Below are 57,671 nucleotides of genomic sequence, written 5' to 3' on the forward strand. Positions count from 1 at the left end.
ACAGCATGCCGCCAGCGCCGCCATTGTTGTTAACGGCCTCCGTGCCCGCGCCATATTGCACCGAGCCATACAGATAACCATCAGACCCGGCGACCAAAGGTGACGAGGGTATATCGTTTTGGTTCGATGCGTATCCAGGCCGGGCGCCATTGCCACCTTCCGGCAGGTTGCCGGTAAAGTTGACTAAGGTATCCACTTGCGGATAGGCGGCATGCGCGGTCTGCATGGCCAGCAGGCTGCCCAGGGTTATTGAGCTGGCGCAGAGAAGTTTCAACATCAATTCAGTTCCCGTCATTCCCGCGAAGGCGGGAATCCAGGCGGCGCGGTGCTTGCCATATTGACGGTTATTGCCTTTGGATGCCGCGTCACTGGATTCCGGGTCAAGCCCGGAATGACGAGAAAGAAAATGCGTCATTCCCGCGAAGGCGGGAATCCAGGCGGCGCGGTGCTTGCCATATTGACGGTTATTGCCTTTGGATGCCGCGTCACTCGATTCCGGGTCAAGCCCGGAATGACGGGAAAGAAAATGCGTCATTCCCGCGAAGGCGGGAATCCAGGCGGCGCGGTGCTTGCCATATTGGCGGTTATTGCCTTTGGGTGTGGCTTCACTCGATTCCGGGTCAAGCCCGGAATGACGGTACAGGGGGAGTTTGTGGTTGCGTTGTGTCATGTCAGCCTCAGAATTGGTAGGTCAGCGTTACCTTGGCCGTGCGGCCAGGCGCGGGAATGGCCAGTTGGGTTGGCGTGTTGGCTTCCAGGTAATACTCGTCGCGCAGGTTTTCCACGCCAAAATTGACGGCAAGTCGCTTGTTGAACTGGTAACTGCCGAACAGGTCGTAGACGGTGTAGGCCGTCCAGCCTGCTGTCCACGCAGCCGTGCTGTTGCGGCTGCCGTCCTGATTAAGCTTGGGCATCATGCGATCGTCCACTACGGTGGCACGCAAGCCCAGCACCAGCTTGCGCTCCAGCAAGCGCGTGCCCAGCGTGAAGCTGTGCTGGTAGCGCGGTGGCGCGTTGATGCCTTCCAGCTCAATGTCGCTGGCATAGTATTCGCCGTTGGTGCAGCCAAGGATGCCGCCATTGCAGACTTGTTGTTTGAGGTAGCGTGTCAGGCCGTATTCGGCGAACAGCCAGCCGGTGTCGTAATCCAGCTCCAGTTCCAGTCCTCGGTAGCGCACACCGGGAATATTACTGAAGGTGCCAAGGCCCCCAATGACGTAGTTTTCGTACTTGGTGTTGAAAAAGGTCAATCCAGCCTTGGCGCGGTCATTGGCGTTGAGCAGCCCCTGGGCATTGATGCTGGTGCCGATTTCAAGGTTCTTGCTGAGTTCTGGCACCACCGGCCCATTGGGCATGCTGGCAGGGTCATAACTGTTCATGACTTCGCGGATGCTGCCGGGCCGCCAACCTTCGCTGTAACGAACAAAGAACTCCTCCCTCTCCCCCCAGGGCAACACGGCCGCGCCAATGCTGGGGTTGATGCGGCTGTCGCTGTCGTCGTACTGCGTAATGATGTCAGCCTGCCCCGGAATCGATGAAGTAAAGTTCTTGCTGCCCTTGAGTTGGTAACTGTCACGGCGCAGGCCGCCGTGCAGCAGCAGCCAATCGGTGGGTTGCGCCTCGAACTGTGCAAACAGCGAGTAGGTGTCACGCTGGCCATCGGGATTGACACCTGCCACGTTAGCCGTTCCCAGTTCGGTGATGTCCAGCTTTTCATTGAGCCATGTGGCACCGTAGCGCACATCCAGCCGGGGCAGCCAGCCCCAAGCAAAACGGCTGGTGTTCCAAAGTTCAAGGCCACTGCTGCGGGTAACGGAAATTTGCTCATGTGCACTGCCCCAGGTACCGCCAGCGCGGTATTCCTCTGAACGTGCACCCCAGACATTGGCACGCAGGTCGATAAGCGGATTGCCATCTGGCATCCAGGCGTATTTGGCCGTGTAGGTTTGCTTGTCGGTTTCACTGAGGCGATGCTGGCTGGGTGTGCCTTCAGTGGTCATGGTCAAGCGTGGATTGCCGTAAGCGTTGTCATAGCTGGTGAAACCCAAGTCCAGCGTCTGCTCATGGGGCAGGTAGAGCGTACTTTTGAGCAGCGCAGAGCGTGCGTCTTGCGAGGTGTTGTCCACTACAGTCCCTTTTGGCGTATCTGCAATCGTGAACCACTGGCCAACAGGCCTGCTGCCACCTGGAAAGATATTGTCCTTCCCACCGTGACCGCCTACTGAATAATTCCCCGACTTGCGCTGGGCAACGGCAGCCACCAGCTCCAGCCGCTCATTAACCTTCCACGCACCTGCTGCACTGGCTATGTGGTTGTTGCTGGGAATGGCGTTGCCCGCGCCATCAGTGCCGCCCAGACTGCCACTGCTGCTGTTGTTGCCCCGGGTTCCGCGCAGGCGCAGACCATAGCTGTTGCCGGGCTGGATGAGGTCATTGGCTTCCAGTGTGCGCAGGCTGACCACGCCACCCGTGGCACCCGCACCATACGGGCCTGCATCCGGGCCTTTGCTGACGGTTGCGCCGCCCAGCAGTTCAGGATCCACAAAGGTGTGGCTGGCGGTGCCGCCATAGCCACGGTAGTCGGAACTGGCCGATTGCGTGCCATCCACCAGTATCTTCACACGGCCCATTCCCTGGATGCCGCGCACGTTCAAATCCAGCGACGCGCCTGTGCGGTTGTTGGCAGCAGTCACGCCAGTCATACCCTTGAACAGATCGCCTGCATTGGTGACAGAGAAACGGTTGAGCTGCTCCCCACCGAGAGTGGAGGTACTGGCTGTATTGCCAAAAGGCACTTCCGCTGCGGCAGTCACAGCAACCTCTGGCAGGGCATGGTTCACGGGCCGGTTCGCTTCGGTGTTGTGTCGCTGTACCACCAGCGTATTGCCGCTGCGCGTGGCGGTCAGGCCGCTGCCTGCCAATGCACGGGCAATGGCCTGCTCCAGCGTCAGCCTGCCTTGTACCGGGGCGGCCTGCAATCCCTGGGTCAGATTCGCGGGTGCGAGCAATTGCAGTCCGTGCCGTTCTGCAATCTGGCTCAAGGTGTTGTCCAGTGGCTGGGCGGCAATATGGTATTCGCTGCCCTGTGCGTGGGCACTGTGCAGGCTGGTGGCCAACAGGCCCACAAGAAGGGCTTGAGCGATGGTGTACCGTGCAGGCCTGCCGGGTGCCTGCCCGGCCTTGCGGCGTGGGCCACGCTTTGCGTGCGAGATGTGCATGAATGGATGTCCTCAACGGTTGAATCTGGTTGCCCGAAAACAGGCATGACCAGGAGCCAATGGCAGCGCATGGTGCGCCACTGCCATGTACTACGAATGAGAAGCAGAAATCCCTCATGTATTTTTCATGAAGCTGAAAATCAGGTGTTCTGAATCCTGATTTCGTCTTCGGTGATTCGTACCCTGACGGGCATGATGCGTGGCAGCAGGCTGAGCCATTCTTCGGCCTGTTCGATCTGAATGTCTGCCGTCACCCGAGTTTGTGCCGCCTGGGGGCTGATGTGAATGGTTTTGGGGCTGTATCGCTGCAAACGGCGGGTGATTTGCCCCAGTGGCACTTGCTGGAAGCTCAGGCGACCCTGCTGCCCTTGGTGCAGGGCGGCCAGCGGTTGCTGGCGCAGTGCCGCTTCAGCGGGGTTTTGTGGGTTCAGCCGCAGGGTATCGCCTGCCTTCAGTTCGAGGGGTGCGAATGTCCAGGGGCTGGGATCGATGCCGGGCTGTACGCGCACCAGCCCGGAACTGACGGCTATTTCGATGGATGCGGCATCACCGCTGGCAATGGCAGGCTCCTGAATGTCCACCGAGAAGCGGGTTCCCAACACGCTGATCTGCAAGCCCTGGGCCTGAACGCTGAACGGGCGCAGCGGGTCTTTGGCCACATCGAACCAGGCCATGCCCTGTTGCAGCGTGGCCGTGCGACGTTGGGCAAAGTAGGCGAAGTGGATGGCACTGGCTGCATCGAGGGTGAGGCGTGAGCCATCGGGCAGTGTGCGGTGCATGTGCTGTGTCTGGCTGTTGGCGATCTGGTCGCGCCATTGCGGTACATACAGGATATGGAGTTGCCGCAGCAGGCTGCCCATGCCCGCCAGCGTGAACAGTCCCAGAATGGCATTGCGCAGGAATTTGCGGCGGTGGTCGCGCGCGGTGGCGGAGGCTTCGGCACCATCGATGCCATGAATGCCATTGGCCTGCTGCCAACGCTCGAGCACGGCTTCCACACACTGGCTGGCACGCTGGATGTCGCGCTCGACCGTGGCAATGGATACGCCATGCTGCCGGGCGAGTTCGCGCTGGTGAATGCCTTCGAGGCGGCTCTGCATGAAAACGTCGCGCACACGCGTTGGCAACACCTGCAATGCCGTGTCGATCTCCTCCAGCAGCCTGCGCTGGGCGTATTGCTTGTCCGGGTCAGTGGCACAGTCCTGTTGTTGCAGGGCTTGTTGTTCGCCCACGTATTCCTGCTGGAGTTTCTGGTGCCGCAGCCGGTCGATGGCCATATTGCGCGCCATGCGGAACAGGTAAGCCTGCGCACTCATGCCCTGTGGGGGCGATATGCCGGGGTTGTGCAGGCATTTGCTCCAAAGCTCCTGCAACAGGTCTTTGGCATCTTCCATGTTGAGCGTGTAGCGTCGCAGCATGTGCAGCAGTTGGTGCTGATGCTGTTGCAGGCTTTCCTGCAATTGCTGGGGAAAAGTCTGTTCGGCGGTTTCCTGCGGGGCAAATGGACGGGTTGGCAGAGGCATCTTGTGGCAATCGGGCAGATGGAGACAGCACATGCGGTGTCTTGCGACAGGCACGGGCTTGCTGCACTGCCAGAGCCAGCGGCGGGCAAGACCCATGCCTGCATCGACAGCCGCATGGCAAGCCACTGCCCCGCACCATACAGCATGGTTGGTAAGCATTATCTTTTACTGCATGAAACTCTGGTGGCTGGCATGGCTACGGCTGTTGTCAGTTCGGCATGGCAACATCCCATGCCCCCTTCAAACCCAACGGGTTCTGCGGCACAATCATTCCCCTATGAACACCACCACCGACACCCCAGACACACCCGCCCGCATCATGCAACGCCTGGGCCAGCAGGCCAAGGCTGCGGCCAGCCGGATGGCGATTGCCAGCGTCAGCCAGAAGGCCAGCGCACTGCGCACGCTGGCGCAACTGCTGCGCGAGCACACCGATGCCTTGCAGACCGACAACCAGCAAGACCTGGAACGCGCCGTGGCCAACGGCCTGGCAGAGCCGATGGTCGATCGCCTGCGCCTCAAGCCTGCCGTGCTGGAGACTGCCGCCCAGGGCTGCGAACAACTGGCGGCCATGCCCGACATCATTGGCGAAATCAGCGGCCTGCGCCAGTTGCCCAGTGGCATCCGTGTCGGCCAGATGCGCGTGCCCATCGGCGTGTTCGGCATGATCTACGAAAGCCGCCCCAACGTGACCATCGAAGCCGCCAGCCTCGCCATCAAGAGCGGCAACGCCTGCATTCTGCGCGGTGGCTCCGAGGCCATCGAATCCAACAAGGCCCTGGCCGCGCTGGTGCAGCAGGCCCTGCGCAGTGCCGGCCTGCCCGAGCATGGCGTGCAACTCGTGCCCACCACCGACCGCGAGGCCGTCGGCCACCTCATTGCCATGCCCGAGTACGTCGATGTCATCATCCCGCGCGGGGGCCGGGGGCTGATCGAGCGCATCAGCCGCGATGCCAAAGTGCCCGTCATCAAGCACCTCGATGGCATCTGCCACACCTACGTCGATGATCCCTGCGACGTGGACATGGCCGTCACCGTCACCGACAACGCCAAGACCCAGAAATACAGCCCCTGCAATGCCACCGAAACCCTGCTGGTGGCACGCGGTGTGGCCGCCGCCTTCCTGCCGCGCATGGCCGCCGTGTTCGCGGCCAAGGGCGTGGAAATGCGCGTCAGCCCCGATGTCGAACCCCTGGTGCAGGCTCCCGAAGCCCAGATTCGCCCCGTGGAAGAAGCCGACTGGAGCACCGAGTACCTCGCCCCGATCATCAGCATCAAGATCGTCGGGGGGCTGGACGAAGCAATTGAACACATCAACCGCTACGGCAGCCACCACACCGATGCCATCGTCACCAACGACCATCGCCACGCCCAGCGTTTTCTGCGCGAAGTCGATTCCGCCAGCGTCATGGTCAATGCCAGCACCCGCTTTGCCGACGGCTTCGAGTACGGCCTGGGTGCGGAAATCGGCATCAGCACCGACAAATTCCACGCCCGTGGCCCCGTCGGCGTGGAAGGCCTGACCTCGCTGAAATTCGTCGTGCTGGGCGAGGGCCAGGTGCGGGGCTGATCGCCCGCGCCAGCACAAACGCCCGCTGGCAGCCTGCGCAGTCCGTGCAAGGGCGCGGCATACAATGGCGGCCAGCGGTCATCGGCCGGGCGGGGATTGGGCACAGCCACAGTGGTTTTGCGCTCCCGGCCCGGCCATTTCCATGCCTTTTCTCCTTCTCTTGCCGAGTCGCCCCATGTCCTTGCTCAGGCTTCGTGTGCTGGTTCCGATGCTGTGGCTGTCCCTGCTGCTGGCCTTGTCTGCCATTTCTGCCGTGCAGGCACAGGAAGCACCAGAGCCACAGGCAGATGCCGCCACAGCCACCGCCGATGCCCCTGCCACCGTGGTGCACGGCCAGGGCGTGCTGGAAAAAGCCATCCTCCAGAATGACAACGAATTGTGGCTGACCGGCTGGGTGGCATCAGCGCGCCCCCATGCCTTCATCTCCAGTGCCAAGGTCTGGCTGGGTGATGAACTCGTGTACCAGGGCCGTCTGGGCTATCTGCGGCAACGCCCCGATGTGGCAGAGGCCACCGGTCAGCCGCTGTGGCTGGCTTCCGGCTTTCATATCCAGATTGCCCTGCCACGGAGCCTTCCTGCCGGGCCTGCCCCCGTGCGCATGGAGGCCATGACGGGCGACGGCCAGACCATCGCACTGCTCTCCCAACCCGAAGCGGCACAGGTGACACTGCCTGCCCATGCGCCTGTGCCGGACTGGCGGTTCCAGATTCTGCTGGCTCTGGCCGTGCTGTTGCCTGCTGGCAGTTTCGCCCTGGGGGTGCTGCGCCCGGCCCCCGCCCACTTGCCCGCATGGCGTTGGAGCGACTCGCGCCGCTTCGGCTTCACGCTGGTGCTGTCGTTTGCCCTGCTGGTACTGGGCGGCTGGAGTGGCACCTCGCTGGGCGCATTGCTGGATCGCGCCGCACCCGTGGTACAGCACGACATGGCCCCGTGGCTGGGCGAGGCACAACCCGTACGCGGTGACGAATGGCAGGTGATTACGCCGATGGCCATCGCCCAGACCCAGCACCTCCCGGCCCTGCCCGCCCGCAACAGCCATTACGGCCTGAGTGGCCACGACATGGGCGTGGTGGGCATGACCGGTGTGCCGGTGGCCAGTGGGGCCGCACTGGCCAAACCCGCCACCTGGGGGTTCTTCGCTTTCGAGCTGCGCCACGCCCTGGCCTGGTACTGGTGGCTGCCATTCTTCGCGGGTTTTGGCGCGCTGTGGCTGCTGCTGCGCCGCTGGTTCGGGCTGGACTGGCGGCTGGCAGCCTTGCTGTCGGTCTCGGTGGTGGCTTCGCCATACTCCGTGAGTTTTTCGGGCTGGCCTGCCTACGCGCTGTTCTTTCCGGTGCTGGGCCTGCTGATGCTGGAGCAACTGGGGCGCACCACACGCTGGTCGGTCGCCCTGGCTGCCGGGACTGTGGCAGGCTGGGCCGGGGCGGGCTTCATGCTGGTGCTCTACCCTGGCTGGCAGGTCGCGCTGGCTTATCTGCTGCTGCCGCTGGGGCTGGTGCGTGGCTGGCAGTGCCGCCACAGCCTGCATGCCGGATGGCGGCAACTGGGCGGGTTGCTGCTGGCCGTCGTCACGTTGCTGGCCCTGGCCACCAGTTGGTGGCTGGATGCGGGCGAGGCCGTCGAGCGCGTCCGCCACACCGTCTATCCTGGCCAGCGCATGCTGGAAACCGGCGGCTACATCGACCCCTGGCACCTGAGCAAGGGGCTGACGAATGCCATCACCCTGTTCCGCAGTTCCGAATGGATGATTCCCAGCGACGCAGGCAGTTTCATCTTCCTGCTGCTGCCGCTGGCCGCCGCCGTGGGGCTGCGCTGGTGGCAACGCCGCGCAGTGGACGGCATGGCGGTGGTGCTGTGGCTGTATCTGGTGTTTGCACTCGGCTATATGTTTGTGGGCATTCCGGCGTGGGTATCGCAACACCTGTTCTGGGGCATGGTGCCAGCCTACCGGCTGGACATTGCGCTGGGGCTGGCGCAAACCCTGCTGCTGGCATGGCTGGCGGGCCAGACCCGCACCGGCGCAACGGCCTCACCATCGCTGGCCGCACTCTCTGGCCGCCGCTGGCTGCTGGCGGCCCTGGTGGCCGGTGCCAGCGTCTGGCTGGCCGTGCGCGATTTCAGCCTCATGCCCGCCCCGGTGCAACACTGGCTGACCCCGGCACTGGTGCTGTGGATGTGCCTGCTGCTGGCCGTGCTGGCCGCCGCCCTGCTGCTGGAGCAATACCGCCACGCCATCGCCCTCTACACCGCCGTGACGCTGGGCATGGCCCTGCCATTCAACCCACTGGGACAAGCCCCCTCCCAACTGGAACCCGTGCCAGCACTGGCCAAACACCTGCTGGTGCATGCCTCCGAAGCCGATACGCCCCCCGTGCGGGTGGCCGTGATCGCCGAACAGGCCTGGGCGAATGCCCTGACCGCAGCGGGCGTGGCCGTACTCAACGGCACGTTCTATGAACCCCCGGCAGACTTCTGGCAGCGCATCGATCCGACCGGAACGCAGGCACAGATTCACAACCGCTACCAGCACCTGATTCTGCAACTGGAGTCCCTGCCCGACACCACCCCCGGCTGGCGCGTCGGCAGTCCACATCTGGATGGCGTGGTGCTGAGCCTGGATCCGCAGCGTTTCGATTTCAGCCTGTTGGGCGTGCAGGCCTTGCTGGTGGAAAGTGGCCGGGCCACATGGCTGCATGACCATCCCCAGCTTGCCCTGCTGGAGAGTCAGGCAGACTGGCAGCTATACCAGATCGGGCCATCGATTCGATAGGGGTATCTTGGTAAGCTGAGGAAAAAAACCCCACCGCTCGACTGCCAGCCCTTGCGCAGGCTTGGCATCAGACCCGGCGGATAAGCTTGAAATAGCAGGTTTTTCCCGGCAATTCCATATGTTTTATAGATTTTAACGGAAATTCGATTTCTGCTCCCATAGGATAAAGAGAGTTATTCCCATTATGGGTTTGGCCCACCATCCTCTCTTGTTCAGGAGCACGCAATGAAAAAGAAACTCGGACTCAATATCGCGGTAATGGCAGCTTCTGCCTTGTTCTCATGGGCGGCCTGTGCGGCTGAACTGACCGTGTATTCGGGGCGCGGCGAAGCCTTCGTCGCACCGGTACTCAAAGGCTTCGAGGAAAGCACTGGCATCACGCTCAAGGTGCGCTATGGCGGCACGGCAGAACTTTCGGCCCTGTTGCAGGAAGAAAAGGGCAAAACGCCTGCCGATGTGTTCTGGGCACAGGACAGCGGTGCCCTGGGGGCGAACACCACCCTGTTCGCGCAACTGCCGCAAGCCATCTATGCCAACCAGCCCGAAGTCTTGCGCAATGCCGAAGGCAAATGGGTGGGTGTGAGTGCCAGGGCGCGAACCGTGGCGTACTCCCCCGAACGCGCCCCCAAGGAATCCCTGCCACCCACCGTGCAGGGCCTGACCGATGCCAAGTGGCAGGGCAAGGTCGGCTGGGCACCGGGGAACGCGGCATTCCAGGCATTCGTGACGGCATTCCGGGTGATTCACGGGGAAGATGCCGCCCGATCCTGGGTTCAGGACATGGCCAAGAACGGCACCAAGTCCTACCGCAACAACAGCGCGCTGGTGCAGGCCGTGGCCGATGGCGAGATTGACGTGGCACTGGTGAACAACTACTACCTGCCCCGCTTCAAGACCCAGGATGCGAAATTCCCGGTCGAGCAAGCCTTCTTCCAGCCAGGCGACATCGGCAACGTGGTCAATACCTCCGGCGTGGCGATTCTGCAAGCCAGCGATGCCAAGGACGATGCCCTGAAGCTGGTGCAGTACCTACTCTCGCCCGCCGTGCAGCAGTACCTGACCAGCGTGGGCCATGAATACCCGGTGGTCTCCGGCGTGATCGGCAACCAGAACCTGGAATCGGTGCGCAACGTGACCGAAGCCAGCCCGGTCGTGCCCACCGACAAGCTGACCGACCTCGAAGGCACACGCGCCATTCTGCGGGCCGCCGGGCTGATCTGAACGCACCCCTGCCACCCCCTTGCCTGTGCCGAACCCCGTAGCGAGCAGACGCTCTGCCCCCACTGCCCTGCGCCTGCTCTCCCTGCTGGTGGGCCTGTGCATGGCCCTGCCGCTGGGGTATCTGCTGCTGCGTGCCCTGCAGGGAGATGCGGCACAGGCAGTGGCACTGCTGTGGCGTGGCCGCACGCTGCAACTGCTGGGCAACACCGTGGCACTCACGGCCGGGGTACTGCTGCTGGCCACGCTGATCGCCTTTCCGCTGGCCTGGCTGGTGGTGCGCAGTGACCTGCCGGGACGCAGGCTGCTGCTGTGGCTCTCCATCCTGCCGCTGGCCGTGCCCGGCTATGTCATGGCCTACGCGCTGATTGGCCTGAGCGGCCACTACGGCTTCCTGAACCAGTTGCTGGGTCTGCGCATCGCCCGGCTGGAGGGGCTGGCAGGGGCCACGCTGGCCCTTGGCCTCTACACATTCCCGTATCTTTTTCTGAACCTGCGCAGTGCGTTGCTGGCGCAGGATGCTGCCCTGCTGCACAGTGCCCGCAGCCTGGGGCATGGCCCCTGGTCGTGTTTCTTCAGGGTGAGCCTGCCGGGGCTGCTGCCTGCCCTGGCGGCGGGCTGGCTGGTGATTGCCCTCTACACGCTGGGGGACTTTGGCGCGGTCGCGCTGATGCGCCTGGATGTCTTCAGCTCTGCCATGTACAGCCAGTACCACAGCGGGTTTGAAGTCCGGCAGGCCGCCTGGCTGGCCCTGATGCTGCTGGGCATGACGGGGGCCACCATTGCCCTGTTCCGCCAGATTCCCACCCACCCCAGACCGGAACGCAGCGGCCTGGGCGTTGCCGCCCGACACCAGCCGGTGCGCCTGGGCCGCTGGCAGGCACTGGCATGGGTTTTCATCGTGCTGGTGGTGCTGGCCTCCGTCGGCCTGCCGCTGGCAGTGACGCTGTTCTGGCTGTCGCGGGCCACCACCGCACTGGATGCCCCGGCCCTGTGGAACAGCATCTGGCAAACCGCCTCGCTGGCACTGCCCACCGCCGCTGTGGCCACGCTGCTGGCCCTGCTGTGCGCCACACTGGCGGCCTGGTGGCCAGGGCGCAATGCCGACATGCAGGAGCGGGCCATCTACTTCGGCTACGCGATACCGGGGCTGCCGCTGGCCCTGGCAGTCGCCTTCTTCAGCCTGCACACCATCCCCGCCCTCTACCAGTCCCATGCCGTGCTGGTGCTGGCCTACTGCATCTCCTTCATGGCACTGGCCTACGGCCCAATCAAGAACAGCCTGATGCAGACGGGCCGAAAAATGCACGACTCCAGCCTGATGCTGGGCGTTTCGCCCGGCCGCTCGTTCTGCCGCATCACACTGCCGGTCATCCGCCCGGCGGTCTTCGGTGGCGGAGCACTGATCCTGCTCATGGTCATCAAGGAACTGCCCATCACCTACCTGCTGGTTCCCATCGGCATCCGCACGCTGTCGATGGAGGTTTTCAGCCGCACCAATGAAGGCATGATGCTGCAAGCCGCGCACTACGCCCTGCTGCTGATGGCGTTTTCCAGCCTGTTCATGGGCCTGCTGCTCTGGCAGCAGAATCAAAGGAGCCAGAGTGCCTGAAACCCCCACCCCTGCCCTGCTGCACCTCATGAACGCCAGCAAATGCTACGGCAGCAACCGCGCGGCATGGAATGCCAGCCTGCGCGTGGCACGCGGTGAAATTCTGGTACTGCTGGGGCCATCGGGCAGTGGCAAGTCCACCATCCTGAAACTGATTGCCGGACTGGAAGACCTCGACGACGGGCAAGTCTGGCTCAACGGCCAGAACATCGGCCACCTTCCCCCGGAACAACGCGGAATCGGCATGGTGTTTCAGGACTACGCACTGTTTTCCCACATGACCGCCTTGCAGAACGTCATGTTTGCCCTGCACCGGCAGCCCCGGCCACGCCGCCCAAAAATGGCCCTGGAACATCTGGCCATGCTGGGCATGGCGGATTTTGCCCAGCGTTACCCCCACCAACTCTCCGGCGGCCAACAGCAACGCGTCGCCGTGGCCCGCACCTTCGCCAGTGCCCCGCAACTGATCCTGCTCGACGAACCCTTCTCCAGCATCGACGAATCCATGCGCGCCCATGCCCGGCAGGAAATCCGCGCCATCCTGCGCCAGTCGGGCCTGGGGGTCGTCATGGTCACGCACGACTGCACCGAAGCCCTGTCCTTTGCCGACACCATCTGCGTCATGAACCAGGGAACGATCATCCAGACCGCCACCCCGCAAGACATTTACCTGCACCCTGCCAATGCGTTTGTCGCCAGCTTCATCGCCCCCACCAACCTGTTGCCTGCCCACATCCACAACGGCCATGCCCATTGCATCCTGGGCACATACCCCGTGGCCGCACAGAACCGCGATACAGAACAGGCATGGCTCTCCATCCGCCCCGAATCCCTGAGCATGGAAGCCGCCAGCAGCACACAGGCTGGCCCACAGGGCATTGTCGAAAGCACCGAATTCAGAGGCGACTGCCAATTCCACACCGTGCGCATCGGCGCACAAACCTGCACCGTGCGCAGTGCCATCGGCCCCAGCTTCCAGCCAGGAGACCGGGTACAAGTGCGCCCATGCAGCCCCGAATCACTGGTGGTACTGGCCCGCCAGTGAAGGCCGGAACTGGTGAGCGGGTCACGGCGCAAGGCACGCGTAGAACGAAACCACGCCCACCATGCAGCCGCTGCATTCTGACAATCAAACCGGCATCCGGTTTGAATGGTGAATCACGCCTTACTCAATACCCAGAATGGCACCCACCGACTGTTGAAGCAGCCCGACCAGTTCAGCATCCATGTACTTGTACTCATCGGGAATATCGAGCACATGCACCGGCTTGTTTTCAAGAACCCTTCGGTACTCGGCCAGCAGGCGAGACTTGTGTTTTTCTTCCATCACGAAAACAACATCAGACCATGAAAGATCAGCGACGGTGACAGAGTGCCGTGCGTTCGGGCTTGTGCCCGCAGACCTCACGGAAAGGGCAGGATGCCTGCGCCAGACTTGCTCGGCTGTCGGGCTACGCCATTGATTCCGGCTACAGACAAACAAGACATTGGTTCGGGCTGAATGCTCTTTGCTGGATTGAATATCTTGTACCCGCTGCGCCTCTGTCACTCGCGGGTATTCGATGCGCAACTGCTTTGAGCGAGCCAGCTTGTTCGACCTGAGGTACAGGTGCTCCCCGTTCTTCTCGCGCTTGAAAGCTTCGCACATGAATAAAAACACCCAATATATGAGTCAGGCCGCATCACGAAGCGGCATCGGCTTGCATCAATTTTTAGAGCCTGCTGCCGCAAGATGCCGCTCCCGCAGAAACAGGAAAAGCGGCAATGCCAATGAAGGCCCCACCACGAGACAAGACAACGGCAACCACAGCCGACGCATGGCAAGTCTGCGACCTTCGGCCACCACGAACACCGCCACGACCACGCCAGAAACAAGAACATCTGCCCAGGCAAAGGCAGCAATGTTGCCTGATGTGGCCTGTTGCAAAAGAAGAGGCACATGGAGACCGTGCACAGCAAGCCACGGAACAAACTGCGAAAGCGGCAAGGCAGTGCCAGCGATGCAGAGAAGAATATAAATAATCTGCATATTGTCTTTATTTACAAGCACTCGCCTGATTCATTTTTCAGTAGGAAAAAGAGGGGAAGAGAATGGCAATTATCACCGTACGCATCCACGTGACATGCAAACCCAGGCTAACGAGTCAGCTCAGCCGATGGCGAATCCGTCTGCTGGAGCGAAGGATTAAAGCGTATTCTCATTTCCCTTGGACAATGTGGCTGACCACACCCTGTGGCGAGGCAAGTGCGCTACGAAGAAAGGCGGGATGGAGATTAAGGAAGGTCTGCAAAACCCATTGCGCCGCCCGCATCCCGCCACTAGGCGCATCGCCGCGTTGGCTTTTGCGGTCAATAGCCCCGCTATTGACCGCAAAAGCCGCCTTGCGCTGCATCCCATTGGCGGGCGCGTGCTTACCGCAAGGGTTTTGCAGACCTTCCTTAACTCTCTCCAGTTCATCCAGTTGAAACCAGCGAAATTCAAGAGTTTTGTCGCTCTCGATGCCCTGGTGCGAGATGGTCTTGTTGCGCAGATGCGATTCGGGCCGAAGAGCTGAACGAAAGTACAGGCCGACTTCGTGTTGCAGCTTGCCGTTGTACTCAAAGAAATTCTCGACGACGAAGAGAAGACCACCGCACTCAAGGTGTTCGCCAGTCTCTTCCAGCATTTCCCGCACAACGGTCGATGCGGCAGCCTCGCCTGGTTCGACTCGGCCACCAGGCAAAGCCCAGATTGGATCGCCCTCTAACCGGTGAAGCAGCGCATACCCGTTCTCGACGATCACTGCCGCCGCCCGAAGCTGGAATTTGTGATTGCCAATGTCGAAACTGATCATGAGCTTTAACGAACAAGGCAAGCCGCCCGCAGAATGCGATTCGGCTTGAGCACTGGATTAGACCCAGCGCACGAAAAAGAACATGGCCGTACAGGCCACAAACTAAAAAAACAAAAACTGCCAGGGCGAATGCCGCTTACTTAACGCCGTCATTCCGGCGAAGGTCGGAATCCAGTGACGACGTTGAGAAAAAACACGTTCGTTTCTCTTGGCTTGCTTTGTCACTGGATTCCGGGTCAAGCCCGGAATGACGGGAAACAGGCTTAAGTAAGTGCCATTCCTGCTAGGGAAGGTCTGCAAAACTCTTGCGGTAAGCCCGCGCCCGCCAGTGGGATGCAGCGCAAGGCGGATTTTGCGGTCAATAGCGGAGCTATTGACCGCAAAAGCCAACGCGGCGATGCGCCCAGTGGCGGGATGCGGGCGGCGCAACGGGTTTTGCAGACCTTCCCTAGGGCGTGTCATCAATTCTGAACTGCTGCATCTCTTGATAGATTTGCATCTTTCTCTCGTGCATTGCTGTCATATCAGCCGTAAGCTCCATAAGCTTCTCATGGTCACTTCCACCGCCTTGCATATACGTAAGCAAGGTTTTGATCGGGAAGCGCGTCAAAAGAGATTGGCAACCCGAATTTCAGACCACCTGAAATCTTACGGATGGAGCAACAGCGATAGCCATTCACCCCGTAGCACACTCACACCCATTCCCGCCGCACCAGAAACCTTTCTGTCAATTCCGCTTCGGGGCTGCCGGGGGGCCATTCGCGCTGGTAGGCCCAGGTGGCGTGGGGGGGCATGGAGAGCAGGATGCTTTCGGTGCGGCCACCACTTTGCAGGCCAAAGTGGGTGCCCCGGTCGAATACGAGGTTGAATTCCACATAGCGGCCCCGGCGGTATTGCTGGAATTGCTGTTCGCGTTCACCCCAGGGGGTGGTTTGTCGGCGTTCAACGATGGGCAGATAGGCGTTGAGAAAATGCTCACCCACCGATTGGGTCAGGGCGAAGCCGCCGTCAAAACCCAGTTCGGAAAGGTCGTCGTAGAAAATGCCGCCGATGCCGCGCTGTTCGTTGCGGTGTTTCAGGAAGAAGTATTCGTCGCACCACTGTTTGAAGCGCGGGTATTTGTCGTCGCCAAAGGGCTGGACGCTGGCGCGGCAGATTTCGTGAAAATGCACGGCATCTTCTTCAAAGGCGTAATAGGGGGTCAAGTCCATGCCGCCACCAAACCAGACGACGGCGGGGCCGCTGACGGGCAGGGCCACGAACATGCGCACGTTCATGTGGACGGTGGGCACATAGGGGTTGCGGGGGTGGAACACCAGCGATACACCCAGGGCCTCGAAGGCAGCTCCCGCCAGTTCCGGGCGGTTCTGCGTGGCAGAGGGCGGCAGGGCCTGTCCGCGCACATGCGAGAAGCCGCATCCGGCACGCTCGAATACTGCGCCACCTTCGATGATGCAGGTGATGCCGTCGCCTTGCAGCGGGGAATCCGGCTCCTTGTGCCATGCTTCGCGCACCGTGCTGGCCGCGAAGGTGGCTTCGGTCTGCGCGTCTTCCACGCTTTGCAGGGCCGCCATGATGCGCTGCTGCAAGCCTTGCAGGTAGGTGCGCACGGCCTGTACCTGGGGCGGGGTGACGGTCACGGCGGCGGCGGTCATGGCGTTTACCTTTCGTTCTGGATGGCGCGATAGCCGATGTCCTTGCGGTACTGCGCACCGTCAAAGTGGATGGGGGCGACAGCGGCATAGGCTTTTTGCTGTGCCTGCGCGACGCTGTCGCCCAGTGCGGTGACGCACAGCACACGCCCACCGCTGGTGCGAATCTGGCCGTCTGCGTCCTGCACGGTGCCGGCGTGGAACACCATCACGTCGCCATCGGCGGCGGCATCGGCTGGCAGGCCGTCGATGGCATCGCCCTTGCGCGGGGCTTCGGGGTAGCCGTGGGCGGCAATGACCACGCCGAGCGCGACGCGGGCATCCCATTGCAGTTGCACGCCATCGAGCCGTCCTTCGGTGGCGGCATCGAGCACGTCGAACAGGTCGCTTTGCAGCCGCATCAGGATGGGCTGGGTTTCGGGGTCGCCCATGCGGCAGTTGAATTCAAGGGTGCGGGGCTGGCCCTGGCTGTCGATCATCAGCCCCGCGTAAAGGAAGCCGGTGAATTCGATGCCGTCGCTTTCCATGCCGCGAATGGTGGGCAGGATGATGTCGCGCAGGGCTTTTTCGTGGATGTCGGGGGTGACGACGGGTGCGGGCGAGTACGCGCCCATGCCGCCAGTGTTGGGGCCTTGGTCGGCATCGAGCAGGCGTTTGTGATCCTGGCTGGTGGCCAGTGCCAACACGTTCTTGCCGTCCGAAAGGACGATGAAGCTGGCTTCCTCGCCCGCCAGAAATTCCTCAATGACGACCCGCGCTTCGCCCGCGTTGTGCACGGCTCCATAGCGGTTGTCCAGCAGCATGTCGTCCACGGCCTGGTAGGCTTGCTCCACGGTTTCGGCAACAACCACGCCCTTGCCAGCAGCCAGCCCGTCGGCCTTGACGACGATGGGCGCGCCCAGCCGGTCGATGAAGGCCTTGGCGGCCACGGGGTCGGTGAAGGTCTCGAAGGCGGCGGTGGGAATGCCGTGCCGCTGCATGAAGGCCTTGGAGAAGGCCTTGGAGCTTTCCAGTTGCGCAGCTGCCTGGGTGGGGCCGAAGATTTTCAGGCCGTGGGCACGGAATTCGTCCACCACGCCAGCGGCCAGCGGGGCTTCGGGGCCGACGACGGTGAGGGCAATGCCCTGCTGCTGCGCCCATTGGCGCAACTCGCGCACGTCGGTGATGGGCACGTTGGTCAATTGTGGGTTGCGGGCCGTGCCACCGTTGCCGGGGGCCACAAACACCTGGGAGACCTTGGGGGACTGGGACAGCTTCCAGGCCAGCGCGTGTTCGCGGCCACCGCCGCCAATGACAAGGGTTTTCATAGCAAGAACAGAATATGGGTATCGGAAAAACGAAAAGGCAGACCTGCCGCCCAGCAGCTTACCAGCGGCTCACAGCTCGGCGTTGTGGAATACATCCTGCACGTCGTCGAGGTCTTCGATCACGTCCAGCAGCTTCTGCATTTTCTCGGCATCTTCGCCTTCGAGGGCGATGGTGTTGTCGGCGCGCATGGTGACTTCGGCCACTTCGGCGACCAGTCCGGCGGCCTGCAAGGCGGCTTGCACGACCTCGAATTCCGTCGGCTCGGTCAGCACCTCGATGGCCCCTTCGTCGTCGGTGATGACATCGTTCGCACCGGCTTCGAGGGCGACTTCCATCACCTTGTCTTCATCGGTGCCGGGGGCGAAAATGAACTGCCCCACGCGCTGGAACTGGAAGGCCACAGAGCCTTCCGTGCCCATGTTGCCGCCGTACTTGCTGAAGGCGTGGCGCACTTCGGCCACGGTGCGCTGGCGGTTGTCGGTCATGGTCTCAACAATGATGGCCGCGCCGCCGATGCCATAGCCTTCGTAGCGGATTTCCTCGTAGGTCACGCCTTCGAGGTTGCCGGTGGCCTTGTCGATGTTGCGCTTGATGTTGTCGGCAGGCATGTTGGCGGCCTTGGCCTTGTCGATGGCCAGGCGCAGGCGCGGATTGGCCGCCGGATCGCCGCCACCGGCGCGGGCAGCCACGATAATCTCACGGATGAGGCGTGTCCAGATGCGCCCTCTTTTCTCGTCCTGCCGCCCCTTGCGGTGCTGAATGTTTGCCCACTTGCTATGACCTGCCATGATGCTGTCCAGTCCTTGAACCTGTGCGTTGATCGTTGAAACAAGCCTGTTATTTTATGGCAAGGCCGTACCTGCCCGAACACACGCCCTGGAACTGCTGCACCGATAAAGCCCGAACCCTCCCAACCTGGCATGAAACCCATCACCCAACAATTCTTCACTGATCTGGAAAAAAAGCTCTGGACCGCCGCCGACAAACTGCGCTCCAACCTCGATGCCGCCGTGTACAAGCACATCGTGCTCGGGCTGATTTTCCTCAAATATGTGTCCGATGCCTTCGAAGAACGGCAGCGCGAACTGCGCGAACAGTTCACCCACCCGGAACATGACTACACCATGGACCCAGACCAATACGGCGGCGCGGGTACGCAGGAATACGAAGAAAACATTGCCGCCGAGCTGGAAGTGCGCGACTACTACACCGAGAAGAACGTGTTCTGGGTGCCTGTGGAAGCCCGTTGGCAGACCCTGCGCGATTGCGCGCAACTTCCGCCCAAAGCACCACTGCCCTGGAACAAGCCGGGCAAGGACGAGCCGGAGGAAATGCGCTCGGTCGGCTGGCTGATCGACAACGCCATGGAAGCCATCGAGCGCGAGAACGCCCGCCTGAAGAACGTGCTCAACAAAGACTTCGCCCGCGTGCAGCTCGACTCCAGCAAACTGGCTGGGCTGATTGGCCACTTCTCGGATACCGACTTCGCTTCCCGTGAATACAAGGGCCAGCCGCTGGACCTGAAATCCAAGGACATCCTCGGTCACGTTTACGAATACTTCCTTGGCCAGTTCGCCCTGGCCGAAGGCAAGAAGGGCGGCCAATACTACACGCCCAAAGCCATCGTCACCCTGATCGTGGAAATGCTCCAGCCCTTCAAGGGCCGCGTATATGACCCGGCCATGGGCTCCGGCGGCTTCTTCGTGCAGAGCGAGGAATTCGTCGAACGCCATGCCGGGCAGATCAAGAACGGCAAAAACGGCAAGCGCGACATCAGCGTCTACGGGCAGGAGAGCAACCCCACCACCTGGCGGCTGGCCGCCATGAACATGGCCATTCGCGGTATCGATTTCAACTTCGGCAGCGGCCACGCCGATACTTTGCTGAACGACCTGCACCCCGACTTGCGCGCCGACTTCGTCATGGCCAACCCACCCTTCAACATGAAGGAATGGTGGAATGAAAAACTTAGCCAAGACCCGCGCTGGATTGTCGGCACGCCACCACAGGGCAATGCCAACTTTGCCTGGTTACAGCACATGTTGCACCACTTGGCCCCCACCGGCAGCATGGCACTGCTGCTGGCCAATGGTTCCATGAGTTCCAACACCAACAACGAAGGCGAAATCCGCAAACGGCTGGTGGAAGACGATTATGTGGAGTGCATGGTTGCACTACCCGGCCAGTTGTTCACCAACACCCAGATTCCCGCCTGCATCTGGTTCCTGACCCGCGACAAATGCAACGGCTTTGCGCTGAACAAGAAGAAACGCGACCGGCGCGGCGAGTTCCTGTTCATCGACGCGCGTCAGATGGGCTACATGAAAGATCGCGTGCTGCGCGATTTCACCGCCAACGACATCCAGAAAATCGCCGACACCTTCCATGCTTGGCAGCAGGGCGAGGGGTATGAGGATATACCCGGCTTCTGCCATTGCGCCAAGCTGGACGAAATCCGCAAGCATGAGCATGTACTCACACCGGGGCGTTATGTCGGCGCGGCGGAGCAGGAAGATGACGGCGAACCCTTTTCAGAGAAAATGCAGCGGCTCACAAAGCAACTGGCCGATCAGTTCGCGCAGAGTGCCAAGCTGGAAGCGGAGATCAGAAAGAACCTTGTGGGGTTGGGGCATGAGGTGACATTGCCATGACTGCACTGGAACTGCTGGAACGCCTCAATCTGCTTGATGAAAACGAGCGCATCGAAGCCAAATCCGCCAGCGAGGTCGGTAAATCCCTGCTGGAAACGGTCTGTGCTTTCGCCAATGAACCTGGTCTGGGTGGCGGCTGGCTGCTGCTGGGCGTAGCACGCGAAGAGCTTTCCTTGTTCCCCGCCTATGAGGTGCAAGGCATCGAACAGCCCGACAAAATCAGTGCCGATCTGGCCAGCCAGGCTACCAGCGTGTTCAATCGCCCCCTGCGGCTGGAAATCCAGACCGAATCCCTCAACGATCAGGCCGTCATCGCAGTGTTTGTGCCTGAAGCTGCGCCACAGGACAAACCGATTTTTCTGAAAGCGCAAGGTCTGCCACGTGGAGCCTTCCGGCGCATTGGCAGCACCGACCAACGCTGCACCGAAGACGATTTGCTGTTGCTCTATCAAGGCCGACAGACGGAAAGTTTTGATGCGGGGCTGCTGCCCGATGGCACGCTGGATGATTTTTCACCGGAAGCCATCGAGGACTACCGCCAGTCCCGTCGCGAAGCCAACCCCGATGCCGAAGAACTGCGCTGGAACGATCATGATCTGTTACAGGCACTGGGTGCTATCCGTCTGAACGAAAAAGGCCAGTGGCAGCCCACCGTCGCGGGCCTGCTGCTGTTTGGCAAACCTGTCGCGCTGCGTCGCAGCTTTCCCATGACACGGGTGGACTACATCCGCGTGCCGGGCCGTGAATGGGTGCCAGACCCTGAGCGCCGCTTCGACAGCATCGAACTGCGCGACCCCTTGTTTCGCCTCATTCGCCGGGTGCAGGCCGCCATTCTGGACGACTTGCCCAAATCCTTCGGTCTGACAGAAGGAGACTTGCAGCGACAGGACAGCCCGGTGGTGCCGCAGCGCGTCATCCGTGAAGCCGTGGTCAACGCCCTGATGCACCGCAGTTACCGCAGCCATGCGCCGGTACAAATTATTCGCTACAGCAACCGGCTGGAAATACGCAATCCCGGCTTTTCTCTCAAATCCCCCGAGCACCTGGGCGAGCCTGGTTCCCTGCCGCGCAACCCCAAGTTGGCCGCCGCTCTGTACGACACCCGCTTTGCCGAAACCAAGGGCAGCGGCGTGCGCGTCATGCGGGAAATGTGCGAACAGGCCGGGTTGGCCCCACCGCTGTTCGAGTCCGACCGCAGCAACGACAGCTTCGTCATTCGCCTCTTCTTCCACCACTTTCTGGGGGCGCAAGACTTGGCATGGCTGGGCCAGTTCAAAGCCCTGCAACTCACCGAAGCCGAAGCCCGTGCATTGGTGGTAGCGCGCGAAGCTGGCGCTCTCGACAACGCCACCTGGCGTGAAATCAACCGGGTGGACACCCTCACTGCCAGCCACGGCCTGAAAAAACTGCGCGATGCCGGCCTGCTCCAGCAAAACGGCAAAGGCTCCGCCACCTGGTATCAGCCCACCGCCCTGATGATGGGGCAGGACAGCAACCCCGACACCTTATCCAGTAACCCCGACACCTTATCCAGTAACCCCGACACCTTATCCAGTAACCCGCCGGGCTTATCCAGTAACCCGGATTCCGCCAGTGAATTGGCAAGGCGCGCGCTGCTCAATGAGTTACAAGGGGAGTTGGCGGCCCGGATTGGCAGCCTTGGAAAACGCGGCACGCCCGAAGACATACAGGAAGTGGTGGTAGCCCTGTGCCGGTATCGAAGCTATCGGGCCGAGGAGCTGGCCCAACTGTTGGCCCGCAATATTGAAACCGTGCGCCAAAGCTACCTGCGGCCCCTGCTGCGCGATGGCCGCATCCGCATGACCCGGCCGGAAAAACCCAACGACCCGGAGCAGGCCTATCGGACGGTGCAAGGAGGGGAAGCATGAAGATTGCGATGAAACAGAAGCAGCGGCTCACAAAGCAACTGGCGGAACAGTTTACGGAAAGTGCCAAGCTGGAAACGGAAATCAAGAAGAATCTGGCGGGGTTGGGGTATGGGGTCTAATCAAGGAGTACGCACCATGTCATTGAATGTTGAACATCTGCGGCGCACGGCTGACACCCTGCAAGAGGCCATTACCCGACTGGCTGCTGTGGCGTCCGAGCAAGATACGCTCTACGACCTGTTTCGCAATGCTGCCGTCAAGAGCTTTGAACTTTCGCTGGAAACTACCGGGAAACTGTTGCGCAAGGCACTGAAACTCTACGGCGGCAGCCCGCGCGAAGTGGACAGACTGGTATTCAAGGACTTGTTTCGCCATGCCAGCAAACATGGTTTGCTGGATGAAGCCGCCGTGGAACGCTGGTTTGCCTACCGCGCCAATCGCAACACGACGGCGCACGATTATGGCGTGGGCTTTGCCAATGAAACGCTGAAAATTCTGCCAGCCTATTTGCAGGATGTGCGAGCACTGGCCGACGCGCTTCAGGAGCTGTTCGATGCACAGTCGTGATATTGGCCGATTGCAGATGAAGCCACGGCATCTGGCCATGCTGCAAGCCTTGCTGGCCCAGCAAGCCTCACAAGCACAAGTTTGGGCATATGGCAGCCGTGTCAGCGGCAACGCGCATGAAGGCAGTGATTTGGACATCGTATTGCGTAACCCCTCCAACCTGAAAGCCGAAGTGCCGAACTGGATGGAGGTGCAAGAGGCCATTCAGGAAAGTGACTTGCCCATGCTGGTGGATGTGCATGACTGGGCGCATTTGCCAAGCGATTTTCGGCGCAATATCGAGCGTAACTATGTAGAAATACAGGTGGGGGCAGTTGATGAATAAGAAAATGGTGCTGGTGGAGCAGCTTGCAGCGATTAAGAAGAATTTGGTGAGGTTTGGATATGGCTTTTGAATGGAGCGAGTACGCATTTGGTGAGCTTTGCACTATTACAAGAGGAGCCTCGCCTCGTCCGATCAATGCGTTCCTGTCAAAGACTGGAATGCCGTGGATAAAAATCGCGGATGCGACTAGCTCAGATTCCAGATTTCTGGAAACAACCAATGAGTGCATAAAACTGGAAGGCGTTAAATCAAGTGTCCGGGTCTTTCCTGGGGATTTGATTCTTTCAAATAGTGCAACTCCAGGGTTACCTAAATTTGTGATGATTGAAGCTTGTATCCATGACGGGTGGATGTTGTTGAGAAAATTCAAAGGGCTTGATAAAAACTTTGCATATTGGCTACTTATTAATGAAAGAAAAACCCTTATTGCGCAGGGAAATGGATCGGTTTTTACAAATCTCAAAACTGACATTCTAAAACTTCATCGCGTGAGAATTCCAGATTTAGCAACCCAATTCAAAATCGCACAAATCCTTGATCCAATTGCTGTAAAAATCGACCTCAACCGCCGCATCAACCAAACCCTCGAAGCCATGGCGCAAGCCATCTTCAAGTCCTGGTTTGTCGATTTCGATCCGGTTAAGGCCAGGATCTCTGCCATCAAGCAAGGCGAAGACCCACTGCGCGCCGCTATGCGTGTCATCAGCGGCAAGACCGACGCAGAACTCGACCAGATGCCCCGCGAGCATCACGACCAACTCGCCGCCACCGCCGCGCTGTTTCCCGATGCAATGGAAGAGTCGGAGTTGGGGGAGATTCCGAAGGGATGGAAAGTATCAACGATTGGTGAAACGGTGGAAATCGCCGGTGGAGCAACACCAGATACCAAGAATGAGTCCTACTGGAACCCGCCAGAGCACTTCTGGACTTCCCCCAAAGACTTATCAGGGGTTCAATCTCCTGTTCTTCTGACTACGGAAAGAAAAGTCAGCACCGCAGGCTTGTCGCGTATTGGTTCTGGACTGCTTCCAAAAGGAACGCTGCTGATTTCTTCGCGCGCTCCCATCGGGTACTTGGCAATCACTCAAGTGCCTGTTGCGATCAATCAGGGATACATTGCGATGTTGCCTGGTGGAAAATTGCCGCCTTTGTATTTGCTCATGTGGTGCCAACAGAATATGGAAGAAATCAAAGGGCAGGCAAACGGCTCTACCTTTATGGAGATCAGCAAAAAAGCATTTCGGCCCATGTTGATAATCAACCCTGGATCAATTTTGCTAGATAGGTTTTTGGGGGTCGTCGCCCCCTTGTTCGGAAAGCTCGTTGAAGGAGTCAAGGAATCTTCCCAATTGGCCGAACTCCGCGACACACTCCTTCCCAAACTCCTCTCCGGCGAGTTGTCAGTGGCCGATTTGGATAAAGAGGCGGCTTTGTCATGACCATCACCGCCGACCAAATCGACCTCTGGCGCAGCAGCGCCTCGGAAACCCAGAATCTGGAATTCAAGGAAGCCAAAAACCAATACGACACCAAAAAGCTGTGCCGCTATTGCGTGGCGATTGCCAACGAAGGCGGCGGGCACTTGGTGCTGGGCATTGCGGACAAGCCACCCCGACCTGTGGTGGGTAGCGAGGCTTTTCCGGATACGCAGGACATTGCCGAAAAGCTGTTCCAGTGGCTGGGCTTTCGTGTAGATGTGGAAGCCGTCGCGCATCCCGACGGGCGGGTGGTGGTGTTCATCATTCCAGGGCGGCCCAAAGGCACGGCCTACCACTACGACGGTGCCTACCTGATGCGCTCGGGCGAGGAACTGGTGCCGATGAGCGAGGATCAGTTGCGCCGCATTTTTGCTGAGGGACAGCCCGATTGGCTGGAGTTTCCGGCACTCAGGGATGCATCGGCGCAGGACGTGGTGCAGTTGCTCGATACGCAGGCGTTCTTCGACTTGCTGCATCTGCCGTACCCCACCGATCAGGCCGGTGTGCTGGCCCGCTTGCTGGATGAGCGATTGATCGAGCGCAGTACGTCGGGCTTCCATATTCTGAACATTGGCGCAGTCTTGTTGGCCAAGAGCCTGCGCAGCTTCCCAGGCATCAGCCGCAAGGCGGCTCGGGTGATTGTGTATGCGGGCGAGTCCAAGATGCAGACCGTGTCCGATCAGACAGGCGAAAAAGGCTATGCGGTGGGCTTCACGGGGCTGGTGCAGTACGTGATGGGCAAGCTGCCGCAGAACGAGGTGATCGAAGATGCCATTCGCAAGGAGATCAAGCTGGTGCCGGAAGTGGTGATCCGCGAGCTGCTGGCCAATGCCCTGATCCATCAGGACTTCGAGATGGGCGGTGCATCGCCGACGGTCGAGGTGTTTTCCAATCGTGTGGAAATCGCCAACCCCGGCGAGCCGATCGTGCCGGTGGAGCGGTTCATCGACGGCTACCAGTCGCGCAATGAGCGGCTGGCCGATCTGATGCGCCGGTTCGGTATATGCGAGGAAAAAAGCAGCGGCATCGACCGTGTGATCGAGGCCGCCGAACTGATGCAGTTGCCTGCGCCGGAGTTTTTGACGGGCCACAAGCGCACCACCGTGGTGATCCATGGGCCGCGCTCGTTCCGTGACATGAACGGAAGCGACCGCGTGCGGGCCTGCTACCAGCACTGCGTGTTGCAGTACGTGCTGCGCAGGCAGATGACCAACCAGTCGCTGCGTGAGCGCTTCGGCCTGTCCGAAGGCAGCAGCAACACGGTGTCGCAGATCATCACTGCCACCATCGAGCAGGGCTTGGTCAAGAACGACCCCAACGCGCCGGACTCGCGGCGCTACGCCAGATACATCCCGGCATGGGCATGAGTCATTTCATTACAAACCGGGCTGGGTCAGCGCGGCACGTACAACACATTGATTTGCATGGAATTTTCATTTCATTGCAAACCGAAGATGGCCGCAGCGGGGCCCGATCAGGGGGACAATATTTGTGAGCATCACCGAACAACAACTTGAAGGCACCACCATCGGCTGGTTCCAGCAGTTGGGCTGGCAGTACGCCAACGGCTCCGAGATTGCACCCGACGGCGATCAGCCTGCCCGTACCGACTATCGGCAAGTGGTACTGCGCGAGCATCTGCTGGCCGCATTGGTACGGATCAATCCACAGATTCCAGCCGCTGCGCTGGAGCAAGCTGCGCACGAACTGCTGACGGTAAATGAGCCGCTGCTGATCGCCCGCAACCGCCATGTGCATCGGTTGTTGCTGTCCGGCATTCCGGTCGAGTTTTCCGTGGGCGACGAGAAACGCACCGACCTGGTCAACCTGATCGACTTTGCCGAACCGCGCAACAACGACTTCCTGCTGGTCAGCCAGTTCACGGTGACCGGCACCAGGCAGCCGCGCCGTCCCGATCTGGTGGCCTTCGTCAACGGCCTGCCGCTGGCGGTGATCGAGTTGAAGAACCCGGCCAACGAGCAGACCGACATCTGGGATGCCTTCAACCAGATCCAGACCTACAAGGATGAGATCAGCGACCTGTTCAACACCAACGTGGCGGTGGTGGTCAGCGACGGCTTCACGGCGCGGTTGGGGTCGCTGACGGCCAATCAGGAGCGCATGCAGCCCTGGCGGGCGATTGCCAATGAGGACGACCGGCCGCTGCTGGAATTCGAGCTGGAAACGCTGGTGCGCGGTTTCTTTGCGCCTGAGCTGTTTCTCGATTACGCGCGCCACTTCGTGCTGTTCGAACAAGATGCCGACCACATCGTCAAGAAGATCGCCGGCTACCACCAGTTCCATGCGGTGCGCGAGGCGGTGAAGGCGACGGTGATTGCTGCCCGCAATCTGGACAAGGGCGTGCTGGAAGTGCAGGAGCCGCGTGCCACCTATGGCAAAGAGGTGCAGCCCGGCAGCCGCAAGGCGGGCGTGGTGTGGCACACGCAAGGCTCGGGCAAGAGCATCACCATGGCCTGCTATGCGGGCAAGCTGTTGCAGCAGCCGCAGATGAAGAACCCCACGCTGGTGGTGGTGACCGACCGCACCGATCTGGACGGGCAGTTGTTCGGCACGTTCTGCGCTGCCGAAGATTTGCTGAAGCAGACGCCAGTGCAGGTGGGCAGCCGTGAGAAACTGCGCGAGTTGCTGGCTTCGCGCGAGGCGGGTGGCATCATCTTCACCACGGTGCAGAAGTTTGCTCTGCTGGATGACGAGGAGCGACACCCGTTGCTGTCGGATCGCAGCAATATCGTGGTGATTTCCGACGAGGCGCACCGCAGCCAGTACGGCATGAAGGGGCGGCTGGACACCAAGACGGGAAAGTATGTGTTCGGCTACGCCAAGCACCTGCGCGACGCGCTGGCCAATGCCACTTTCATCGGCTTCACCGGCACGCCCATCGCGCTGGAAGACAAGGACACGCGGGCGGTGTTCGGCGATTACGTCAGCATCTACGACATTCAGGATGCAGTGGAGGACAAGGCCACGGTGCCGATCTTCTACGAAAGCCGTCTCGCCAGACTGGACGTGAATCAGGCCGAGATCGACGCGCTGAATGCTCAGGTGGATGAGGTCATCGAGGACGAGGAAGACCTCACCGCCCGCGAGAAGACCAAGAGCGACTGGGCGCAACTCGCCAAGCTGGTGGGCGCACAGCCACGGCTGGAACAGGTGGCAGCGGATTTGGTGCAGCACTTCGAGACGCGCACGGCCACGCTGGAAGGCAAGGCGATGATCGTGTGCATGAGCCGCGACATCTGCGCCGAGCTGTACAACGCCATTGTTGCCTTGCGCCCGGACTGGCACGATGCCGACCCGGAGAAGGGCGCGATCAAGGTGGTGATGACCGGCTCAGCGGCGGACAAGGCATTGCTGCAACCGCACCTGACCAGCCAGCAGGTGAAGAAACACCTGGAAAAACGCTTCAAAGACCCGGCAGACCCTTTGCAGTTGGTGATCGTGCGCGATATGTGGCTGACGGGCTTCGACGCACCCTGCTGCCACACCATGTATGTGGACAAGCCCATGAAGGGCCACAACCTGATGCAGGCCATTGCCCGCGTCAATCGGGTGTTCCGCAACAAGCCCGGTGGTTTGGTGGTGGACTACATCGGGATTGCCAACGAACTGAAAGCGGCACTCAAGACCTACACAGAGGCCAAGGGCAAGGGCGATCCGGCGCATGATGCGCGTGAAGCCCTGGCGGTGCTGCTGGCCGAGCTGGATGCTGTGCGCGGGCTGATGCACGGCTTCGACTATCAACGCTTCGAGACCGACGCGCTGCAACTGCTGGTTCCGGTAGCCAACCACATCCTTGGCCTGAAGGACGGCAAGCAACGGTTTCTGGACATGATGCTGCGCGTCAGCAAGGCGTTTTCGTTGTGCAGCACGCTGGATGAGGCCGCCGCACTGCGCAAGGAGATTGCCTTCTTCGCTGCCGTGAAGGCCGCCATCGTCAAGTTCACTACGGTGAACAGCAAGCTTGCCGATGCCGACAAGAACAGCATGCTCAAGCAGATTCTGGACAATGCCATCGTGGCCGATGGGGTGGCAGATATCTTTGCGCTGGCGGGCCTGGACAAGCCCAACATTGGCCTGCTGTCGGAAGAGTTTCTGGAAGACGTGCGCAATATGCCCAGCCGCAACCTGGCGGTGGAGCTGCTGGAAAAGCTGTTGCGCGACGAGATCAAGGCACGAGCGCGCAACAACGTGGTGCAGGAGAAGAAATACGGCGACCGCCTGCTGGAAACCTTGCGCAAGTACCACAACCGGGCGGTGGAGACGGCGCAGGTCATCGAGGAGCTGATCCAGATGGCCAAGGACTTGCAGGCAGCACTGGAGCGCGAAGCCGCGCTGGGGCTGACCCCGGATGAGATCGCCTTCTACGACGCGCTGGCAAACAACGAAAGCGCGGTGCGCGAGCTGGGCGACGACACCCTGAAAAAGATCACTGTCGAGATTACCGAGAAACTGCGCAGCAGCACCACGGTGGATTGGCAGGTGCGCGAGAGTGTGCGGGCGAAGCTGCGGATTCTGGTGCGACGCACACTGAAGAAGTGGAAGTACCCGCCGGTGGGTGAGGATGCCGCAATCGAACTGGTGCTGAAGCAGGCGCAGTCGCTTTCAGACCACTGGTCGCGCTGAGATCGTGAACAGGTTCTTAGGGAAGGCCATCGGCCCGGCGCGGCTACACTTGAACAGTATCGTTTCTGTTTTTTCCAGCTGAAAGCCACCATGCCTGCTCCTTTGTCGATTGCCCAGAATGACCATACCCGGTGCCTGCTGTTGCCGGGGTTTGCCAACCGCCACGGTCTGATTGCCGGGGCCACCGGAACCGGCAAGACCGTGACCTTGCAGAGTCTGGCCGAGCAGTTCTCGCGTCTGGGGGTGCCGGTGTTCATGGCAGATGTGAAGGGCGATCTGGCGGGCATCAGCCAGCCCGGCAGCATGGGTTCCAAACTGGCGCAGGTGCTGGCGCAGCGCGGCATGGAACCGCCCGCACCCTTTGCCGCGCCGGTAACGCTGTGGGATATTTTCGGGCAGCAGGGGCATCCGGTGCGGGCGACGGTGTCCGATCTGGGGCCGCTGCTGCTGGCGCGGATGCTCAACCTCAACGATACGCAGGCGGGCATTCTGAACATTGTGTTCGAGGTGGCCGATGACGATGGCCTGCTGCTGCTCGATCTGAAGGATTTGCGTGCCATGTTGCAGCACGTTGCCGACAAGGCCAGCGAGTACCGCACCACCTACGGCAACATCAGTGCCGCCAGTGTGGGGGCGATTCAGCGCGCGCTGCTGCAACTGGAGCAACAGGGAGCCGACCAGTTCTTCGGCGAACCCATGCTGGACATTGCCGACTTTCTGCAAACCGATGGGCAGGGGCATGGCGTGGTGAACATTCTCGCGGCCGACCAGCTCATGAACGCGCCGCGTCTGTACGCGACCTTTCTGCTGTGGCTGCTGTCGGAGCTGTTCGAGCACCTGCCCGAGGCGGGCGATCTGGACAAGCCCCGGCTGGTGTTCTTTTTCGACGAGGCGCACCTGCTGTTCAACGACGCGCCCAAGGTGCTGCTGGAGCGCATCGAGCTGGTGGTGCGGCTGATTCGCTCCAAGGGCGTGGGCGTGTATTTCGTCACGCAAACGCCCAGCGATATTCCCGACAGCGTGCTGGCGCAACTGGGCAACCGGGTGCAGCACGCGCTGCGTGCCTTCACGCCACGCGACCAGAAGGCGGTGAAAGCGACGGCGCAAACCATGCGGCCCAATCCCGGTGCGCACCTGGACATTGAACGCGCCATCACCGAGCTGGCCGTGGGCGAGGCCCTGGTGAGTTTGCTGGACGAGAAGGGCAGTCCCAGCCCCACCGAACGCGCCTTCGTCATTCCGCCCGGCAGTCAGATCGGCCCCATCACGACCGCGCAACGCCAGCAGCTGCGGGCGCAATCGCTGGTGGCGGGCGTGTATGAAGCCAGCGTGGACCGGGAATCGGCCTACGAGATTTTGCAGGCCCGCTCTGCCAAGGCCTTGCAGGAAGCCGAAACCGCCCGCCAGCAGGACGAACAAGGCGGTGGCGTGGGGGGCATGGTGAGCGATTTCCTGTTCGGCAGCACCGGCCCGCGTGGCGGCAAGCGCGATGGGCTGGTGCAATCGGTCATCAAGTCCACCGTGCGCACCCAGGCGAACCGGCTGGGGCGGCAGTTGCTGCGCGGCGCGCTGGGCAATCTGCTGGGCGGGGGCAAGAGCCGCCGCTGAGCCTGGCCGTTGGCCCCATTTGCTCCCATTTCTGAAACTCCCCGACCTGCCGCATGACTTCTCCCCACCGCCCCCTCTCCAGCCAGCCCCCGGCCTTGCCTGCCACCACCCGCACGGCCCATCCGCCCTTCCAGGGTCTGTTGGACTGGCAGCATGTGGTGCAGTGGCTCAAGGAGGATGGCCTGCTGTCTGCCGATGAGGCACGGCGCACGGTGGCGCGTTTTTCGCAGGCCGACAGTGCGCAGAATCCGCTGGTGCGTCTGGCCAGCATCAATCTGCTGGATGTGAATGGACAACCGCTGGGGCTGGACGACCTGACCGCCTATATGGCGCGGCGCGCGGGCATCGACCATGTGCGCATCGACCCGCTGAAGGCCGACATTGGCCGCATTCAGGATGTGATGAGTGCCGCCTACGCCGGGCGTTACGGCGTGCTGCCGCTGTATGTGCAGCCGCAGGAGATGGTGATTGCCACCAGCGAACCCTATGCCACCGACTGGGTGGCCGAAGTGGAACGGCAGGTGAAACGCCCGGTGCGGCTGGTGATGGCCAACCCGCAGGAGCTTAAACGCTACATCGGCGAGTTCTACAGCCTGGCCAGCTCGGTGATGTCGGCGCAAAAATCCAGCGGCTCTGCCAGCGGCAGCAGTTTGGCGAGTTTTGAGCAGTTGGTGGAACTGGGCAAGGCCAACCGCCAGCTCGATGCCAACGACCAGGGCGTGGTGCGCGTGGTGGAATGGCTGTGGCAGTACGCATTCGACCAGCGTGCCAGCGACATCCATCTGGAGCCGCGCCGCGAACAGGGCGTGATCCGCTTTCGCATCGACGGTGTGCTGCACACCGTGTACCGGATGCCAATGGGCGTGCTCAATGCCATGATTGCCCGCATCAAGCTGCTGGGGCGCATCGACGTGGTGGAAAAACGCCGCCCGCAGGATGGCCGCATCAAGACCCGCAACCCACGCGGCGAGGAGGTGGAAATGCGCCTCTCCACGCTGCCCACCGCCTTCGGCGAAAAAATGGTGATGCGTATTTTTGACCCCGACAGCACCATCAAGGCACTGCCCGCGCTGGGCTTTACCTCGCACGACGCACGCCGCTGGGAGAGCCTGATTCAAAAGCCGCACGGCATCATTCTGGTGACGGGGCCGACCGGCTCGGGCAAGACCACCACGCTGTATTCCACCCTCAAGCGGGTGGCGACCGAGCAGGTGAACGTCAGCACCGTGGAAGACCCGATCGAGATGATCGAGGCCAGCTTCAACCAGACCCAGGTGCAGCCGCAGATCGATTTCAGCTTTGCCGATGGACTGCGCGCGCTGATGCGGCAAGACCCGGACATCATCATGGTGGGGGAAATCCGCGATCTCGAAACCGCCGAAATGGCGGTGCAGGCCGCGCTCACCGGGCATCTGGTGTTCTCCACGCTGCACACCAACGATGCGCCATCGGCCATCACCCGGCTGATGGAACTGGGCGTGCCCGCCTATCTGCTCAACGCCACCCTGCTGGGCGTGCTGGCACAGCGGCTGGTGCGCACGCTCTGCCCGGCCTGCAAACAGCCCGACCCGGACTTTGACCCCCAGACTCTCAACGATGCCATCAAACCCTGGAACATGGGCACCCAGAACCACAGGTTCACGCCCTATCGCCCGGTGGGCTGTCTGCAATGCCGCATGAGCGGCTACCGGGGGCGCGTGGGCCTGTACGAACTGCTCACGGTGGACGAAGCCGTGCGCGAGCAAATCACCGCCGATCTGTCACTGGCGCGTCTGCGCAAGACGGCGGTGCAGGCGGGTATGCGCCCCCTGCGCCTGGGCGGCGCACACCGCATTGCCGACGGCTCCACCACACTCGATGAGGTGCTGGTATCCACGCCGATGCCGTGGATGTAGCAGCCTGTGCGCATTCAACGCATTCAACGCATTCAACGCGCCATCGGCAGCTTGCTGCCCGCAATGGCGCGTTCCTGCAACACCCCGGCGCGGAAGCGAAACAGCTTGGCCGGTCGGCCTGCCTTGCCGACGGCCATGTCGCCGGTCTCTTCCACCAGTTGCTGCTGCTCGATCAGGCGGCGGAAATTCTGCTTGTGCAGCCAGCAGCCGGACAGGGCTTCCACCGTCTGCTGGAGTTGCAACAGCGTGAAGGCGGGCGGCATCAGCTCGAACATCACCGGGCGATACTTGAGCTTGGCACGCAGACGGGCAATGCCGGTGGCAAGAATGCGGCGGTGATCGTGCAGCATGTCCAGCCCCGGAAGCGACGCGCCATGCACGCCAGCGGCCTGCGCCACCGCCGCACTGGCGCGCGCGCGCCGCGCCTCCGGCACCAGCGTGGCCTCGTACAGCAGTTCGTAGCGTTGCAGCACCAGGTCTTCGTTCCAGCGGCTGTCGTGCAGGCCATAGTTGTAGGCCACGCGCTGCTGGCGACGCTGGCGGACGCTGGCATCGGGCGTGTCGGCAATCCAGCGTTGCAATGCGGGCACGATGCGCTGCTCCACCAGCTCCACGCTGGCCGGGTTGCGCCGGTCTTCCCACGGGAAGTAGTGGTACCAGTTGCGCCAGCCCGCATGGGGCACGCTGTCGCGCAGCGGTGCGCTGGCCTCGCGCGTCAGTCCCAGGTAGGTGATGGAGATGAAGCGGCGGCTGTCCTGCTGGGAGCGATCCTTATCGGCGAACGTGTAGAGCTGCTCGATGTAGCCGATGGGGTGGTGGGTTTCGCTCTCGATCCAGGCCCGCATGCCCGCCTGCATGGAGCGGTGCGCCGACTGGAACGGGCCGCTGGGCAGGGTCTGGCCGTGGGCGGTGGTGAGAATGCGCGGCTCGCCATCGGTGACGGCCGCCAGCACCGCCACCAGTTCGGCGGTAATGGCAAGGGATGGTTCGGTGGCGAGGTTCAAACGGGCATTCAGGTAGTGCAGACGCACCCGATTCTAGGGCCTGTTCATCATCTCCAGAAAACCGGAAACGTCATTCAAGCGCATAGAATCATTGCACATCATTGATTACGAAAGGCCCATTGCCATGACCTCCCCCCTTGTCGAAGGCATTCTGAACCAACTGCGCGGTGGTTCCCTCCAGCAGATTTCCAGCCAACTGGGAGCCAGCCCCCAGCAGGCCGAAAACGCCATCGGCGCGGCCCTGCCCTTGTTGCTGGGCGCACTGGGGCACAACGCCCAGCAGCCCGGTGGTGCGCAGGCCCTGTTCGGCGCATTGTTGCGCGACCACGGCGGCGCGGCTGCACCGGCATCCGCAGGCTCCAGTGCCAGTGCAGGCGGGCTGGACATTGGCGGCTTGCTGGGTTCGCTGCTGGGTGGCGGGTCTGCGGCAGGCGCAGCTCGGCAGCTCAATGGCGAAGGCATCTTGCAGCACATTTTTGGCAACCGGCTGCCGCAGGCCGAGAACCAGTTGGGACAGGCCAGCGGCCTGGATGCGGCAGGCATCCACAAGCTGCTGGTGCTGCTCGCCCCCATCGTGCTGGGCTATCTAGGGCGGCAGGTGGCACAGGGCCAGGCCAGCAGTGCCGATGGCCTGGGTTCGCTGCTGGGTCAGGAACGCCGCCAGATTGAGCAACAGGGAGGTGCAGGCGGTCTGCTGGCCGCCGTGCTGGATCAGGATGGCGATGGCAAGCTGGGCGTGGGCGATCTGCTGAAGCTGGGCGCGGGGTTTCTGAACCGGCGTTGAGCGGCAAACCCTGAGAACGTATTTGCGATTTCAGGACAATACTGTTCAATCAAGAAAAGCACCCGTCATTCCCGCGAAAGCGGGAATCCAGCAGCAAGGTATCCCATTGAGAACCCAGGTGTTCTTTTGATACGTCCTCACTGGATTCCGGGTCAAGCCCGGAATGACGGTGCTGTTGGTACGGCATCGCCATGAAATCGTGAACACCTTCTAAACCACTCGCTCCTGCCACGCCCGCAGCCAGCCCAGTCCGGCGCGGGTGTGGGTGGCGGGCTGGTATTCACAGCCGACCCAGCCGGGCCATTGGGCATCGTCGAGTTGCTGGAACAGTGCCTGCCACGGCAGGCTGCCGCAATCGGGTTCATGCCGACCCGGTACGCCCGCGATCTGGATGTGGCCCACGCGCCCGGTGGGCAGTGCCTGTTGCAGCGCGGCCAGTGCGTCGCCTTCGGTGCGCTGGCAGTGGTAAAGGTCGAGTTGCAGGCCCAGTTGCGGGTGGCCAATGGTTTGCAGGGCGGCGTGTGCCTGCTGCTGGGTGTGCAGGTAGTAGCCGGGCATGTCGTGGTGGTTGATGGGTTCGATGAGCACACGGCAACCCACCGCCGCAGCCTGTTCTGCCGCCCAGGTCAGGCGGTGCAGCCAGCGGGTGGTGGTACTGGCCTCACGCGCCTGCACGGCATCGAGCAGGCCGGACATGAGGTGAATCTGCCCGCAGTCCAGTGCCTGGGCGTATTCCAGGGCCAGTGCCACGCCATAGCGAAACACTGCTTCCTGCCATTCCAGCGCAGCCGTGCCGCGCAGCCCTTGTTGCCATGCCTGTGCCACCTGCTGGCGATTGCCGCCACCGGCCGGGGCATTGAACAGCACCTGACGCAGACCGTGCGCACGCAGCAGCTGCTGCAACTGGTGGGCCGGCCAGTCGTAGGGGAACAGGTATTCCACCGCAGTGAATCCGTCTTCGGCCGCAGCGGCGAACCGCTCCAGGAAGGGGTGCTCGGTGTAGAGAAAGCTGAGGTTGGCGGCGAACTGGGGCATGGCAGACGGATGGCGAACGGATGGCGCAGGGGCATCAGCCCTTCTCGAAGTGGAACACCGCAGTGGTGGCGCGCAGATTGGGCAGCCAGCCGATCTGGCGGCCTTCGTGCAGGCCGAAGGACTGGAGGATGCGCAGACGGTTCTTGCGGGCGAGGATTTCAAAGTCGCGGTAGGTTCCGACGCGGATGTTGGGTGTGTCGTACCACTGGTAGGGCAGGCGGCGCGTGACGGGCATGCGCCCGCGCAGGATGGAGAAGCGGTTGGGCCAGTGGGCAAAGTTCGGGAAGGCGACGATGCCCGCACGGCCAATGCGCACGGTTTCCTGCAACATGGTTTCGGTGTTGCGCAGGTGCTGGAAGGTATCGACTTGCAGCACGACATCGAAGGCGTTGTCGTCGAAGACGCTCAGCCCTTCGTCCAGATTCAGTTGCAGCACGTTCACGCCCCGGCGGGCGCAGGCCAGCACGTTGGCATCGTTGATTTCCACGCCGTAGCCGGTGCAGCCGTGCTGTTTTTGCAGGTATTCGAGCAATGCGCCGTCGCCACAGCCCAGATCGAGCACGCGCGATCCGTCGGGTACGAGGCGCGCAATGGCCTGCATGGTGGTGAGTTCGCTCATACGCCAAGCTCCTGGGCAATGCGGTCGAAGTAGGATGCCACCAGGGCATGGTAGCGCGGGTCGGTGAGCAGGAAGGCATCGTGGCCATGCGGGGCATCGATTTCCGCATAGCTCACGTCGCGCCGGTGGTCGAGCAGGGCCTTGACGATCTCGCGGCTGCGTGCGGGAGAAAACCGCCAGTCGGTGGTGAAGCTCACCAGCAGGAATTTCGCCAGCACATGGGCGACGGCCTGGCTGAGGTTGCCGCCGTGGCGGCGTGCCGGGTCGAAGTAGTCGAGGGCGCGGGTGATGAGCAGGTAGGTGTTGGCATCGAAGTATTCGCTGAACTTGTCGCCCTGGTAGCGCAGATAGCTTTCGATCTGGAATTCGATGTCCTGGGTGCTGTAGTGCGGCTCCAGCCCCTCGCGGAACTGGCGGCCAAACTTCTGGTTCATCACATCGTCCGAGAGGTAGGTGATGTGGCCAATCATGCGGGCAATGCGCAGTCCGCGCTTGGGCACGGTGCCATGTTCGTAGAAGTGCCCGCCATGAAAATCCGGGTCGGTGACGATGGCACGGCGTGCCACTTCGTTGAAGGCAATGTTCTCGGCACTGAGGTTGGGGGCACTGGCAATGACAACAGCGTGGCGCAACCGCTGGGGGTATTGCAGTGCCCACGAGAAGGCCTGCATGCCACCCAGGCTGCCGCCCATGACGGCGGCGAGTTGCTCGATGCCCAGCACATCCAGCAGCCGCGCCTGCGCATTCACCCAGTCTTCCACGGTAACGACCGGAAAATCCGCGCCGTAGATGCGCCCGGTGTCCGGGTTGGTGTGCATGGGGCCGGTGGAGCCGAAACAGGAACCCAGGTTGTTGATGCCGATGACAAAGAAGCGGTTGGTATCGACGGCCTTGCCCGGCCCGATCATGTTGTTCCACCAGCCCTCGCTCTTGGGTTGCCCGGCATAGACACCGGCCACATGGTGCGAGGCGTTGAGGGCATGGCACACCAGCACGGCATTGTCGCGCCGGGCGTTGAGGCTGCCGTAGGTTTCATAGGCAAGCACATAGTCACGGATGCTGGCTCCGCTTTGCAATGCCAGCGGATCGGCAAAGTGCAGGGTCTGGGGCTGGACGATGAAGGACATGGGCAAAAAGAACAGTGACTGCTCAACAGTACAAAAACAAAAACCGGCCTCGCCAAAAACGGAGCCGGTTTGCAGAATGTGGGAGCAGATCGGGTTCGGTCTTTAGCGGAATTTATAACGCGCCCGCAAGCGATGCAAATCGGCGCATGGGGCAACTATAGCAGACCTTGGCTGGATTCACTCTTGCACAAACGCCTGTTCGCGCGTGCGGCGCAGGGTGGGCAACAGCACCATCAGCAGCAACAGCAGCGCGGCCATCAGCAGCCCGGCGGAAATCTTGCGCTCCAGCAGCACCATCCAGTCGCCCCGCGCCAGCAGCAGGGCACGGCGCAGATTCTCCTCCATCATCGGCCCCAGAATGAAGCCCAGCAGCAGCGGCGCAGGCTCCATGTCGAGCTTGTGGAACAGATAGCCCACCAGCCCGAACAGGCCGACCATCCAGATGTCGAACACATTGTTGTTGGTGGTATAGACCCCGACGGCACAGAACAGCACGATGGACGGGAACAGCCAGCGGTAGGGCACGGTGAGCAGGCGAATCCAGATGCCGATCAGCGGCAGGTTCAGCACGATCAGCATGGCATTGCCAATCCACATCGAGGCGATCAGCCCCCAGAACAGTTGCGGATTGGTGTTCATCACCTCCGGGCCGGGCTGGATGTTGTGGATGGTCATGGCTCCCACCATCAGGGCCATCACGGCATTGGGAGGAATGCCCAGCGTCAGCAACGGGATGAAAGAGGTTTGCGAGCTGGCATTGTTGGCCGCCTCGGGCGCGGCCACGCCCCGGATATTGCCCTGGCCGAAGGGCACTTCCCCGGCCTGCAAGCGCGTCTTCTTCTCCAGCGTGTAAGCAGCGAAGGACGACAGCAGCGCGCCGCCACCGGGCAGAATGCCCAGCACCGAGCCGATCACACTGCCGCGCAGAATGGCCGGGGTCATGCGCCGCGCATCCTCGCGGGTGGGCAGCAAATCCTTGGGCCGGGCCGTCACAATCTGGCGCGTATCGGCGGGCTTGCCCAGGTTGGCGACGATCTCGGCATAGCCGAACACGCCCATGGCGATCACCACAAAGCCCAGTCCATCCATCAGCTCCGGCACCCCGAAGGCAAAACGCACCACACCGGAATGGATGTCCGTGCCCACCATGCCCAGCAGCAGCCCCAGCACCGTCATGGCAAATGCCTTGAGCAAGGAGCCGGAAGCCAGCACCACCGCGCCCACCAGCCCCAGCACCATCAACGAAAAGTATTCTGCCGGGCCGAACAGGAACGCCACTTCCGCCAGCGGCACGGCAAAGGCCGCCAGCACCAGCGTGCCCAGGCACCCGGCCACGAACGAGCCAATGCCCGCCGCCGCCAGGGCAGGCCCTGCACGCCCCCGACGTGCCATCTGGTGGCCGTCGATCACCGTCACCACCGACGAAGACTCTCCCGGCAGGTTCACCAGAATCGCCGTGGTGGAGCCGCCATACTGTGCGCCGTAAAAAATCCCGGCCAGCATGATGAGGGCCGACACCGGCTCCAGCCCATAGGTAATCGGCAGCAGCATGGCAATCGTCGGCACCGGCCCCAGCCCCGGCAACACACCAATCAAAGTGCCCAGCAAACAGCCCACCAGGGCATACAACAGGTTCTGGTAGCTGAACGCCACGCCGAACCCCATCGCCAGATGCTCGAACATCTCCGTCATGCCCGCTCCCTCCCGTGTCTCATGAATGCAGCCCCTGCGGCCAGACCGGCAGCACCAGTCCCAGCCCGCGAATGAACACCAGATAACTGCCCACTGCCAGCACCGTGGCCAGCCCCAGCGTCTCGCCCCAGCGCACCGGACGCGTCGCCAGACTGGCCAACAGCACCAGCGCGTAAATCGCCACCACCAGCCCCATCGAGGGAATGCCCAGCCCCGGCAGCCCCACCAGCAGCACCCCAAAGGCAAAGTTGGCCGACAGCACCATCAGCAAGGGCCGCCAGGCCCACGGCCCGATGGCCCCATCGGATGCGGCATCGCCCCGGCGCAGCACCGCCTTCAGCGCAATGGCCACCCCCAGCACCGCCAGCAACACCCCCAGCAGCATCGGAAAATACCCCGGCCCCATGCGCGCAGCCGTGCCCACCGGGTAATGGCGTGCGCCCAGTGCAAACGCCACCCCCACCACCGTGAACAACAGCCCGGCGACAAAATCTTTTTGATTGCCCACTCGCACACACACCTTTCTGTCTTGTCTGGCTCGGAACAGCCCTGTTCACGGCCGGGAGGCAGGCACCTTCAGGCTCCAGCGGGAAAACAGCAGAATGCCCGCCATTACCAGCGCAGTTCCCAGCACCAGCACCCAGGAGAAATGCTCATCCAGAATCCAGATGCCCAATCCGATGGTGGAAAGCGGGCCAATCATGCCCACCTGCGCCGCCATGCCGGAGCCGATGCGCTCGATGGCCATCATCACCAGCAAAATGGGAATCACCGTGCAGAAAATCGCGTTGAACACCGACAGCCACCACACCGGAGCCGTCACCAGCCACACGCTGTCGAGCGGGCGACTCAGCACAAACTGCCCGATGCACAACACACTGGCCACCACGCTGGCCAGCCCCACCAGACGCAAGGCCCCCAGCTTCTGCACCAACTGGCCGCTGTAAACCAGATAAAACGCATACGAGATGGCACTGCCCAGCACCAGCGTACTGCCCCAGACCACATGGCTGCCCTGCAAGCTCGCCTCCATGCCAAACACCAGCAGCACCCCGGCATAGCTGATGAGCATGGCCAGCACCTGCCACGGATGCACCCGCTTGCGGTACAGCAGCCAGTTCAGGGCCACCACCAGCGTGGGGTTCAGATACAGGATCAGCCGCTCCAGCCCGGCGGAAATATAGACCAGCCCGGCAAAATCCAGAAAACTCGCCGCGTAATAGCCGGTGAACCCCAGCCAGGCAATCCCCAGCCAGTCCCGCCTGCTCAGGGCAGGCTTGCCCCACCCGGCCACCCAGGCCAGCACCAGGAAAAACGGCAAGGCCAGCAGCATGCGCAGCATCAGCAAGGTCACGGCATCCACGCCATGCTGATAGGCCAGCTTGACCACAATCGCCTTGCCGCTGAAGGCAATCGCCCCGATGGCAGCCATGGCCATGCCCGCACGACGGCCCTGCAAAAGGGCGGCAGACAATCCGTGAAATGGAGGAGAAGCAGACATGGAAAAAGCATGGCCCACCAGCCATGCCACAGAAAGAACAGATGGCGGATGATACGCGCCCGCCAAAAACCCGCAACCTGTCGGGCCGTGGCATCAGGGCGATCGCGCTATGGTGACATAGTGTTTCTCTTGCACAATTTGCGTGATGGTGAAACTCACTCACCGCGTCATGCCGGGGTAAGTGGGGTTTGTGTTTGGCAAAAGTGGGTGCGTATCGGATGCTTTTGACATAGCGCGATCGCCCTGGCCGTGGCATCCGCCAGCGGCTGTGGCGCAGGCCCTATGCTACAATGCGCGGGTTTTGCCAAACGCCGCTGACTCCTGATACCTGACACAGAAAGCAGCGGCATTGCCATTGGTGCCGTGCATCCTTGCCCATGCGCCAATCTTGATAAGGCATCTGTCACAGGCACTGCACAAACTGCGTGTAGAAACCCCTGTGGCGTGGCAAAACAATAGCAAACCGGTCTTGTCCAGGTGTTGTCCCTGCCCCTTCCCTGATGGGCACACAATCTTGAGACCGGTTTTGGAAATCAACCTCTGGAGAAATCACAATGTCCGTAAGCATGCGCGAAATGCTGGAAGCCGGTGTCCACTTTGGCCACCAGACCCGCTTCTGGAACCCCAAGATGGCCCCCTACATCTTCGGCCACCGCAACAAGATTCACATCATCAACCTGGAAGCCACGCTGCCCAAGTTCCAGGAAGCCGAGAAGTTCGCACGCCAGATCGCTGCCAACGGCGGCACCGTGCTGTTCGTCGGCACCAAGCGTCAATCGCGTGACATCGTCTCCCAGGAAGCCCGCCGCGCTGGCGTGCCCTACGTCGATCAACGCTGGCTCGGCGGCATGCTGACCAACTTCAAGACCGTCAAGACCTCCATCAAGCGTCTGAAGGACCTGAAGGCCCAGCAGGAAGCCGGTCTGGAAGGCCTGAGCAAGAAGGAACAACTGACCTTCTCGCGCGAAATCGACAAGCTCGAACGCGACATCGGCGGCATTCAGGACCTGACTGCACTGCCCGATGCCATCTTCGTGATCGATGTCGGCTTCCACAAGATCGCCATCTCCGAAGCCCACAAGCTGAACATCCCGCTGATCGGCGTGGTCGATACCAACCACAACCCCGAAGGCATTGACTACGTCATCCCCGGCAACGACGACTCCGCCAAGGCCGTGGCCCTGTACGCGCGCGGCATTGCCGATGCCGTCATCGAAGGCCGCAACAACGCCCTGACCGACCTGGCCAAGGCTGCCTCTGCCACCGGCGAGACAGGCGAAGACGAATTCGTTGAAGTGCAGGACGAGGCTGCCCAATAAGCCCTTGCCAATGTGCGCTTGACGCGGATTCTCCGCGATGAAAAAGGGCGTCCACACCATGAACGCCCTTTTTTTCGCACCGGAGCCTGCGACAGGCCAAAATCAATCGTGACACCCAAGTACGGAGTATGAAAATGGTTGCAATTACCGCCCAACTGGTCAAAGAACTGCGCGAAAAAACCGACGCCCCCATGATGGAAGCCAAGAAGGCCCTGGTGGAGGCCGACGGCGATCTGGTCAAGGCCGAAGAGCTGCTGCGCATCAAACTGGGCACCAAGGCCGGCAAGGCCGCCTCGCGCGTCACCGCCGAAGGCGTGGTCGCTGCCTACATCGACGGCAACAGCGGCGCACTGCTCGAAGTCAATTGTGAAACCGACTTCGTCAGCAAGAACGACAGCTTCCTGGCTCTGGCCAATGCTGCGGCCGAACTGGTGGCCAAGCACAACCCCGCCGATGTCGATGCCCTGGGCGCACTGCCCTACGAACAGGACGGCTTCGGCCCCACGCTGGAAGAAGTGCGCAAGGGCCTGATCGGCAAGATCGGCGAAAACATGAGCTTCCGCCGCTTCCAACGCTTCGAAGGCGATGCCAGGCTGGCCCACTACCTGCACGGCACCCGCATCGGCGTGGTCGTGGAATTCGACGGTGACGAAACCACCGCCCGCGACGTTGCCATGCACGTCGCCGCCATGAAGCCCGTGGCCCTGACCGGTGCCGACGTGCCCGCCGAGCTGATCGAAAAAGAACGCGCCGTTGCCGCCGGCAAGGCCGCCGAATCGGGCAAGCCCGCCGACATCGTCGCCAAGATGGTGGAAGGCTCCGTGCAGAAGTACCTCAAGGAAGTGTCGCTGGCCGACCAGGTCTTCGTGAAGGCAGCTGACGGCAAGCAAACCGTGGGCCAGTTGCTCAAGGCCCAGGGCACTGCCGTCAAGGGCTTCACCCTGTACGTGGTGGGCGAAGGCATCGAGAAGAAAGTGGACGACTTCGCTGCCGAAGTGGCTGCCCAGGTCGCCGCTGCCCAGAACGCCTGATCGGCCATCCACACGCAACCTTAGGGAAAGTCTGCAAAACCCGTTGCGCCGCCCGCATCCCGCCACTGGGCGCATCGCAAGAGTTTTGCAGACCCTCCCTCGCAGCCCCTTTGCCATTTCGCAAAGAGGACTGTCGTCTTGCGTGACGGGGCATGGGAGGCCAGCGCATCCCGTCCCCGTTTTTTTCTGTCCCCATTTCATTTCCCAACCATCCTTTCTATTCAGGAGTTCCGCCCATGAGTGCGTCCGCCAAGCCTGCCTACCAGCGAATCTTGCTCAAACTCTCCGGTGAGGCCCTGATGGGAGACGATGCGTTCGGCATCAACCGCACCACCATCGAGCGCATGGTGGACGAAATCATCGCTGTCACCGAACTGGGGGTGGAGCTGGCCATTGTCATCGGTGGCGGCAACATCTTCCGGGGCGTGGCCGGTGGCTCCGACGGCATGGACCGCGCCACTGCCGACTACATGGGCATGCTGGCCACGGTGATGAACGCACTGGCCCTGGCCGATGCCATCGAGCGCAAGCATGTGACGGCACGCGTGATGTCCGCCATCTCCATCGACCAGGTCGTGGAGCCTTATGTGCGCCCCAAGGCCTTGCAGTATCTGGAAGAAGGCAAGGTTGTGGTATTCGCGGCCGGCACCGGCAACCCATTCTTCACCACCGACACCGCTGCGGCCCTGCGCGGTGCCGAAATCGGCGCGGAACTGGTGCTCAAGGCCACCAAGGTCGATGGCGTGTACACCGCCGATCCCTTCAAAGACCCCACTGCCACACGCTACAGCCGCCTGACTTTCGATGAGGCCATGGTGAAAAACCTGGGCATCATGGATGCCACCGCGTTTGCCCTGTGCCGCGACCAGAAGCTGCCGATCAAGGTCTTCTCCATCGTCAAGCCCGGCGCATTGCAGCGCGTCATTCTGGGCGAGGACGAAGGCACGCTGGTGTACGCCTGATTCTCCCGGTTGCCAGGGCTGCGGCATCCCGCCGCGCCTTGTCGGCCTTTCCATGCGTCGGCACGGACTGCCCCGACGCTGAATCCCCCTGTTCTGGGGACTTTTCACCCGGCCATGCCACTGTCACATTAAACTGACGGGTGCGCATGCCACGAGGAACCCGAAATGTCCATTGCAGATATCAAGAAAAACACCCAGGCCAAGATGGATCAGTCCATTGCCGCCTTCAAGAACAACCTGTCCAAAATCCGTACCGGCCGCGCCAGTCCGGCCCTGCTCGACACCATCCATGTCGAGTATTACGGCAATATGGTGCCCCTGAGCCAGGTGGCGAACGTGGCATTGATCGATGCGCGCACCATCAGCGTACAGCCCTGGGAGCGCAGCATGGCCGCCAAGGTGGAAAAGGCCATCCGCGAAAGCGATCTGGGCCTGAACCCCGCCAGCATGGGCGACCTGATTCGCGTGCCCATGCCCCCGATGAGCGAGGAACGCCGCAAGGAAATGACCAAGATCGTGCGCAGCGAAGGCGAAAATGCCAAGATCGCCGTGCGCAACCTGCGCCGCGATGCCAACGAAGCCGTGAAAAAACTGGTCAAGGACAAGGAAGCCTCCGAAGACGACCAGAAACGCTCCGAAGCCGACATCCAGAAGCTGACCGACAAGCACATTGCCGAAATCGATGCCCTGGTCAGCAGCAAGGAACAGGAAGTCATGGCCGTCTGAACTGGCCAGCGTTCGCATCATTTCCCACCGAATACGCCCGCCCCTGCTGCCGGTTCTTCCGGCCCGGCGGGCGGTGTCTTTCGGGCCTTGCCTGCCCCGTGCCATGTCCCCTGCCCATCTGCATCCCTGTCCTGCCTCTGCCGTTCCCCACCACATTGCCATCGTCATGGACGGCAATGGCCGCTGGGCGCAGAAACGCCTGCTGCCCCGGCTGGCCGGACACAAGAAAGGGGTGGATGCGTTGCGCCTGTGCGTCAGCCAATGTGCCGAACGCGGGGTGCGCATCCTCACTGTCTTTGCCTTCTCGTCCGAAAACTGGAAACGCCCGCAGGATGAAGTGCGCGGGCTGATGGGGCTGATGGCCACCGCACTGAACCGCGAAGCCGCAGCCTTGCAGAAAAACGGTGTGCGCCTGCACTGCATCGGCCAGCGCGAACAGCTCGATGCCAAGATTCAGCACAGCCTGATGCAGGCAGAAGCCCTGACCGCGCAGAACGACCGGCTCATCCTGAACGTCTGCTTCAACTACGGGGGTCGCTGGGACATTGCCCAGGCCGCCGAACAACTGCGCCTGCAAGGCACGCCCATCACCGAAGCCAGCCTGAACCGGCACATGGCCCTGCACCATGTGCCCGACCCAGACCTGCTCATCCGCACCGGCGGCGAAATGCGCCTGAGCAACTTCCTGCTCTGGCAGGCTGCCTATGCCGAACTGTATTTCTCGCCCACCCTCTGGCCGGACTACGACGGCAGCGACCTGGATGCGGCCATTGCCGCCTACTCGCAGCGTCAGCGTCGCTATGGCAAGACCGCAGAGCAGGTGGTGCATGGCTCCCCCGCCACGCCAGTGCCTGGCGGTGATTCCGAACTGCCCTGACGGGGCGGCCTTTCCAGCACCTGCTCAACGTCCAAAGGTATCGGTACTGTGCTCAAGCAACGCGTCATCACCGCTCTGGTCCTGATGGCCATCGTCCTCCCGTGCATTCTGGCTCCCGTGCGCTGGCCGTTCGAGGTGCTGGTGTGTGTGGCACTGAGTCTGGCCGCCTGGGAATGGGCACGCCTGCAAGGCTTTGCCCGCGCATGGGTCGCCGTGGCCACCGGCGGGGCATTTGCTGTGCTGTCGCTGTGGGCCAGCCTGCGGCAATGGCATCTGCACCCCTATCCCGATGCCATCTGGACGGCCATCACGCTGGCATGGTTCGTGGCCGCCAGCCTGGCACTGCGTGCAGGCGTACAAGGCTGGCAACCCATTGCCCGCCCCCTGCGGTTCGGCATGGGCCTGTGGGTGCTGGCCACCACCTGGCTGGCAGTGCTGACCGCCTACCACTGGGGACTGAATTTTCTGCTCTCCACCCTGGCCCTGGTGTGGGCAGCCGATATTGGTGCGTATTTTGTCGGGCGCAAGCTGGGCCAGAAGATCGTGCCACGCAAGCTCGCCCCCACCATCAGCCCCGGCAAGAGCTGGGAAGGCGTGGCCGGTGGCGTGCTGGCCGTGCTGCTGCTGGCCTGGGGCTGGATGGCGGCAGACCGGCATTTCGCACAGGCATCCGACCCCAGCCTCTACACCCTGCTGCACCACCACAGCACCGGCATGCTGCTGCTGGGCTGCCTGGTGCTCACTGCCCTGAGCGTGATGGGCGATCTGCTGGAATCGCTGGTCAAGCGCAGTGCCGGCATCAAGGACAGCAGCCAGATTCTGCCCGGCCACGGCGGCATGCTGGACCGCATCGACAGCCTGCTGCCCACCGTGGCGGCGGCCATCATGCTGGTATCGTGGACGAAGGGTTGAACCATGCGGTGCCGATTGGCTCCATCTGCCCGGCATGTGCGCGCAAGCCGTGACCATGCCGATGAGCATCACGCCCCCACCTCCCGGAGAACCTCCCCATGCTGACCCTGCTGGCCTTCATCGTCACCCTCGGACTGCTGGTCACCGTCCACGAGTACGGCCACTACAAGGTGGCCAAGCTGTGTGGGGTGAAGGTGCTGCGCTTCTCCATCGGCATGGGCAAGCCGCTGCTGCGCTGGCAACGCCCCGGCAACGAAACCGAATTCGTCATCGCCGCCCTGCCCCTGGGCGGCTATGTGAGCATGGCCGATGAAACCCAGGCCCCGGTGGACGAAGCCGACCGGCCGCGCGCCTTCAACAACCAGCCACTGCGCCACCGCGCCGCCATCGTGCTGGCCGGGCCACTGGCCAACCTGTTGCTGGCCATCCTGTTCTTTGCCGCCATCAACTGGTGGGGCAGCCAGCAGCCTGTGGCCGTGGTGGGCGAACCGCCGGCCCAGTCCCTGGCGGCACAGGCGGGTTTGCAGGCGGGCGATCGCATCACCGCCATCCAGCCCACCGGCAAGTCCAGCCGGACACTGGCTTCTTTCGACGAATTGCACTGGGCACTCACCCACGCTGCCCTGAACCATCAGGACGTGGTGTTGCAGGTGCAGCGCGGGGATCGCTCCGCCAGCCTCGACCTGCCGCTGTCCCGACTGGCCGCCAATGACCTGGAGCACGACACCTTCGAGCGCATCGGCGTACGCATGGCCGACATGCCTGCCGTCATTCGCAAGGTCCACCCCGGCGGAGCCGCCGCCCAGGCCGGATTGCAGGCGGGCGACGCCGTACACCGCATCGATGACCGCCCGATGGCGAACGCCCGCCAGTTGATCGACACCATCGCCCGAACCGGCCAATCCGCCCAGCCAGAAGCACGCACCCAGCTCTGGCAGATCGAGCGCGACGGCCAACCCCTGAGCCTGTACATCACCCCCCAGCCCACCGAGCGCGACGGCCAGACGGTGGGATTCATCAACGCCCAGATCGGTCAGGCGGCCTTCGAGACCGTGCGGGTGCGCTATGGGCCGGTGGAAGGACTTTGGCGCGGCATCACACGCACCTGGGACATGTCGGTGCTGACCCTGCAAATGTTTGGCCGGATGCTCATCGGCGAAGCCTCGCTGAAAAACATCAGCGGCCCCGTCTCCATTGCCCAGTATGCGGGCCAGTCTGCCAGCATGGGCGTGGAGCCGTTCCTGAACTTCCTCGCCATTGTCAGTCTAAGCCTGGCCGTGCTGAATTTATTGCCGCTGCCGGTGCTCGACGGAGGCCACCTGATGTATTATCTTTGGGAAGCGGTGACCGGCAAACCCGTCTCTGGTGCATGGCTGGAAAAACTCCAGCGTGCCGGAATCGTCATCCTGCTGATGCTCATGTCACTGGCCGTTTTCAACGACATTACACGCCTGCTGGGCTGATGGTATGTACACTCGTTCTGCCCACGCCACTCCACCCTCCACAGGCCAACGATCTTCCATGAATCACTTTCTCAAACGTCTGATGACCCGCTCGGGCATCCTCGCTGCCAGCATGGTGCTGACGGCACAAGCCTGGGCCATCGAGCCATTCACCGTGCGCGACATCCGCGTCGAGGGCCTGCAACGCGTGGAAGCGGGCACCGTGTTTGCCTCCCTGCCGCTGCGGGTGGGCGAGCAGTACAGCAACGACAAGGCCGCCGCCTCCATCCGTTCGCTGTTCGCGCTGGGTCTGTTCAACGACGTGCGCATCGAGGCCGATGGCGACGTGCTGGTGGTCGTGGTACAGGAACGCCCGGTGATTGCCAACGTGGAATTCGTCGGCACCAAGGAATTCGACAAGGCCGCCCTCACCAACGCCATGCGCGACATCGGCCTGGCCGAAGGCCGCCCATTCGATCGCTCGCTGGCCGACCGCGCCGAGCAGGAACTGGCCCGCCAGTACCTGGGCCGCAGCTACTACGGCTCCACGGTCGTCACCACCGTCACGCCCATCGAGCGCAACCGTGTCAATCTCACCTTCACCGTGGTGGAAGGCGACCTGGCCAAGATCGGGGAAATCCGCTTCACCGGCAACCACGCCTTCAGCGAATCCACCCTGCGGGGCCTGCTGGAGCAGGACACTGGCGGCTGGCTGAGCTGGTACACCAAGTCCAACCGCTACTCCCGCGCCAAGCTCAATGCCGATCTGGAAACCATCCGTTCCTACTACCTGGAACGCGGCTACCTCGACTTCAAGATCGACTCCACGCAAGTCGCCATCTCGCCGGACAAGCAAAGCATCTCCATCACCGTCAATGTCAGTGAGGGAGCGCAACTGGCGGTCTCCGCCATCCGGCTCGAAGGCAACTATCTGGACCGCGACGACGAATTCAAGTCGCTGGTGCGCATCCGCCCCGGCCAACCCTACACCGAATCGCAGGTCACCGAGACCACCCAGGCATTCAGCGAGCATTTCGGCAACTACGGCTATGCGTTTGCACGCGTGGAAGCCGTGCCTCGCATCAACCACCAGAACAACACCGTGGAGATCGTGCTGCGCGCCGAGCCGCAACGGCGTGTCTATGTGCGCCGCATCAACGTCACCGGCAATGCCAAGACCCGCGACGAAGTCATCCGCCGCGAATTCCGCCAGTTTGAAGCCGCCTGGTACGACGGCGAGAAAATCCGCCTCTCACGCGACCGCGTGGACCGCCTGGGCTACTTCACCAATGTGGAAGTGGAAATCCTGGACATTCCCGGCGCACCCGACCAGGTCGATCTGAGCATCGCCGTAGCCGAGAAGCCCACCGGCTCGCTGCAACTGGGCGCAGGCTACTCCAGTGCCGAGAAGCTCTCGTTCTCCTTCGGCATCCAGCAGGAAAACTTCATGGGAACCGGCCACTACCTCGGGCTGGACCTCAACACCAGCGAATACCGCCGCACCCTGGTGTTCAGCACCACCGATCCGTACTTCACCCAGTCCGGTGTCTCGCGCACGCTGGACGTGTACTACCGCACCGACAAGCCCTACGACAACATGCGCAGCAACTACTCGCTGATCACGGCCGGTGGCAGCGTACGGTTCGGAGTTCCGTTCAGTGAAATCGACACCGTGTACTTTGGCATGGGCGCAGAAAGCAACCGCATCAAGCCCGGCACCAGCATTCCCGCGTCCTACCTGCACTACGCCGATACCTACGGCTACCGCAGCAACTCCTTCCCGCTGACCATCGGCTGGGGCCGCGACAGCCGCGACAGCGCGCTGGCCCCGAATTCCGGACGCTACCAGCGTTTCAACTCCGAATGGTCGTTCACCGGCGATACCCGCTACATCAAGGCCAACTACCAGATTCAGCAGTATGTGCCGCTGACCAAGAAATACACACTGGCCTTCAACACCGAACTGGGCTGGGGCAAGGGCTTTGGCGACCGCCCATTCCCGGTCTTCAAGAACTTCTACTCCGGTGGTCTGGGTTCCGTGCGCGGCTTCGACCAGGGCACGCTGGGGCCACGCGACCTGATCGGCTCTTCGCTGGGCGGTACCAAGAAAATCACCCTCAACGCCGAATTCATCACCCCATTCCCCGGTGCGGGCAACGACCGCACCCTGCGCCTGTTCGCCTTCGTCGATGCTGGTAACGTATTTGGCGAGCACGAGGAAGTGCGCGCCTCCGACCTGCGCGCCTCCACCGGCCTGGGCTTGAGCTGGATTTCCCCCATGGGACCGCTGAGATTGGCCTACGCACACCCGATTCGCAAGCAGGCAGGAGATAGAATCGAAGAATTGCAATTCCAGATCGGCACCTCATTCTGAATTTGAAAGCCATGAAAAACACATCCCTGAAAATCACCTCTGCTCTCCTTCTTGCCAGCGCACTGGCTTGGGTTCCCGCCCATGCCCAGCAGTTCAAGGCCGGATTCGTGAACACCGACCGCATCCTGCGCGACTCCAACATGGCCAAGTCGGCCCAGACTCGCCTTGAGCAGGAGTTCTCGCGCAAGGAAAAGGAAATCACCACGCTGGCCAACAGCCTGCAAACGGCTTCCGAGCGTTTCGAGCGTGAAGCGACCACCCTGTCCGAGAGCCAGCGCACCCAACGCCAGCGCACCCTGCTGGAGCAGGATCGCGAACTGCAACGCAAACGCCGTGAGTTCCAGGAAGACCTGAACGCCCGCAAGACCGAGGAACTGTCGCTGGTGCTCGAACGTGCCAACGCCGTCGTGCAGCAAGTGGCCGAGCGCGAAAAATACGACGTCATCCTCCAGGAAGCCGTCTATGTGAACCCCGTTCACGACATCACCGACAAGGTCATCAACGCCCTGAACGCCAGCCGCTGATTCCCCGGAAGGAACGCGTGTGAGCACCACGACACTGGCAGACATTGTCGCGGCACTGGGGGGCGATCTGCACGGTGATGGGACGGCCATCATCGGGCATCTGGCGGCACTGGAAGATGCCGACCCCACTGCCATTGCCTTTCTGAGCAATCCCAGGTACACCTCGCAACTGGCGCAAAGCCAGGCGGGGTGTGTCATCGTCGCGCCTGCCGTCGAGGCAGCCGCCCGCGAGCGCGGGGCCTGCATCGTCACGCCCAACCCGTATCTGTACTTTGCCCGGCTGACCCAGTGGTGGCGGCAACGCCACCCGGTGCGAGGCACACCGGGCATCCATCCCAGTGCCGTGGTCGATGCCACGGCGCAAGTGCACCCCACCGCCAGCATCGGCCCGCTGTGCGTGGTCGAGGCCGGGGCACGCATCGGTGCCGACACCGTGCTAACCTCCCGCATCACCATCGGCTACGGCTGCACGGTGGGCGAGCGTTGCATCATCCACCCCGGTGCAGTCATCGGAGCCGATGGCTTTGGCTTTGCACAGGAGCAGGGGAAGTGGGTCAAGATCGAGCAGCTGGGCAACGTGCGCATCGGCAACGATGTCGAAATCGGGGCCAATACCTGCATCGACCGGGGCGCACTCAACGACACCGTGCTGGAAGACGGCGTGAAGCTGGACAACCTCATCCAGATTGCCCACAACGTACAGGTGGGCGCGCACACCGCCATGGCCGCCTTCGTCGGGGTATCGGGCAGCAGCACCATCGGTGCCCACTGCACGCTGGCAGGCGGTGCGGGCGTGAGCGGCCACCTGAACATCGTCGATGGTGTACACGTTTCGGCGCACACCGTCATCTCGCGCTCCGTCACCAAAAAAGGGCAGTACACCGGCCTGTACCCCTTTGAAGAGCACCGCGAATGGGAACGCAATGCCGCCTCGCTGCGGCAGCTCAACACCCTGCGCACCCGCATCAAGACGCTGGAGAAGGAACTGGCCGCGCTGTCATCGCAACTGCCATAATAAAAATGATGAACATCCATAAAATCCTGAAACTGTTGCCACACCGCTATCCTTTTTTGCTGGTGGACCGAGTTACCGAACTGGTGCTGGGTGAGCGCATCCGTGCCTATAAGAACGTCACCATCAACGAGCCATTTTTTACCGGGCACTTTCCCGGCAAGCCCGTGATGCCCGGCGTTCTGGTGCTGGAAGCACTGGCACAGGCCGCCGGCCTGCTCTCGTTCGAGACCATGGGCGAGGCTCCCGGCGACGACAAGGTGTTCTACTTCGTGGGCATCGACAATGCCCGCTTCAAGAAACCCGTGGTTCCCGGTGACCAACTGGTGCTGGAAGTGTCCATCGACCGCATTCGCGGGGGCATCCACAAGTTCAAGGGCGTGGCCAAGGTGGACGATCAGGTGGTCTGCGAGGCCGAGCTGATGTGCACCATGCGCCCCTTCGACACCGAGTAACCCCCTTCGCATCGAGTACCGGCCAGTGACCTCCATTCACCCGACCGCCATTGTCCATCCCGCTGCCACCCTGCACCCTTCGGTCAGTGTCGGCCCCTATGCCGTGATCGGCGAGCATGTGCGCATCGGCGCGAACTCGCGCGTCGATGCACACAGCGTCATCGAAGGCCATACCCACATCGGCGAAAACAACCACATCTTCCACCACGCGGCCATCGGCAATGTGCCGCAGGACAAGAAGTACGCGGGCGAGCCGACCGAGCTGCACATAGGCAATGGCAACACCATCCGCGAGTTCTGCACGCTGAATATCGGCACGGCGCAGGGCGGTGGCATCACCCGCGTGGGCGATGACAACTGGATCATGGCCTACGTCCACATTGCGCATGATTGCCAGGTGGGCAACCACACCGTCATGGCCAACAGCGTGGCACTGGCCGGGCATGTGCTGGTGGGCGACTGGGCGATCATCGGCGGACTGACGGGCGTGCACCAGTTCACCCGCATCGGGGCACATGCCATGATCGGCTTCTCCAGCCACGTCTCGCAGGACATCCCGCCTTTCGTGCTGGCCGGTGGCAACCCGTTGAGTGTGCGCGGCCTGAACGTGGAAGGACTGCGCCGACGCGGCTTCAGCAGCAACCAGATGGCCGCCATCAAGGCCGCCTACCGCGTCCTCTACCGCGAGGGCCTGAGCCTGGAAGCCGCCTGTGCCCAGTTGCAGGAAATGCAGGCCCAACTGGTACAGGGCGACGGCTGGGAAGACGTGCTGGCCATGCTGATGTTCCTCCAGCAGGCCGAGCGCGGCATTGCCCGCTGAATCGGCGGCCGCCCCTTCTTTCCCCCTTTTCACAACAGGCAGAATGGATATGGCGCAGGCTGGCGCAAATGCAGTGCCCCCCTCCCCGCTTTCGCCACGTTCCTCGCTGGACATGGCCATGGTGGCGGGGGAAGCCTCCAGCGACCTGCTTGCCAGCCTGCTGCTGCAAGGAGTGCGGCAACACTGGCCGCAGACGGCCATCCACGCCCACGGCATTGGCGGCACCCACATGCAGGCACAGGGCTTCAAGGCGCAATGGCCCAGTGAACGGCTGGCCGTGCATGGCTACAACTGGGAAGTGTTCAAGCGCGTGGCCGGGCTGCTGCGCATCCGCCGCACATTGGGCAACCAACTGCTGCACCAGCGACCCGATGTGTTCATCGGCGTGGATGCCCCCGACTTCAACCTGGGGCTGGAACAGCGTCTGCGCCAACACGGCATCAAGACCGTGCATTTCGTCTGCCCATCCATCTGGGCCTGGCGACCCGAACGCGTCCACGCCATCCGCCAGGCCGCCAGCCATGTGCTGTGCCTGTTTCCCTTTGAGCCAGCCCTGCTGGCAGAACATGGCATTGCCGCCACCTTCGTCGGCCATCCACTCGCCAACGTCATCCCGCTCCAGCCCAATGCCGCAGCGGCACGGCGGCAACTGCAATTGCGCGAAGATGCCCCGGTGCTGGCCGTACTGCCCGGCAGTCGCAGCAGTGAAGTGCAATACCTGTTGCCGCGTTTTCTGCATGCCGTGCAATGGCTGCTGAAAAAAATTCCCGAACTGCAAATCGTGCTGCCTGCCGTGCCTGCGCGGGAGGCCAGCATTCGCCAGCAGTTGCAGGCCAGCGGGCTGACAGGGCGCGTTCACCTGCTGCAAGGCCAGTCGCACCTGGCCCTGCAAGCCTGTGATGTCACGCTGATTGCCAGCGGCACCGCCACACTGGAAGCCGCCCTGTTCAAGCGACCGATGGTCATCAGCTACGCCATGCACCCGGCCAGCGCGTGGTGGATGCGGCGCAAGCAGATGCAGCCCTGGATCGGTCTGCCCAACATCCTGTTCCGCGACTTCGTCGTGCCCGAACTGTTGCAGAATGCCGCCACCCCCGAGGCCCTGGGACAGGCCGTGCTGGACTGGCTGGGCGAGGATGGCACCGCCCAGCAACGGCGCAGCACATTGCAGCGGCAATTCATCGAACTGCACCAGAGCCTGCAAGCCGATACCGCCCATGCAGCGGCACAGGCCATCGAGAAAGTGTTGAGCCATGACGCGCCCCTCTGAACAGCAGTGCTTCAAATGGCACGACCCGGCCTGCGCGCTGCTGGTCGCCGGAGTGGACGAAGCCGGGCGCGGCCCGCTGGCAGGCCCGGTGGTGGCTGCCGCCGTGATCCTGGACGACCTGCACCCGATTGCCGGACTGAACGACTCCAAGAAACTCACCGCCCGACGGCGCGAGCTGCTGAATGCCGAAATCCGCTCCAAGGCATTGGCCTTCTGCGTGGCCGAAGCCAGCGTGGAAGAAATCGACCGGCTCAACATCCTGCACGCCACCATGCTGGCCATGCAGCGCGCCGTGGCAGGGCTGCGCCTGAAACCGCGCCTGGTGCTGGTCGATGGCAACCGCCTGCCCGTGCTGCCCGTGCGTGCCGAAGCCATTGTGGGCGGCGATGCGAAGGTGGCAGCCATCTCTGCGGCCTCCATCCTCGCCAAAGTCCACCGCGACCACTGGTGCGAGCGCGTCGATGCCGAGTTTCCGCAATATGGCTTTGCCATCCACAAAGGCTACGGCACCGCCGTCCACTTGCAGGCACTGCAAACGCACGGAGCCTGCCCCTACCACCGCGCCAGCTTTGCCCCGGTGCGGCAGGCACTGGCCCGGGAGCCGGGTTAAGAACGTGGTTACGATCTCGGGGCCATGCTGTTCAGTCCAGAAAAGCACCCGTCATTCCCGCGAAAGCGGGAATCCAGCAGCAAGGCATCCCATTGAGAAGCAAGCTGTTCTTTTGATACGTCGTCACTGGATTCCGGGTCAAGCCCGGAATGACGGTGCTACTGGTGCCGCATTGCCCTTAGATCGTAAACACGTTCTAAGGAAGGCCCACAAAACCCGTCGGCATACCGGGTGCAACGCGGGTATTCCCTGATCGGCCCATGCTGGGCAGGAGCGGCACACCGCCGGTTCTCGGCTATGCTGGTGCGGCTCTGTTGTGCTTTTCCCCTACTGCCATGCCCACCTCCACTCCTCCCCCATCTTCTGCTTCACTGCGTTCGACCCAAGCCATGCTGGTCGCGCTGGTCAGTGGCTTTGCGCTGAGTCAGGCCTACCGCACGGTGGCGGGGCTGCTGTCGGTCCCTTTGCAAGCCGACTTCGCGCTGTCGGCGAACGCGCTGGGGGTGATTTTTGGCGCGTTCCATTTTGCGTTCGGTGGCATGCAGCTTCTGATGGGGCTGTGCATCGACCTGTTCGGTATCCGCCGCACGATTCTGATGGCATTCCCGCTGACCGTAGTGGGGGCCATTCTGTCCGGGCTGGCACAGTCACCGACCGGGCTGACCGTGGGGCAGGCCTTGATTGGCATTGGCTGTTCGCCCGCGTTCATTGTCTGCACGGTGTTCATTGCCCGCCATTTCCCACAGGAACGGTTTGCGGCCATGTCGGGCTTTGCCATGGGTCTGGGCGGTCTGGGGCTGATCTTCACCGGAACCCCGCTGGCATGGCTGGTGGAAGTGCTGAACTGGCGATGGGGATTCTTCAGCCTGGCACTGCTGAGCGCGCTGGCATGGCTGCTGATTTTCTGGCGGGTGTTCGAGCCAACACCCGCCACCACGGCAGGCGACAGCGCGCCACCAGCCAGCAAGCCCTCGGTAGGTCAGGCCCTGCTGGGCTATGTGGACTTGCTCAGGATGCGCCAGACCGCCGGGATTCTCGCCCTGGTATTCGTGGTGTATGCGTCCTTCATCACGTTGCGGGGGCTGTGGCTGGGGCCGTTTCTGGTGGAGCGGTTCGGGCAGTCGCTGGTGTTCAGCGGCAATGTCGCGCTGGTGCTGTCGGTCATTTCGATGTTCAGCCCTTCGCTGTTTGGCCGCTTCGATCCCGGCAATGCCCGTCGCCGCCGCTGGCTGCCGGTGATTCCGGGGTGCATGGTGCTGTGTTTTCTGGGGCTGGCCTTTTCGCAGCATCTGGGGATGAGCATCGCGCTCATCATGGCCGTGGCGATTTTCATGGGCAGTACCATCTGGCAGTATGCGAATGTGCGCCATGCCTACCCGGTGGAGATGGCCGGGCGGGCAATGGCCCTGTTCACCATGTTCATGTTTCTGGGCGTGGCCTTCATGCAGTTTCTGACCGGGCAAACCGGCGCGTTACTGCCAACGGGCGACCGCTACACCACGGTGTTCTGTGTGATGGCCGTCATGGTGGGCATGGGCACGCTGGCCTATATGCTGCTGCCCCAGACCACAGCCCCGACGGCCCCAACGCCTGCGGCACAGTGATGACGGCAGAGGTCATCAGCCTTCCAACGCCGACCACCGCTCCAGTGCGTGCAGCAGGGCCTCCTCGATATCCTCGGCACGCTGTGCCAGTGCGGTGGCACGCTGCACGTCGCGGCTGTAGAGGCTGCCATCGGCCAGTTGGGCATGGATTTGCTGCTGTTCCTGCTCCAGTGCGTCGATGCGGGCCGGCAGTTCTTCCAGTTCGCGCTGTTCCTTGTAGCTGAGTTTGCGCTTGCGGTTTTCAGGGGCGGATGTGGCGGTGCTGGCAAGGGCTGCTGCCGGTGCTGACTTGACAGAGCGGGCGGCCTTGTCCTGTTGTGCCTGCTGGGCCTGTTGAGTGGCCTGGGTACGTTGCGATTGCAGCAGCCAGTCCTGCACGCTGCCATCGTACTCGCGCCACAGGCCCTGCCCTTCGGCGGCAATGATCTGGGTGACGACGTTATCGACGAAGGCACGATCGTGGCTGACCAGAAACACCGTGCCATCGTAGGTTTGCAGCAGTTCTTCCAACAGCTCCAGCGTTTCCATGTCGAGGTCGTTGGTGGGTTCGTCCAGCACCAGCACATTGGCCGGACTGGCGAACAACCGCGCCAGCAGCAGGCGGTTGCGCTCCCCGCCAGAGAGCGATTTGACGGGCGACAGGGCGCGGCGCGGCGAGAACAGAAAATCTCCCAGATAGCTCTTGACGTGCTTGCGCTGGTTGCCGATCTCGATCCACTCGCTGCCGGGGCTGATGAAGTCTTCCAGCGTGGCCTCGGGGTCGATGGCTTCGCGCATCTGGTCGAAATACGCCACTTGCAGATTGGTGCCGCGCCGCACCGTGCCGCTGTCCGGCTCCAGTTCGCCCAGAATCAGCTTGAGCAAGGTGGTCTTGCCCGCGCCATTCGGCCCCAGCAGGCCAATCTTGTCGCCACGCAGAATGGTGGTGCTGAGATCGCGGATCAGCACCTTCTCGCCAAAGGACAGGCTGACGTTCTGCAATTCGGCCACGATCTTGCCGCTGCTGGCTCCGCTGGCAATTTCCATGCGCACATTGCCCACGGCATTGCGCCGCTGGGCGCGTTGCGTGCGCAGTTGCTCCAGCCGTGCAATGCGGCTCTGGCTGCGCGTGCGCCGCGCTTCCACGCCCTTGCGAATCCACACCTCTTCCTGCGCCAGCAACTTGTCGGCCTTGGCGTTTTCCACCAGCTCCTGCGCCAGTTGCTGCTC

The 57,671-nt window shown here is 62.1% G+C and carries 49 protein-coding genes (2 of these 49 cut by a window edge); 31 read left to right on the forward strand and 18 right to left on the reverse strand.

What is annotated here, in order from left to right; translation table 11 throughout:
• From BUE21_RS00225 to BUE21_RS00235, 3 genes are all read right to left on the reverse strand, one after another.
• Positions 1-670: the 5' portion of a choice-of-anchor tandem repeat GloVer-containing protein gene (locus BUE21_RS00225; RefSeq protein WP_143164345.1), read on the reverse strand. The gene continues 1,421 nt to the left of window position 1, outside the view; the window shows 670 of its 2,091 coding nt (coding positions 1-670); it begins with the start codon at positions 668-670; its stop codon lies off the left edge, out of view.
• A 7-nt stretch (positions 671-677) separates the two neighbouring features.
• Positions 678-3,218, reverse strand: a complete 2,541-nt coding sequence (locus tag BUE21_RS00230; protein ID WP_073353231.1) for a TonB-dependent receptor — start codon at positions 3,216-3,218, stop codon at positions 678-680.
• A gap of 140 nt (positions 3,219-3,358) precedes the next feature.
• Positions 3,359-4,741: a sigma-70 family RNA polymerase sigma factor gene (locus tag BUE21_RS00235; RefSeq protein WP_073353234.1), complete on the reverse strand. Its 1,383-nt coding sequence runs from the start codon at positions 4,739-4,741 to the stop codon at positions 3,359-3,361.
• A gap of 277 nt (positions 4,742-5,018) precedes the next feature.
• On the opposite strand from BUE21_RS00235, the gene BUE21_RS00240 reads away from it, so the two are divergent.
• The 5 genes from BUE21_RS00240 (at position 5,019) to BUE21_RS00260 (ending at position 12,956) form a co-directional block, all read left to right on the forward strand.
• Positions 5,019-6,311, forward strand: a complete 1,293-nt coding sequence (locus BUE21_RS00240) for a glutamate-5-semialdehyde dehydrogenase (protein WP_073353237.1) — start codon at positions 5,019-5,021, stop codon at positions 6,309-6,311.
• 175 nt (positions 6,312-6,486) lie between these two features.
• On the forward strand, positions 6,487-9,081 hold the full coding sequence (locus BUE21_RS00245) for a DUF7657 domain-containing protein (protein WP_143164346.1): 2,595 nt from the start codon (positions 6,487-6,489) through the stop codon (positions 9,079-9,081).
• Between the two features lie 225 nt (positions 9,082-9,306).
• A complete protein-coding gene (locus BUE21_RS00250) occupies positions 9,307-10,302 on the forward strand; it encodes an iron ABC transporter substrate-binding protein (RefSeq protein WP_073353244.1) in 996 nt (331 codons plus the stop codon).
• Positions 10,303-10,327: 25 nt separating this feature from the next.
• Entirely contained in the window at positions 10,328-11,911 is a 1,584-nt protein-coding gene (locus tag BUE21_RS00255) for an ABC transporter permease (protein WP_234970999.1), read from the forward strand.
• Complete coding sequence (locus tag BUE21_RS00260) at positions 11,904-12,956, forward strand: ABC transporter ATP-binding protein (RefSeq protein ID WP_073353247.1); 1,053 nt, start codon at positions 11,904-11,906, stop codon at positions 12,954-12,956. The genes BUE21_RS00255 and BUE21_RS00260 overlap by 8 nt, the downstream gene beginning before the upstream one ends.
• Positions 12,957-13,076: 120 nt before the next feature.
• On the opposite strand, the gene BUE21_RS00265 is transcribed toward BUE21_RS00260, so the two are convergent.
• The 7 genes from BUE21_RS00265 to BUE21_RS00290 form a co-directional block, all read right to left on the reverse strand.
• Complete coding sequence (locus BUE21_RS00265; RefSeq protein WP_234971000.1) at positions 13,077-13,559, reverse strand: low molecular weight protein tyrosine phosphatase family protein; 483 nt, start codon at positions 13,557-13,559, stop codon at positions 13,077-13,079.
• Between the two features lie 57 nt (positions 13,560-13,616).
• Complete coding sequence (locus BUE21_RS00270; RefSeq protein WP_200796663.1) at positions 13,617-13,961, reverse strand: DUF2834 domain-containing protein; 345 nt, start codon at positions 13,959-13,961, stop codon at positions 13,617-13,619.
• Between the two features lie 148 nt (positions 13,962-14,109).
• A complete protein-coding gene (locus BUE21_RS14755) occupies positions 14,110-14,745 on the reverse strand; it encodes an NUDIX hydrolase (RefSeq protein ID WP_200796664.1) in 636 nt (211 codons plus the stop codon).
• A 102-nt stretch (positions 14,746-14,847) separates the two neighbouring features.
• On the reverse strand, positions 14,848-15,207 hold the full coding sequence (locus BUE21_RS14295; RefSeq protein ID WP_143164347.1) for a hypothetical protein: 360 nt from the start codon (positions 15,205-15,207) through the stop codon (positions 14,848-14,850).
• Between the two features lie 230 nt (positions 15,208-15,437).
• Complete coding sequence (gene hemF, locus BUE21_RS00280) at positions 15,438-16,400, reverse strand: oxygen-dependent coproporphyrinogen oxidase (protein ID WP_073353250.1); 963 nt, start codon at positions 16,398-16,400, stop codon at positions 15,438-15,440.
• Between the two features lie 5 nt (positions 16,401-16,405).
• Positions 16,406-17,704 carry a phosphoribosylamine--glycine ligase gene (gene purD / locus BUE21_RS00285; RefSeq protein WP_073353253.1) on the reverse strand — a complete coding sequence of 433 codons (1,299 nt, stop codon included), beginning with the start codon at positions 17,702-17,704 and terminating at the stop codon, positions 16,406-16,408.
• 69 nt (positions 17,705-17,773) lie between these two features.
• The gene (locus tag BUE21_RS00290) at positions 17,774-18,493 is read right to left on the reverse strand and encodes a YebC/PmpR family DNA-binding transcriptional regulator (RefSeq protein WP_073353256.1); all 720 of its coding nucleotides are present in this window, start codon (positions 18,491-18,493) and stop codon (positions 17,774-17,776) included.
• 132 nt (positions 18,494-18,625) lie between these two features.
• Between BUE21_RS00290 and BUE21_RS00295 the strand changes: the two genes are divergently transcribed.
• The 10 genes from BUE21_RS00295 (at position 18,626) to BUE21_RS00335 (ending at position 32,762) form a co-directional block, all read left to right on the forward strand.
• Positions 18,626-20,356 (forward strand): class I SAM-dependent DNA methyltransferase, encoded by a 1,731-nt coding sequence (locus tag BUE21_RS00295; RefSeq protein WP_073353258.1) that lies wholly within the window; start codon positions 18,626-18,628, stop codon positions 20,354-20,356.
• Positions 20,353-22,245 (forward strand): ATP-binding protein, encoded by a 1,893-nt coding sequence (locus BUE21_RS00300; RefSeq protein ID WP_073353261.1) that lies wholly within the window; start codon positions 20,353-20,355, stop codon positions 22,243-22,245. The genes BUE21_RS00295 and BUE21_RS00300 overlap by 4 nt, the downstream gene beginning before the upstream one ends.
• Positions 22,242-22,364 (forward strand): hypothetical protein, encoded by a 123-nt coding sequence (locus BUE21_RS15090; RefSeq protein ID WP_268767809.1) that lies wholly within the window; start codon positions 22,242-22,244, stop codon positions 22,362-22,364. The genes BUE21_RS00300 and BUE21_RS15090 overlap by 4 nt, the downstream gene beginning before the upstream one ends.
• Positions 22,365-22,380: 16 nt before the next feature.
• Positions 22,381-22,812, forward strand: coding sequence for a nucleotidyltransferase substrate binding protein (locus BUE21_RS00305; protein WP_073353264.1), 432 nt, complete (start codon positions 22,381-22,383; stop codon positions 22,810-22,812).
• Positions 22,799-23,137, forward strand: coding sequence for a nucleotidyltransferase family protein (locus tag BUE21_RS00310; RefSeq protein WP_073353267.1), 339 nt, complete (start codon positions 22,799-22,801; stop codon positions 23,135-23,137). Before BUE21_RS00305 ends, BUE21_RS00310 begins: the two co-directional genes overlap by 14 nt.
• 59 nt (positions 23,138-23,196) lie before the next feature.
• Positions 23,197-24,576, forward strand: coding sequence for a restriction endonuclease subunit S (locus BUE21_RS00315; protein WP_073353270.1), 1,380 nt, complete (start codon positions 23,197-23,199; stop codon positions 24,574-24,576).
• Positions 24,573-25,982: an ATP-binding protein gene (locus BUE21_RS00320; RefSeq protein ID WP_073353273.1), complete on the forward strand. Its 1,410-nt coding sequence runs from the start codon at positions 24,573-24,575 to the stop codon at positions 25,980-25,982. Before BUE21_RS00315 ends, BUE21_RS00320 begins: the two co-directional genes overlap by 4 nt.
• A gap of 130 nt (positions 25,983-26,112) precedes the next feature.
• Complete coding sequence (locus BUE21_RS00325) at positions 26,113-29,259, forward strand: type I restriction endonuclease subunit R (RefSeq protein ID WP_073353505.1); 3,147 nt, start codon at positions 26,113-26,115, stop codon at positions 29,257-29,259.
• A 90-nt stretch (positions 29,260-29,349) separates the two neighbouring features.
• Positions 29,350-30,867 carry a helicase HerA-like domain-containing protein gene (locus tag BUE21_RS00330; RefSeq protein WP_073353276.1) on the forward strand — a complete coding sequence of 506 codons (1,518 nt, stop codon included), beginning with the start codon at positions 29,350-29,352 and terminating at the stop codon, positions 30,865-30,867.
• 53 nt (positions 30,868-30,920) lie between these two features.
• On the forward strand, positions 30,921-32,762 hold the full coding sequence (locus BUE21_RS00335; protein ID WP_084522577.1) for a type IV pilus assembly ATPase TfpB: 1,842 nt from the start codon (positions 30,921-30,923) through the stop codon (positions 32,760-32,762).
• Between the two features lie 32 nt (positions 32,763-32,794).
• Here BUE21_RS00335 and BUE21_RS00340 read toward each other — a convergent pair whose 3' ends face one another.
• The gene (locus tag BUE21_RS00340) at positions 32,795-33,793 is read right to left on the reverse strand and encodes an NUDIX hydrolase (RefSeq protein ID WP_407656047.1); all 999 of its coding nucleotides are present in this window, start codon (positions 33,791-33,793) and stop codon (positions 32,795-32,797) included.
• Between the two features lie 97 nt (positions 33,794-33,890).
• Here BUE21_RS00340 and BUE21_RS00345 point away from each other — a divergent pair, with 97 nt between their 5' ends.
• Entirely contained in the window at positions 33,891-34,550 is a 660-nt protein-coding gene (locus BUE21_RS00345) for a DUF937 domain-containing protein (protein ID WP_073353510.1), read from the forward strand.
• A gap of 210 nt (positions 34,551-34,760) precedes the next feature.
• Here the strand turns inward: BUE21_RS00345 and BUE21_RS00350 are convergent, their stop codons facing one another.
• The 6 genes from BUE21_RS00350 to BUE21_RS00375 form a co-directional block, all read right to left on the reverse strand.
• Positions 34,761-35,585, reverse strand: a complete 825-nt coding sequence (locus tag BUE21_RS00350; RefSeq protein WP_073353279.1) for a hydroxypyruvate isomerase family protein — start codon at positions 35,583-35,585, stop codon at positions 34,761-34,763.
• A gap of 34 nt (positions 35,586-35,619) precedes the next feature.
• Positions 35,620-36,204, reverse strand: coding sequence for a methionine biosynthesis protein MetW (metW, locus tag BUE21_RS00355; protein ID WP_073353281.1), 585 nt, complete (start codon positions 36,202-36,204; stop codon positions 35,620-35,622).
• Positions 36,201-37,331, reverse strand: coding sequence for a homoserine O-succinyltransferase MetX (metX, locus tag BUE21_RS00360; protein WP_073353283.1), 1,131 nt, complete (start codon positions 37,329-37,331; stop codon positions 36,201-36,203). The genes metW and metX overlap by 4 nt, the downstream gene beginning before the upstream one ends.
• A gap of 177 nt (positions 37,332-37,508) precedes the next feature.
• Positions 37,509-39,023, reverse strand: a complete 1,515-nt coding sequence (locus BUE21_RS00365) for a tripartite tricarboxylate transporter permease (protein ID WP_073353285.1) — start codon at positions 39,021-39,023, stop codon at positions 37,509-37,511.
• 19 nt (positions 39,024-39,042) lie between these two features.
• On the reverse strand, positions 39,043-39,537 hold the full coding sequence (locus BUE21_RS00370) for a tripartite tricarboxylate transporter TctB family protein (protein ID WP_073353287.1): 495 nt from the start codon (positions 39,535-39,537) through the stop codon (positions 39,043-39,045).
• A gap of 39 nt (positions 39,538-39,576) precedes the next feature.
• A complete protein-coding gene (locus tag BUE21_RS00375) occupies positions 39,577-40,524 on the reverse strand; it encodes a DMT family transporter (protein ID WP_073353513.1) in 948 nt (315 codons plus the stop codon).
• Positions 40,525-41,078: 554 nt separating this feature from the next.
• Between BUE21_RS00375 and rpsB the strand changes: the two genes are divergently transcribed.
• From rpsB to BUE21_RS00450, 15 genes are all read left to right on the forward strand, one after another.
• On the forward strand, positions 41,079-41,843 hold the full coding sequence (gene rpsB, locus BUE21_RS00380; protein WP_073353288.1) for a 30S ribosomal protein S2: 765 nt from the start codon (positions 41,079-41,081) through the stop codon (positions 41,841-41,843).
• 134 nt (positions 41,844-41,977) lie between these two features.
• Positions 41,978-42,874, forward strand: a complete 897-nt coding sequence (tsf, locus tag BUE21_RS00385; RefSeq protein WP_073353516.1) for a translation elongation factor Ts — start codon at positions 41,978-41,980, stop codon at positions 42,872-42,874.
• Positions 42,875-43,110: 236 nt separating this feature from the next.
• Entirely contained in the window at positions 43,111-43,836 is a 726-nt protein-coding gene (gene pyrH, locus BUE21_RS00390; RefSeq protein ID WP_073353289.1) for a UMP kinase, read from the forward strand.
• A gap of 165 nt (positions 43,837-44,001) precedes the next feature.
• Positions 44,002-44,562 (forward strand): ribosome recycling factor, encoded by a 561-nt coding sequence (gene frr / locus BUE21_RS00395; RefSeq protein ID WP_073353291.1) that lies wholly within the window; start codon positions 44,002-44,004, stop codon positions 44,560-44,562.
• 103 nt (positions 44,563-44,665) lie between these two features.
• A complete protein-coding gene (uppS, locus tag BUE21_RS00400) occupies positions 44,666-45,439 on the forward strand; it encodes a polyprenyl diphosphate synthase (protein ID WP_073353293.1) in 774 nt (257 codons plus the stop codon).
• Positions 45,440-45,487: 48 nt separating this feature from the next.
• A complete protein-coding gene (locus tag BUE21_RS00405) occupies positions 45,488-46,351 on the forward strand; it encodes a phosphatidate cytidylyltransferase (protein ID WP_073353295.1) in 864 nt (287 codons plus the stop codon).
• Positions 46,352-46,449: 98 nt separating this feature from the next.
• Positions 46,450-47,814, forward strand: a complete 1,365-nt coding sequence (gene rseP / locus BUE21_RS00410; protein WP_073353297.1) for an RIP metalloprotease RseP — start codon at positions 46,450-46,452, stop codon at positions 47,812-47,814.
• A 58-nt stretch (positions 47,815-47,872) separates the two neighbouring features.
• Positions 47,873-50,167 (forward strand): outer membrane protein assembly factor BamA, encoded by a 2,295-nt coding sequence (bamA, locus tag BUE21_RS00415; RefSeq protein WP_073353299.1) that lies wholly within the window; start codon positions 47,873-47,875, stop codon positions 50,165-50,167.
• An 11-nt stretch (positions 50,168-50,178) separates the two neighbouring features.
• Positions 50,179-50,691 (forward strand): OmpH/Skp family outer membrane protein, encoded by a 513-nt coding sequence (locus BUE21_RS00420; RefSeq protein ID WP_073353518.1) that lies wholly within the window; start codon positions 50,179-50,181, stop codon positions 50,689-50,691.
• A 19-nt stretch (positions 50,692-50,710) separates the two neighbouring features.
• Positions 50,711-51,706: a UDP-3-O-(3-hydroxymyristoyl)glucosamine N-acyltransferase gene (lpxD, locus tag BUE21_RS00425; protein ID WP_084522579.1), complete on the forward strand. Its 996-nt coding sequence runs from the start codon at positions 50,711-50,713 to the stop codon at positions 51,704-51,706.
• Positions 51,707-51,711: 5 nt separating this feature from the next.
• On the forward strand, positions 51,712-52,158 hold the full coding sequence (gene fabZ, locus BUE21_RS00430) for a 3-hydroxyacyl-ACP dehydratase FabZ (protein ID WP_073353301.1): 447 nt from the start codon (positions 51,712-51,714) through the stop codon (positions 52,156-52,158).
• A 25-nt stretch (positions 52,159-52,183) separates the two neighbouring features.
• Entirely contained in the window at positions 52,184-52,978 is a 795-nt protein-coding gene (gene lpxA, locus BUE21_RS00435; protein WP_073353303.1) for an acyl-ACP--UDP-N-acetylglucosamine O-acyltransferase, read from the forward strand.
• A gap of 112 nt (positions 52,979-53,090) precedes the next feature.
• Positions 53,091-54,248 (forward strand): lipid-A-disaccharide synthase, encoded by a 1,158-nt coding sequence (gene lpxB, locus BUE21_RS00440; protein ID WP_268767810.1) that lies wholly within the window; start codon positions 53,091-53,093, stop codon positions 54,246-54,248.
• Positions 54,232-54,858 carry a ribonuclease HII gene (rnhB, locus tag BUE21_RS00445; RefSeq protein ID WP_073353306.1) on the forward strand — a complete coding sequence of 209 codons (627 nt, stop codon included), beginning with the start codon at positions 54,232-54,234 and terminating at the stop codon, positions 54,856-54,858. Before lpxB ends, rnhB begins: the two co-directional genes overlap by 17 nt.
• A 335-nt stretch (positions 54,859-55,193) precedes the next feature.
• Positions 55,194-56,462, forward strand: a complete 1,269-nt coding sequence (locus BUE21_RS00450; protein ID WP_073353308.1) for an MFS transporter — start codon at positions 55,194-55,196, stop codon at positions 56,460-56,462.
• A gap of 15 nt (positions 56,463-56,477) precedes the next feature.
• Here the strand turns inward: BUE21_RS00450 and BUE21_RS00455 are convergent, their stop codons facing one another.
• On the reverse strand, positions 56,478-57,671 hold the 3' portion of the coding sequence (locus BUE21_RS00455; protein ID WP_073353523.1) for an ATP-binding cassette domain-containing protein. 705 nt of this gene lie beyond the right edge of the window; only the last 1,194 of its 1,899 coding nucleotides appear in the window; its start codon lies off the right edge, out of view; its stop codon occupies positions 56,478-56,480.

Source organism: Lampropedia hyalina DSM 16112 (assembly GCF_900129055.1).
GTDB classification, from domain to species: Bacteria; Pseudomonadota; Gammaproteobacteria; order Burkholderiales; family Burkholderiaceae_C; genus Lampropedia; species Lampropedia hyalina.

Excerpts from the sequence above, each read along its gene's own strand:
- BUE21_RS00230 (WP_073353231.1), bottom strand. The coding sequence starts at position 3,218 with ATGCACATCTCGCACGCAAAGCGTGGCCCACGCCGCAAGGCCGGGCAG.
- BUE21_RS00235 (WP_073353234.1), bottom strand. The coding sequence starts at position 4,741 with ATGCCTCTGCCAACCCGTCCATTTGCCCCGCAGGAAACCGCCGAACAG.
- BUE21_RS00240 (WP_073353237.1), top strand. The coding sequence starts at position 5,019 with ATGAACACCACCACCGACACCCCAGACACACCCGCCCGCATCATGCAA.
- BUE21_RS00245 (WP_143164346.1), top strand. The coding sequence starts at position 6,487 with ATGTCCTTGCTCAGGCTTCGTGTGCTGGTTCCGATGCTGTGGCTGTCC.
- BUE21_RS00250 (WP_073353244.1), top strand. The coding sequence starts at position 9,307 with ATGAAAAAGAAACTCGGACTCAATATCGCGGTAATGGCAGCTTCTGCC.
- BUE21_RS00265 (WP_234971000.1), bottom strand. The coding sequence starts at position 13,559 with ATGTGCGAAGCTTTCAAGCGCGAGAAGAACGGGGAGCACCTGTACCTC.
- BUE21_RS14755 (WP_200796664.1), bottom strand. The coding sequence starts at position 14,745 with ATGATCAGTTTCGACATTGGCAATCACAAATTCCAGCTTCGGGCGGCG.
- BUE21_RS14295 (WP_143164347.1), bottom strand. The coding sequence starts at position 15,207 with ATGACACGCCCTAGGGAAGGTCTGCAAAACCCGTTGCGCCGCCCGCAT.
- hemF (WP_073353250.1), bottom strand. The coding sequence starts at position 16,400 with ATGACCGCCGCCGCCGTGACCGTCACCCCGCCCCAGGTACAGGCCGTG.
- purD (WP_073353253.1), bottom strand. The coding sequence starts at position 17,704 with ATGAAAACCCTTGTCATTGGCGGCGGTGGCCGCGAACACGCGCTGGCC.
- BUE21_RS00290 (WP_073353256.1), bottom strand. The coding sequence starts at position 18,493 with ATGGCAGGTCATAGCAAGTGGGCAAACATTCAGCACCGCAAGGGGCGG.
- BUE21_RS00295 (WP_073353258.1), top strand. The coding sequence starts at position 18,626 with ATGAAACCCATCACCCAACAATTCTTCACTGATCTGGAAAAAAAGCTC.
- BUE21_RS00300 (WP_073353261.1), top strand. The coding sequence starts at position 20,353 with ATGACTGCACTGGAACTGCTGGAACGCCTCAATCTGCTTGATGAAAAC.
- BUE21_RS15090 (WP_268767809.1), top strand. The coding sequence starts at position 22,242 with ATGAAGATTGCGATGAAACAGAAGCAGCGGCTCACAAAGCAACTGGCG.
- BUE21_RS00305 (WP_073353264.1), top strand. The coding sequence starts at position 22,381 with ATGTCATTGAATGTTGAACATCTGCGGCGCACGGCTGACACCCTGCAA.
- BUE21_RS00310 (WP_073353267.1), top strand. The coding sequence starts at position 22,799 with ATGCACAGTCGTGATATTGGCCGATTGCAGATGAAGCCACGGCATCTG.
- BUE21_RS00315 (WP_073353270.1), top strand. The coding sequence starts at position 23,197 with ATGGCTTTTGAATGGAGCGAGTACGCATTTGGTGAGCTTTGCACTATT.
- BUE21_RS00320 (WP_073353273.1), top strand. The coding sequence starts at position 24,573 with ATGACCATCACCGCCGACCAAATCGACCTCTGGCGCAGCAGCGCCTCG.
- BUE21_RS00330 (WP_073353276.1), top strand. The coding sequence starts at position 29,350 with ATGCCTGCTCCTTTGTCGATTGCCCAGAATGACCATACCCGGTGCCTG.
- BUE21_RS00335 (WP_084522577.1), top strand. The coding sequence starts at position 30,921 with ATGACTTCTCCCCACCGCCCCCTCTCCAGCCAGCCCCCGGCCTTGCCT.
- BUE21_RS00345 (WP_073353510.1), top strand. The coding sequence starts at position 33,891 with ATGACCTCCCCCCTTGTCGAAGGCATTCTGAACCAACTGCGCGGTGGT.
- BUE21_RS00350 (WP_073353279.1), bottom strand. The coding sequence starts at position 35,585 with ATGCCCCAGTTCGCCGCCAACCTCAGCTTTCTCTACACCGAGCACCCC.
- metW (WP_073353281.1), bottom strand. The coding sequence starts at position 36,204 with ATGAGCGAACTCACCACCATGCAGGCCATTGCGCGCCTCGTACCCGAC.
- metX (WP_073353283.1), bottom strand. The coding sequence starts at position 37,331 with ATGTCCTTCATCGTCCAGCCCCAGACCCTGCACTTTGCCGATCCGCTG.
- BUE21_RS00365 (WP_073353285.1), bottom strand. The coding sequence starts at position 39,023 with ATGACGGAGATGTTCGAGCATCTGGCGATGGGGTTCGGCGTGGCGTTC.
- BUE21_RS00375 (WP_073353513.1), bottom strand. The coding sequence starts at position 40,524 with ATGTCTGCTTCTCCTCCATTTCACGGATTGTCTGCCGCCCTTTTGCAG.
- rpsB (WP_073353288.1), top strand. The coding sequence starts at position 41,079 with ATGTCCGTAAGCATGCGCGAAATGCTGGAAGCCGGTGTCCACTTTGGC.
- tsf (WP_073353516.1), top strand. The coding sequence starts at position 41,978 with ATGGTTGCAATTACCGCCCAACTGGTCAAAGAACTGCGCGAAAAAACC.
- pyrH (WP_073353289.1), top strand. The coding sequence starts at position 43,111 with ATGAGTGCGTCCGCCAAGCCTGCCTACCAGCGAATCTTGCTCAAACTC.
- frr (WP_073353291.1), top strand. The coding sequence starts at position 44,002 with ATGTCCATTGCAGATATCAAGAAAAACACCCAGGCCAAGATGGATCAG.
- uppS (WP_073353293.1), top strand. The coding sequence starts at position 44,666 with ATGTCCCCTGCCCATCTGCATCCCTGTCCTGCCTCTGCCGTTCCCCAC.
- rseP (WP_073353297.1), top strand. The coding sequence starts at position 46,450 with ATGCTGACCCTGCTGGCCTTCATCGTCACCCTCGGACTGCTGGTCACC.
- bamA (WP_073353299.1), top strand. The coding sequence starts at position 47,873 with ATGAATCACTTTCTCAAACGTCTGATGACCCGCTCGGGCATCCTCGCT.
- BUE21_RS00420 (WP_073353518.1), top strand. The coding sequence starts at position 50,179 with ATGAAAAACACATCCCTGAAAATCACCTCTGCTCTCCTTCTTGCCAGC.
- fabZ (WP_073353301.1), top strand. The coding sequence starts at position 51,712 with ATGATGAACATCCATAAAATCCTGAAACTGTTGCCACACCGCTATCCT.
- lpxB (WP_268767810.1), top strand. The coding sequence starts at position 53,091 with ATGGCCATGGTGGCGGGGGAAGCCTCCAGCGACCTGCTTGCCAGCCTG.
- rnhB (WP_073353306.1), top strand. The coding sequence starts at position 54,232 with ATGACGCGCCCCTCTGAACAGCAGTGCTTCAAATGGCACGACCCGGCC.
- BUE21_RS00450 (WP_073353308.1), top strand. The coding sequence starts at position 55,194 with ATGCCCACCTCCACTCCTCCCCCATCTTCTGCTTCACTGCGTTCGACC.